Annotated in this window: 51 protein-coding genes and 4 tRNA genes (2 of these 55 only partly in view); 25 read left to right on the top strand and 30 right to left on the bottom strand. The window is 74.1% G+C overall.

Translation table 11 applies throughout. From position 1 onward, the window contains the following. Positions 1–191 carry the 5' portion of a hypothetical protein gene (locus tag N555_RS0122040; RefSeq protein ID WP_029433653.1) on the bottom strand. 16 nt of this gene lie to the left of the window's left edge, so the window shows 191 of its 207 coding nt (coding positions 1–191); its start codon is at positions 189–191; the stop codon falls past the left edge of the window. Positions 192–392: 201 nt separating this feature from the next. Here N555_RS0122040 and N555_RS0122035 point away from each other — a divergent pair, with 201 nt between their 5' ends. The 4 genes from N555_RS0122035 (at position 393) to N555_RS0122020 (ending at position 4,476) form a co-directional block, all read left to right on the top strand. Beyond that, positions 393–671, top strand: coding sequence for a hypothetical protein (locus N555_RS0122035; protein ID WP_029433652.1), 279 nt, complete (start codon positions 393–395; stop codon positions 669–671). A gap of 115 nt (positions 672–786) precedes the next feature. After that, positions 787–1,653, top strand: coding sequence for a hypothetical protein (locus N555_RS0122030; protein ID WP_156036486.1), 867 nt, complete (start codon positions 787–789; stop codon positions 1,651–1,653). Continuing rightward, a complete protein-coding gene (locus N555_RS0122025) occupies positions 1,650–3,320 on the top strand; it encodes an NAD(P)/FAD-dependent oxidoreductase (protein ID WP_029433650.1) in 1,671 nt (556 codons plus the stop codon). Before N555_RS0122030 ends, N555_RS0122025 begins: the two co-directional genes overlap by 4 nt. A 145-nt stretch (positions 3,321–3,465) precedes the next feature. Then, positions 3,466–4,476 carry a glycosyltransferase gene (locus N555_RS0122020; RefSeq protein ID WP_029433649.1) on the top strand — a complete coding sequence of 337 codons (1,011 nt, stop codon included), beginning with the start codon at positions 3,466–3,468 and terminating at the stop codon, positions 4,474–4,476. 38 nt (positions 4,477–4,514) lie between these two features. On the opposite strand, the gene N555_RS0122015 is transcribed toward N555_RS0122020, so the two are convergent. From N555_RS0122015 to N555_RS0122005, 3 genes are all read right to left on the bottom strand, one after another. After that, positions 4,515–4,588, bottom strand: a tRNA-Phe gene (locus tag N555_RS0122015). A 24-nt stretch (positions 4,589–4,612) separates the two neighbouring features. After that, positions 4,613–4,686, bottom strand: a tRNA-Asp gene (locus N555_RS0122010). Positions 4,687–4,701: 15 nt separating this feature from the next. After that, positions 4,702–4,774 (bottom strand) — tRNA-Glu (locus N555_RS0122005). 112 nt (positions 4,775–4,886) lie between these two features. Here N555_RS0122005 and N555_RS0122000 point away from each other — a divergent pair. After that, complete coding sequence (locus N555_RS0122000) at positions 4,887–5,540, top strand: AMIN-like domain-containing (lipo)protein (RefSeq protein WP_029433648.1); 654 nt, start codon at positions 4,887–4,889, stop codon at positions 5,538–5,540. A 9-nt stretch (positions 5,541–5,549) separates the two neighbouring features. Here N555_RS0122000 and N555_RS0121995 read toward each other — a convergent pair whose 3' ends face one another. The 3 genes from N555_RS0121995 to N555_RS0121985 are packed head-to-tail and all read right to left on the bottom strand — an operon-like array spanning position 5,550 to position 8,003. Next, positions 5,550–5,879, bottom strand: a complete 330-nt coding sequence (locus N555_RS0121995; protein WP_029433647.1) for a hypothetical protein — start codon at positions 5,877–5,879, stop codon at positions 5,550–5,552. Positions 5,880–5,902: 23 nt separating this feature from the next. After that, positions 5,903–7,486 carry a metallophosphoesterase family protein gene (locus N555_RS0121990; protein WP_051684341.1) on the bottom strand — a complete coding sequence of 528 codons (1,584 nt, stop codon included), beginning with the start codon at positions 7,484–7,486 and terminating at the stop codon, positions 5,903–5,905. A 43-nt stretch (positions 7,487–7,529) separates the two neighbouring features. Beyond that, positions 7,530–8,003, bottom strand: coding sequence for a GtrA family protein (locus N555_RS0121985; RefSeq protein ID WP_156036484.1), 474 nt, complete (start codon positions 8,001–8,003; stop codon positions 7,530–7,532). A gap of 228 nt (positions 8,004–8,231) precedes the next feature. Here N555_RS0121985 and N555_RS0121980 point away from each other — a divergent pair, with 228 nt between their 5' ends. The 3 genes from N555_RS0121980 (at position 8,232) to N555_RS0121970 (ending at position 10,342) form a co-directional block, all read left to right on the top strand. Continuing rightward, complete coding sequence (locus N555_RS0121980; protein ID WP_029433644.1) at positions 8,232–9,107, top strand: Rieske (2Fe-2S) protein; 876 nt, start codon at positions 8,232–8,234, stop codon at positions 9,105–9,107. Positions 9,108–9,135: 28 nt separating this feature from the next. Next, complete coding sequence (locus N555_RS0121975; RefSeq protein WP_051684340.1) at positions 9,136–10,017, top strand: hypothetical protein; 882 nt, start codon at positions 9,136–9,138, stop codon at positions 10,015–10,017. A 252-nt stretch (positions 10,018–10,269) separates the two neighbouring features. After that, a tRNA-Lys gene (locus N555_RS0121970) sits at positions 10,270–10,342 on the top strand. A 145-nt stretch (positions 10,343–10,487) separates the two neighbouring features. Here the strand turns inward: N555_RS0121970 and N555_RS0121965 are convergent. Beyond that, positions 10,488–11,264 (bottom strand): LGFP repeat-containing protein, encoded by a 777-nt coding sequence (locus tag N555_RS0121965; RefSeq protein ID WP_051684339.1) that lies wholly within the window; start codon positions 11,262–11,264, stop codon positions 10,488–10,490. A gap of 136 nt (positions 11,265–11,400) precedes the next feature. On the opposite strand from N555_RS0121965, the gene N555_RS0121960 reads away from it, so the two are divergent. Continuing rightward, positions 11,401–11,760 carry an MmcQ/YjbR family DNA-binding protein gene (locus tag N555_RS0121960; protein WP_029433641.1) on the top strand — a complete coding sequence of 120 codons (360 nt, stop codon included), beginning with the start codon at positions 11,401–11,403 and terminating at the stop codon, positions 11,758–11,760. Positions 11,761–11,767: 7 nt separating this feature from the next. Here the strand turns inward: N555_RS0121960 and N555_RS0121955 are convergent, their stop codons facing one another. Both N555_RS0121955 and N555_RS0121950 read right to left on the bottom strand, forming a co-directional pair. Then, positions 11,768–12,049 carry a hypothetical protein gene (locus N555_RS0121955; RefSeq protein ID WP_156036483.1) on the bottom strand — a complete coding sequence of 94 codons (282 nt, stop codon included), beginning with the start codon at positions 12,047–12,049 and terminating at the stop codon, positions 11,768–11,770. Positions 12,050–12,266: 217 nt separating this feature from the next. Beyond that, positions 12,267–14,660 carry an ATP-binding cassette domain-containing protein gene (locus N555_RS0121950; RefSeq protein ID WP_029433639.1) on the bottom strand — a complete coding sequence of 798 codons (2,394 nt, stop codon included), beginning with the start codon at positions 14,658–14,660 and terminating at the stop codon, positions 12,267–12,269. A gap of 254 nt (positions 14,661–14,914) precedes the next feature. On the opposite strand from N555_RS0121950, the gene N555_RS0121945 reads away from it, so the two are divergent. The 9 genes from N555_RS0121945 (at position 14,915) to N555_RS0121905 (ending at position 25,327) form a co-directional block, all read left to right on the top strand. Next, a complete protein-coding gene (locus N555_RS0121945) occupies positions 14,915–15,400 on the top strand; it encodes a DUF2975 domain-containing protein (protein ID WP_231503085.1) in 486 nt (161 codons plus the stop codon). After that, on the top strand, positions 15,400–15,639 hold the full coding sequence (locus N555_RS0121940; protein ID WP_029433637.1) for a helix-turn-helix domain-containing protein: 240 nt from the start codon (positions 15,400–15,402) through the stop codon (positions 15,637–15,639). Before N555_RS0121945 ends, N555_RS0121940 begins: the two co-directional genes overlap by 1 nt. Continuing rightward, positions 15,636–16,784, top strand: a complete 1,149-nt coding sequence (locus N555_RS0121935; RefSeq protein WP_029433636.1) for an FAD-dependent oxidoreductase — start codon at positions 15,636–15,638, stop codon at positions 16,782–16,784. Before N555_RS0121940 ends, N555_RS0121935 begins: the two co-directional genes overlap by 4 nt. Positions 16,785–17,192: 408 nt before the next feature. Continuing rightward, a complete protein-coding gene (locus N555_RS29180) occupies positions 17,193–18,092 on the top strand; it encodes a hypothetical protein (protein ID WP_029433635.1) in 900 nt (299 codons plus the stop codon). A 254-nt stretch (positions 18,093–18,346) separates the two neighbouring features. Beyond that, the gene (locus N555_RS0121925) at positions 18,347–18,946 is read left to right on the top strand and encodes a hypothetical protein (protein WP_051684338.1); all 600 of its coding nucleotides are present in this window, start codon (positions 18,347–18,349) and stop codon (positions 18,944–18,946) included. 52 nt (positions 18,947–18,998) lie between these two features. Continuing rightward, entirely contained in the window at positions 18,999–20,447 is a 1,449-nt protein-coding gene (gene argG / locus N555_RS0121920) for an argininosuccinate synthase (RefSeq protein WP_029433633.1), read from the top strand. A gap of 20 nt (positions 20,448–20,467) precedes the next feature. Then, the gene (locus tag N555_RS0121915; RefSeq protein ID WP_029433632.1) at positions 20,468–21,130 is read left to right on the top strand and encodes an enoyl-CoA hydratase/isomerase family protein; all 663 of its coding nucleotides are present in this window, start codon (positions 20,468–20,470) and stop codon (positions 21,128–21,130) included. 76 nt (positions 21,131–21,206) lie between these two features. Next, a complete protein-coding gene (locus N555_RS27100) occupies positions 21,207–23,855 on the top strand; it encodes an EAL domain-containing protein (RefSeq protein ID WP_051684337.1) in 2,649 nt (882 codons plus the stop codon). 98 nt (positions 23,856–23,953) lie between these two features. Continuing rightward, a complete protein-coding gene (locus tag N555_RS0121905) occupies positions 23,954–25,327 on the top strand; it encodes a neutral zinc metallopeptidase (protein WP_029433630.1) in 1,374 nt (457 codons plus the stop codon). A 62-nt stretch (positions 25,328–25,389) separates the two neighbouring features. Here N555_RS0121905 and phaZ read toward each other — a convergent pair whose 3' ends face one another. Together phaZ and N555_RS0121895 are read right to left on the bottom strand one after the other, a co-directional pair. Then, on the bottom strand, positions 25,390–26,229 hold the full coding sequence (gene phaZ, locus N555_RS0121900) for a poly(3-hydroxyalkanoate) depolymerase (protein ID WP_029433629.1): 840 nt from the start codon (positions 26,227–26,229) through the stop codon (positions 25,390–25,392). After that, positions 26,219–27,994: a PHA/PHB synthase family protein gene (locus N555_RS0121895; protein ID WP_029433628.1), complete on the bottom strand. Its 1,776-nt coding sequence runs from the start codon at positions 27,992–27,994 to the stop codon at positions 26,219–26,221. Before N555_RS0121895 ends, phaZ begins: the two co-directional genes overlap by 11 nt. 163 nt (positions 27,995–28,157) lie before the next feature. Between N555_RS0121895 and N555_RS0121890 the strand changes: the two genes are divergently transcribed. Next, a complete protein-coding gene (locus tag N555_RS0121890) occupies positions 28,158–29,000 on the top strand; it encodes a class II aldolase/adducin family protein (RefSeq protein ID WP_029433627.1) in 843 nt (280 codons plus the stop codon). Here the strand turns inward: N555_RS0121890 and N555_RS0121885 are convergent. The 5 genes from N555_RS0121885 to N555_RS0121865 are packed head-to-tail and all read right to left on the bottom strand — an operon-like array spanning position 28,969 to position 33,674. Beyond that, positions 28,969–29,628, bottom strand: coding sequence for a phosphatase PAP2 family protein (locus N555_RS0121885; protein WP_029433626.1), 660 nt, complete (start codon positions 29,626–29,628; stop codon positions 28,969–28,971). The genes N555_RS0121890 and N555_RS0121885 overlap by 32 nt on opposite strands. Further along, positions 29,628–30,251 carry a phosphatase PAP2 family protein gene (locus N555_RS27095; protein WP_051684336.1) on the bottom strand — a complete coding sequence of 208 codons (624 nt, stop codon included), beginning with the start codon at positions 30,249–30,251 and terminating at the stop codon, positions 29,628–29,630. The genes N555_RS0121885 and N555_RS27095 overlap by 1 nt, the downstream gene beginning before the upstream one ends. Next, complete coding sequence (locus N555_RS0121875) at positions 30,248–31,363, bottom strand: lysylphosphatidylglycerol synthase transmembrane domain-containing protein (RefSeq protein ID WP_231503083.1); 1,116 nt, start codon at positions 31,361–31,363, stop codon at positions 30,248–30,250. Before N555_RS0121875 ends, N555_RS27095 begins: the two co-directional genes overlap by 4 nt. Then, positions 31,360–31,971, bottom strand: coding sequence for a hypothetical protein (locus N555_RS0121870; RefSeq protein ID WP_029433623.1), 612 nt, complete (start codon positions 31,969–31,971; stop codon positions 31,360–31,362). The genes N555_RS0121875 and N555_RS0121870 overlap by 4 nt, the downstream gene beginning before the upstream one ends. After that, positions 31,968–33,674 carry a phosphatase PAP2 family protein gene (locus N555_RS0121865; protein WP_029433622.1) on the bottom strand — a complete coding sequence of 569 codons (1,707 nt, stop codon included), beginning with the start codon at positions 33,672–33,674 and terminating at the stop codon, positions 31,968–31,970. Before N555_RS0121865 ends, N555_RS0121870 begins: the two co-directional genes overlap by 4 nt. Positions 33,675–33,834: 160 nt before the next feature. On the opposite strand from N555_RS0121865, the gene N555_RS0121860 reads away from it, so the two are divergent. Next, on the top strand, positions 33,835–34,734 hold the full coding sequence (locus tag N555_RS0121860) for an ABC transporter substrate-binding protein (protein ID WP_029433621.1): 900 nt from the start codon (positions 33,835–33,837) through the stop codon (positions 34,732–34,734). A 3-nt stretch (positions 34,735–34,737) separates the two neighbouring features. On the opposite strand, the gene N555_RS0121855 is transcribed toward N555_RS0121860, so the two are convergent. Next, positions 34,738–35,916 carry an acyl-CoA dehydrogenase family protein gene (locus N555_RS0121855; RefSeq protein WP_029433620.1) on the bottom strand — a complete coding sequence of 393 codons (1,179 nt, stop codon included), beginning with the start codon at positions 35,914–35,916 and terminating at the stop codon, positions 34,738–34,740. A 150-nt stretch (positions 35,917–36,066) separates the two neighbouring features. Between N555_RS0121855 and N555_RS0121850 the strand changes: the two genes are divergently transcribed. Continuing rightward, complete coding sequence (locus N555_RS0121850) at positions 36,067–36,774, top strand: hemerythrin domain-containing protein (RefSeq protein WP_029433619.1); 708 nt, start codon at positions 36,067–36,069, stop codon at positions 36,772–36,774. A 54-nt stretch (positions 36,775–36,828) separates the two neighbouring features. On the opposite strand, the gene N555_RS0121845 is transcribed toward N555_RS0121850, so the two are convergent. Both N555_RS0121845 and N555_RS0121840 read right to left on the bottom strand, forming a co-directional pair. Then, entirely contained in the window at positions 36,829–37,869 is a 1,041-nt protein-coding gene (locus N555_RS0121845) for a YihY/virulence factor BrkB family protein (protein ID WP_029433618.1), read from the bottom strand. Between the two features lie 13 nt (positions 37,870–37,882). Continuing rightward, positions 37,883–39,475, bottom strand: coding sequence for an MFS transporter (locus tag N555_RS0121840; protein ID WP_081866406.1), 1,593 nt, complete (start codon positions 39,473–39,475; stop codon positions 37,883–37,885). 210 nt (positions 39,476–39,685) lie between these two features. On the opposite strand from N555_RS0121840, the gene N555_RS28470 reads away from it, so the two are divergent. Beyond that, entirely contained in the window at positions 39,686–39,844 is a 159-nt protein-coding gene (locus N555_RS28470; RefSeq protein WP_197029121.1) for a hypothetical protein, read from the top strand. Between the two features lie 76 nt (positions 39,845–39,920). Here N555_RS28470 and N555_RS0121830 read toward each other — a convergent pair whose 3' ends face one another. From N555_RS0121830 to N555_RS0121820, 3 genes are all read right to left on the bottom strand, one after another. Then, complete coding sequence (locus N555_RS0121830; RefSeq protein ID WP_029433616.1) at positions 39,921–41,717, bottom strand: acyl-CoA dehydrogenase; 1,797 nt, start codon at positions 41,715–41,717, stop codon at positions 39,921–39,923. Positions 41,718–41,847: 130 nt separating this feature from the next. Further along, positions 41,848–43,620, bottom strand: coding sequence for an MDR family MFS transporter (locus N555_RS0121825; protein ID WP_081866405.1), 1,773 nt, complete (start codon positions 43,618–43,620; stop codon positions 41,848–41,850). Further along, positions 43,617–44,129 carry a MarR family winged helix-turn-helix transcriptional regulator gene (locus tag N555_RS0121820; RefSeq protein ID WP_034511872.1) on the bottom strand — a complete coding sequence of 171 codons (513 nt, stop codon included), beginning with the start codon at positions 44,127–44,129 and terminating at the stop codon, positions 43,617–43,619. The genes N555_RS0121825 and N555_RS0121820 overlap by 4 nt, the downstream gene beginning before the upstream one ends. A gap of 246 nt (positions 44,130–44,375) precedes the next feature. Between N555_RS0121820 and hrpA the strand changes: the two genes are divergently transcribed. Next, on the top strand, positions 44,376–48,359 hold the full coding sequence (gene hrpA, locus N555_RS0121815) for an ATP-dependent RNA helicase HrpA (RefSeq protein WP_029433613.1): 3,984 nt from the start codon (positions 44,376–44,378) through the stop codon (positions 48,357–48,359). Positions 48,360–48,404: 45 nt separating this feature from the next. Here hrpA and N555_RS0121810 read toward each other — a convergent pair whose 3' ends face one another. Further along, positions 48,405–49,409, bottom strand: coding sequence for a LacI family DNA-binding transcriptional regulator (locus N555_RS0121810; protein ID WP_197029113.1), 1,005 nt, complete (start codon positions 49,407–49,409; stop codon positions 48,405–48,407). A gap of 63 nt (positions 49,410–49,472) precedes the next feature. Between N555_RS0121810 and N555_RS0121805 the strand changes: the two genes are divergently transcribed. Both N555_RS0121805 and N555_RS28045 read left to right on the top strand, forming a co-directional pair. Continuing rightward, positions 49,473–50,738 carry an MFS transporter gene (locus tag N555_RS0121805; RefSeq protein WP_197029112.1) on the top strand — a complete coding sequence of 422 codons (1,266 nt, stop codon included), beginning with the start codon at positions 49,473–49,475 and terminating at the stop codon, positions 50,736–50,738. Beyond that, on the top strand, positions 50,735–50,893 hold the full coding sequence (locus N555_RS28045; protein WP_156036482.1) for a hypothetical protein: 159 nt from the start codon (positions 50,735–50,737) through the stop codon (positions 50,891–50,893). The genes N555_RS0121805 and N555_RS28045 overlap by 4 nt, the downstream gene beginning before the upstream one ends. A gap of 64 nt (positions 50,894–50,957) precedes the next feature. Here N555_RS28045 and N555_RS0121795 read toward each other — a convergent pair whose 3' ends face one another. The 6 genes in view from N555_RS0121795 to N555_RS0121770 are tightly spaced (at most 31 nt apart) and all read right to left on the bottom strand, a layout consistent with a single transcriptional unit that may run on beyond the window. Continuing rightward, positions 50,958–52,175, bottom strand: coding sequence for an MFS transporter (locus N555_RS0121795; RefSeq protein ID WP_034512019.1), 1,218 nt, complete (start codon positions 52,173–52,175; stop codon positions 50,958–50,960). Beyond that, on the bottom strand, positions 52,175–53,494 hold the full coding sequence (locus tag N555_RS0121790) for a sulfate adenylyltransferase subunit 1 (RefSeq protein WP_231503081.1): 1,320 nt from the start codon (positions 53,492–53,494) through the stop codon (positions 52,175–52,177). Before N555_RS0121790 ends, N555_RS0121795 begins: the two co-directional genes overlap by 1 nt. Further along, positions 53,494–54,420, bottom strand: a complete 927-nt coding sequence (gene cysD, locus N555_RS0121785) for a sulfate adenylyltransferase subunit CysD (RefSeq protein WP_029433608.1) — start codon at positions 54,418–54,420, stop codon at positions 53,494–53,496. Before cysD ends, N555_RS0121790 begins: the two co-directional genes overlap by 1 nt. Before the next feature lie 5 nt (positions 54,421–54,425). Then, positions 54,426–55,151: a 3'(2'),5'-bisphosphate nucleotidase CysQ gene (locus tag N555_RS0121780; protein ID WP_029433607.1), complete on the bottom strand. Its 726-nt coding sequence runs from the start codon at positions 55,149–55,151 to the stop codon at positions 54,426–54,428. After that, positions 55,148–55,885, bottom strand: a complete 738-nt coding sequence (locus N555_RS0121775; RefSeq protein ID WP_029433606.1) for a PaaI family thioesterase — start codon at positions 55,883–55,885, stop codon at positions 55,148–55,150. Before N555_RS0121775 ends, N555_RS0121780 begins: the two co-directional genes overlap by 4 nt. 31 nt (positions 55,886–55,916) lie before the next feature. Then, positions 55,917–56,892 carry the 3' portion of a sensor histidine kinase gene (locus N555_RS0121770; RefSeq protein WP_051684334.1) on the bottom strand. Its footprint extends 524 nt past the window's final position, so the window shows 976 of its 1,500 coding nt (coding positions 525–1,500); its start codon lies off the right edge, out of view; its stop codon occupies positions 55,917–55,919.

Below are 56,892 nucleotides of genomic sequence, written 5' to 3'. Positions count from 1 at the left end.
ATCTCGCTGGTGCTGGTCTCGGTCAGCGGCGACCAGGCGTCGGGGTGCCGGCGGCCGCTCTGCGCGACCCACTGGGGCGCCGGCGTCGTGCCGCTGCGGGTCGCGGGACGGGCGCTCAGGGCGACGATCAGCGCGAGGAGCACGAGCAGCCCCACCAGGACCCCGCCGATGACCAAGAGCGTCGTGAACATGTGGTGAAGGTATGCGGGGGACTGGGTCGTGTCACCGGATCGGCGGTGGCAGATCCGTACGTACCTCCGGGCTGGATTGCGCAGGTCCTGCCAGCGGGTGTCGATCCACGGACGGTCCGGCATGGCGAACCTGGTGGCAGGAGGCGAGGCGCGCCGGGTCGGGGTAGGAGCACGGTTCCCTGGTTCGACGAGCTCGGGCGGGTGCCGTCGGACCCGGCACCGCTCGTCGCCCACCTCCGCGAGCGGTCTCCGGTGTTCCCCCTCGCCGTCGCCGGGGGAACGGGCCCGTGGCGTCCGTTCGCCGTCCTCACGCTGGGCGAGGCGCTGGACGGTCCCGACCCGGACGTCCGCTTCGACGCCGTCCGCCACCCGCCGCCGCAGCTGGTCGCCGACGGGCCCATGGCCCTGTTCCGTGCCCCGGCCTACGCGGCGGCGCGCGAGGGCAGGGCGGCGGCGCGCGGGGAGCCCGCGGGTCGGTAGCGGCTCGGGCCGGGGGCCGAAAGGCGGTGACACGGGCCGGGGCCGGTGGTTCGATCGCCAGGTCCGACCGACCGCAGCACGGGGGCTCCACCTCTCCGAGAGGTCCCCCGTGCGCATGCTCTCCGCCCCTCCCACCGAGGCGCCGCCGGGCACCCGGCCGGTCCTGCCCGCGATGCGCCTGCTGCTCGGTGTGTTCACCGTGCTGACCGCGCTCGCGGTGGTCGCGCTCTTCGTCCTCGCGGAGCAGACCGACCGGACGTTCGCCTGGACCATCCAGCCACCGTTGACGGCGGCCTTCCTCGGGGCGGGGTACGCGGCCGGCTTCGTCCTGGTGGTGCTCTCCCTGCGCGAGCGGCACTGGGCGCACGTCCGCGTGCCGGTGCTGACGGTGTTCGTGTTCGTGCTGCTGACCCTCGCGGCCTCGCTGCTGCACCTGGAGAAGTTCCACCTGGACCCGGACGACGCCGGGACCGTCGCGGTGGCGGCCGGGTGGTTCTGGCTGACCGTCTACGTCGTCCTCCCGGTCGGCATGCTGGCCGCACTGTGGCAGCAGGAGCGTGCGCCGGGATCGGACCCGCCGCGTCGCGCGCCGATCCCGCGCCTCCTGAGCGGAGCGCTGGCGGTCGAGGCCGTGGTGCTCACCGCCGTCGGGACGGCGCTCTACGTCGCCCCGGCCTCGGCGACGGCGCTGTGGCCCTGGCCGCTCACCCCGCTCACCGCACGCGTGGTCGCGGCGTGGCTGATCGCCTTCGGTCTGGCGACGGCGCTTGCGGCGACCGCCGGTGACCTGCGCCGGCTGCGGACCGCGACCATCGCCTACACCGTGTTCGGCGTCGCCGTCGCCGCCGCGGTGGCACGGTTCGCCGGCACGGTCGCGTGGGGGGAGCCGTCGGCCTGGGGATTCGCGGCCATGACCGTCGCGGTCCTCCTCACCGGTGCGGCCGGCTGGTGGCTGGCGCCGCGGGACGAGGTCGGCCGGTGACCGCCGCCGCGGCGCTCGTGGTGGTCACCCGCGACGACGACGTCCGGGGGCGGATGTGCGCCGAGCTCGACCGCCGGTACGGGCGCGACTTCACGGTCGTCGCCTGCGTCGAGGCGGCCTCGGTCGCGCCGGAACTGGCCACCCGCGGCGACCCGCCCGTGGCGGTCGTCTTCGGCGGCCTGGGGGACGCCGATCCCGATGGCCTGGCCGACCTGCGCGACCTGCGCGCCGGGCGCCCGGCCACCGTCGCCGTCGCGCTGGTGCGCTGGGGTGCCTGGGACACCGCCCGGCCCATCTTCGAGGCGCTCACCCTCGGCCAGATCGACCGGTGGCTGACCGCCCCGGAGGAGAGCGGCGACGCGGAGTTCCACCGGTCGGTGACCGAGTTCCTGGAGGAGTGGTCCAGCCGGCGGGGCGGCGGCTTCGAGGCGGTGCGGGTGATCGGCGAGCACTGGTCCGAGCGCGCCCAGGGCTTGCGCGACACCTTCACGCGCAACCGCATCCCGCTCGGGTTCTACGACGCCGGGTCGGCCGAGGGGCAGGCGCTCCTCGAGGGGCTCGGACTGAGCGAGCCGAAGCTGCCCGTCGTCGTCCTGCGGTTCACGCCCGACCGCACGGTGCTGGAGGACCCCTCGGACCTCGAGATCGCCGACGCCTTCGGGCTGCTCACGCCGCTGGACCCGGCTGCGGTCTACGACGTGGTGGTCGTGGGCGCGGGGCCCGCCGGGCTGGGCGCGAGCGTCTACGCGGCGTCGGAGGGGCTGTCGACCCTGGTCGTGGAGCCACAGGCCATCGGCGGTCAGGCCGGCACCAGCTCCCTGATCCGGAACTACGCCGGGTTCCCGATGGGCGTCAGCGGCAGCCGGCTGGCCTTCAGCGCCTACCAGCAGGCCTGGTCGTTCGGCAGCACGTTCCACTTCATGCGGGGAGCCCAGGGGCTGCGGTCCGAGGACGGCCTGCACCGGGTGGAGCTCTCCGACGGCACCGCCGTGTCCGCCCGGACCGTCGTCCTGGCGACCGGAGCCACCTGGCGGCGGCTGGGCGTCCCGGAGCTGGAGGCGCTCGTCGGCCGCGGCGTGTTCTACGGCGCGGCGGTGAGCGAGGCGCCGGCGATGCGCGGTCGCTCGGTCTTCGTCGTGGGCGGCGGGAACTCGGCCGGTCAGGCCGCGGTGCACCTGTCGCGGTACGCCGAGCGGGTCACCGTGCTGGTCCGTCGCGAGAGCCTCGCCGAGACGATGTCGGACTACCTGGTCAAGGAGATCGAGGCGCTGCCCAACGTCGCCGTCCGCGGGCGGGCGCAGGTGGTGGGCGGGACCGGCTCCGGCTTCCTCGAGACCTTCGTGCTGCGCGACCTCGACACCGGCGAGGAGACGGAGGAGGCCGGGGTCCTGTTCCTGCTCATCGGCAGCGAGCCGCACACCGCCTGGCTGGAGGGCACCGTGGCCCGCGACCGCTGGGGGTTCGTGCTCACCGGCCCGGCCCTGGACGCCGGGGAGTGGCCCCTCGACCGCCCGCCGGCGTTGCTGGAGACGAGCGTGCCGGGGGTCTTCGCCGCGGGTGACGTCCGGGCCGGGTCGGTCAAGCGCTGCGCCTCCGCGGTCGGGGAGGGGGCGCTGGTGGTGACCCAGGTGCACGCCCACCTCGCGGGTCAGCGGGCCGCGCTCTGAGCCGCTCCTTCGGGTGATCCGGAACCACCCGGTTCGCCGGCGGCGGTTGCCGAGGGGGATGCTGGGTAGCCGGACAGGGACCTACGTCCCACCGAGAGCAGCGCCCTGTCGTCGCGTGCTCGACGCCAGGAGGAGTGCCGTCCGAGTGGACCCCGACGATCCCGCGCGGGCAGCGTCGCCCGCGATCCGGGTGGCCTCGGTCCCGCACCGTGACCCCTACGTCGATGCCGTGCTCCCCGCCGGCGTCGTCCGCGTGGGCCGCGAGCAGGGCCCCAGCCCCTGGCTGGACCCGGCCTACCTCACCGCCCACGCCGACGAGGTGGACGTCGTCCACGTGCACCGCGGCTACGGGCACCTGCCCGAGGACGAGATCGTCTGCTTCACCGAGGCGATCCGCCGCACCGGCGTGCCGCTGGTGACGACGGTGCACCAGCTGCGCGACCCCGCCCAGCTCGTGCAGAGCCGGCACGAGGCGCACCTGCGCGCGCTACTCGCCACCGCCGAGGTGGTGTTCACGCTGACCCCCGGTGCGGCCGACGAGATCGCCGACCGGTTCGGGCGGACGCCGATCGTCGTCGCGCACCCCTCGGTGGCGGCACCCGATCCGGAGATCGGAGGCGAGCGGGGACTGGTCGGTCTCGCCCTGCGCGAGTCGCCCTGCGTGCCCGATCCCGCCGTGGTCGTGCGCGCCGCGCTGCACGGGGCGCTGAACGGTGGCGGGCGGTTGCGGGTGTTCGTCGAGCCCGGCTACCGGCTGCCGCACCTGGGGGACCTCGCCGAGAGCGAGGCGCTGGAGCTCGACGTCCTCGACGAGGCGCGCTGGCCGGCCCAGCTGCAGGAGCTGCACGCGGCGGTGCTGCCCGAATCCTGCGGCACGCACTCCACCGAGCTGGAGATCTGCCGGGACGTCGGCACCCGCGTGATCGCGCCCAGCTGTGGCTGGTTCGCCGACCAGTGGTCCGACGTGGTGACCTACGGCAACGACGAGGTGCACGGGTTCGACCCGGTGTCGCTCAACGGAGCGGTGGCCGCGGCGCTGACACGTCCGGCGCCGCGTCCGGCCGACCGGGTGTGGCGGGAGCAGCAGCGGACGGCGGTGCAGGACGTCCACGCGCAGGTGTACGCCCAGCTGGCGGGCGACCGCGTCGCGCCGTGACGGCGCCGGGACCGACGGCCGGGACCGCGGGAAGAGTGTGGGCAGGGGCGGGGTCGAACCGCCGACCTCTCGCTTTTCAGGCGAGCGCTCGTACCGACTGAGCTACCTGCCCCGATCCGGTGTCTCCACCGGAAAGCGACCCTGACGGGACTCGAACCCGCGACCTCCGCCGTGACAGGGCGGCGCGCTAACCAACTGCGCTACAGGGCCTTGCTTGGTGCTGCGTGCCCCCAACGGGGTTCGAACCCGTGCTACCGCCTTGAAAGGGCGGCGTCCTGGACCACTAGACGATGAGGGCTCGGTGTTCGCCGGGGGCGCTGAGAACTGTACATGGCCCTCCCGGGGCTCCGGACGGGGGGCGTCGGCGGGTCGTCCGGTCGCGACACGGCGCCGGCTGCCAGGCTGGGCCGGTGACCAGCCGCCGTCGTGCCCGTTCCGTCCCGGTCCTCGTGGCCGCCACCCTGCTGCTGGCCGGGTGCGGGACCGACGACGACGGCGGGTCTGTGGCGGCCACCGGCTCTGCGGTGACCGGCTCTGCGTCCTCGCCGTCGTCGTCGGCGGCCGCGAGCAGCGGCGCGGACGAGACCGAGGCACCAGAGGAGGACGACGCGGACGCGCCGCCGTTCCCCTCCGACGTCCGGCCCGACGAGCAGGCGGCGTCCGCCGACTCCCTGGTCACGGTCACCGATGTCCGCACCGGTGAGCACGACGGCTACGACCGGGTGGTGTTCGAGGTCGACGGCGAGGGCACGCCGGGCTGGGACGTCCGCTACGTCGACGAGCCGACCCAGGAGGGCAGCGGGAACCCGGTGGAGGTGGCCGGTGCCGCCGTCCTGCAGGTGACGGTGAGCGGGGTTGGCTACCCCTTCGACACCGGCGTCGAGGAGTTCCGCCCCGCCGGGCCGGTCCCCGGCCCGGGCACGGGGGTCACGGAGGTCGTCCTCGGCCCGACGTTCGAGGGCACCACCCAGGCCTTCGTCGGGACGGCGGGCGAGTCGCCGTTCCGGGTGTACCTGCTCGAGGAGCCGACGCGGATCGTGGTCGAGGTCGCCCACCCGGGCTGACCGCCGGCGTCAGTTCAGGGTGGCGCTGAGCTCCACCTCGTCGTCGGACACCTTCGTGCACTCCAGTTCCAGCCCGCCGGCCGAGACGCTCTCGCCCTCGGCGCAGGAGACGCTGGCGCCGCCGACGCTGATCGAGGCACGGCCGTTCTCGACGCTGCCGAGGCTGATCGTCGGGCCGATCGGCAGGTCCACCTCGGCGCCGTCGCCGCTGAGGGTCACGGTGCAGGAGTTCGTGTCGCAGGAGAAGTTGTCGCTGCTGAACGAGCAGCCGGCCAGGGACAGCAGGCCCAGGCCGCCGGCGAGCACGGCGCCGGCGAGGGCGTTCCGGGACGTCGTCATCCCGCGAGCCTAGGGCGGCCGGGTCATCCGCCCGGGGACGTCGGCGCGGTGGACGTGCCCCCTCCGGTGCCCCCGCCGGTGCCCTCGTCCGTGCCGGAGTCGGTCTCGTCGGTGTCCTCCGGTCCGACCAGCGTGCGGACGATCGTCACCTCGGTCTCACCCAGGCCGCCGAGGGTGATGTCGTCGTACCCGGTGAGCCGGCCGGTCGAGCGGTCGAAGTAGAGGACCGTGCAGGTCAGCGGCTCGGGGTAGTCGCCCTGCAGGCCGCGCAGCCCGGCACCGCCGGTCGAGCCCTGCACCATCAGCCGGGTGCCCTCGTCGAGGGTGGAGACGTCGCGTTCGTGGGTGTGCCCGGCGAGCACCAGCGGGACGACGCCGTCGAGCGGCGGCGCCTGCTTCGGGTCGTGCACCATCGCGATGTCGGGGCGTTCCGGCTGCTGCTCGGCGACCTCGGCGAGCTCCTCCCCGGTCTGCTCCAGGGACTCGGTGTCGCCGGTCGCCTCCTGGTCCGGCGTGAACCGGGGGTCGGGGGCGCCGACCACGGTCAGACCGGCGACGGTGGTGGCGGTGTCGTCGAGCACGGTCGCGTTCGGCTGCGAGGCCACCAGCGCGGCTGTCGTCGCCGAGTCGTGGTTGCCGCGGATGTAGACGTAGGGGACGCCGAGCCCTCCGATCGAGGCGATCGCCCGGTTCTCCGGTTCGCTGCCCCAGTCGGTGATGTCGCCGGTGTCCAGCACCGCGTCGACGCCGAACTGGTCGACGACCTGGTCCACCAGGTCGAAGCCCGCCGGGTTGAGGTGCAGGTCGGACACGTGCAGGACGGCCACGGTCTCGCTGCTCCCGCCCGGCGCGGGCAGCGCGGAGAGGGTCGCGTACAGGGTGCTCACGTTGCCGACCAGGTCCTCGAGCGAGGCCCGGTAGGCGTCGAAGCGGGCGACGATGTCCTGCGCGTCGCCGATCAGGCTCGGGGCGTTCGCCAGCAAGCCCGTGTACGTCGGCTGGGCCAGCGCGTCGGGCCGCCAGGTGGCGGCGCCGAGCCCGGCGGTTCCGGCGAGGATGACGACGACCGTGCCCGCGGCGACGACGGGCTCCCGCCACCGCAGCCGGTAGACGGCGAACGTGAGCAGGACCGCACCCCCGACGGCACCCAGGGCGGCTCGCACGACCAGGTGGGTGACGGCGTCGCCGAGGTCGTCGGTGATCCGGTCGACCAGGCTGTCGAACCGGCGGGGGTCGTCGACGAGCGCCTGGATGCGCGCCTCGTCGGCCCGCTGCAACTGCACGTCGAGACCGAACGGCCCGTCGTAGGCGTCGACGTCGAGCGCGCCCAGCGGCGGGATGTCGAGCGCGACCCCACCGCCGGTCGGGCTGACGCTGAACCGAGCGTCGAACGGCCCCAGCGGGGCGCTCGTCCGGCCGAGGAGCAGCACGCCGATGACGGCACCGGTCAGCGCGACCAGCACGCACAGTCCCCACCGGCCGGTCCGGCGGACGACGCGGCCGAGCCGGGCCCGGCCGTCGTGGGCCGGGGACTCCGACTCCTCAGCGGCGTCGGCGGCCGCGCTGGTCGGATCTCCGGCGTCGGGGGCGTCGGCCGGGTCGCTCATCCCTCCAGGCTAAGGAGCGCTCCTGTGCGCGGGGCGATGCCGCTCAGGGGGTGTGGTCGGCGGGGCGCGAGCGGAACAGCCAGCGCAGGGCGACGAAGCGGAGGGTGCCGATGGTGGCCGTGACCAGGACGACGAGGCCGAACTGCACCGTGGGGTCGTCGGTGTCGCTGGCCGCGCTGAGCCAGGCCAGCGCCAGGCTGGTGGAGACGAGGCCCGCGATGGACAGCGAACCGCCCTCGACCTGGGCGGTCAGGAAGCCCACGCGCCCGTCGGCGCGGAAGGTCAGCCGCCGGTGCATCTCGTTGGCGAGGATCGACGTGAGGATCGAGCCGATCCAGTTGGCGGGCTGCTCGCCGATGTCGTGCAGCAGGACGAAGATGAGCGCGTAGAGAGCACTGGTCGAGCCGCCGACCAGCACGAAGCGGATGAACTGGCCGACGGCGTCGTCGCCCCGCACCCGGGCGAGGGCAGCCTCGACCCGCGCGCCCCGAGGGCGGCAGAGGGTCGGGTTGCTCATCGTCAGCTCCTGGGTGTGCACACGGACAGTTCTCCAGCCTCCTCCTGGGAGCTTCCTGGGCGCCAGCGGTATTCCGGCTGCGAGCAGCGCCTTCACCCGCACGAGGTGGGCTGGGGTGCTGATCCGTCTGCATGACACCACGGAGCACCGACGGAAAGCGGCTTCTCCGCCCCGGCGCCGGTCGGAGGTCGGCGGCTTGCCCCGGCGCAGGTGGGGTAGGGGGCGGGCATGGGTCTCATGGGTTTCCTCGATCGCTGGGCCGACGCCGACACCCTCGACGGCGCGATCGAGCCTGCGCGCAAGGCCGTGCAGTCGCTGCCCAGCGGGCTGAAGGACGTCCTCCACGGCACCTGGCTGGGGCACTCCCTCCACCCGGTGCTGGTGCAGGTGCCCGTGGGCAGCTGGGTGTCGGCCGGCATCCTCGACGCGATCCCGGCTCTGCGGCCGGCCGCGACGGTGCTCATCGGCACCGGCGTGGCGGCGGCGCTGCCCGCCGCGGCCACCGGGGCGGCCGACTGGTCGGAGCAGGCCACGGGTGTCCGCCGGCTGGGCGCGGTGCACGCGGTCCTGAACACGGCGGCGCTCGGGCTCTACGTCGGGTCGCTGGCCGCCCGCGCCAAGGGCCGCGGCACGCTGGGCCGGGTCCTGTCCTACGCGGGCCTCGGTGTGGCGGGCAGCTCGGCGGCCATCGGCGGGCACATGTCCTACGCCCAGTCCGCGGGGCCCTCGCACGCGGCGACGGCGGCCCGCGCGCTCACCTCGGACTGGATCGACCTCGGTCCGCTGGACGACTTCCCGGAGGGCCGGCCGACGCTGCGCACCGGCCCGGGCAACGGAGCCGACGTGCCGCTGGCCGCCGTCCGCCGGGGAGCCCGCGTCGACGTCTTCATCGGGGCCTGCTCGCACCTGTCCGGTCCGCTGCACGAGGGCACCGTCGAGGAGGTCCGCGGGCACGCCTGCCTCGTCTGCCCGTGGCACGACTCCGCGTTCGACCTGGACAACGGCCAGCCGCGGCGCGGACCGGCGGCGAACGCGCAGGAGAAGCTCGAGGTGCGGATGGAGGCTGGCCGGGTGATGGCCCGGTTGCCCAGCCACCAGCGGTGAGGGTCTCCGGCTCCTAGGCTCCGGCGGTGTGAGGCGGACCGCGGCGCTGGTGCTCCTGCTGGCGTGCGCCGCGTGCGGTGCCGATCCCGCGCCGTCGTCCTCCGATGGGGCGCCGGCCTCCAGCACGTCGTCGGCGTCGTCGTCCGCCGCGCTCCGGACCGGGCCGCCGGTGCCGCCGGTCGACGGGATCTCCGCGGAGGTCGTGGAGAACCGGACCGACCGGGCCGCCGGCCGGCAGGTGCAGGTCGAGGTGGGCGACACCGGCGAGGAGCCGTTCTCGGTGACCTCGGTGGCGATCGACTCGCCGGGCTTCGTGCCGCTGCCCGCCGTCCCGGTGACGGCGTCGTTCGTGCCCGGGCGGCTGATCGACCTGCCCACGCCGTACGGCGAGCCGGTCTGCGACACCGCGGCCGAGCCGGCGGCGGCGCGGCTGACCGTCGTCCGCCCGGACGGGTCGGTGCAGGAGCTCCGGGTGCCGATGGACGCCGCGGCGCTGGCTCTCGTGCACGGGCGGCTGTGCGCGGCGGTCGGGGTGGCGGAGGTGGTCACGGTGCAGGTGGTCGACCTGGTCGAAGAGCCGGACTCCGTGACCGGCCGGCTGCTGCTGACCCGCGCCGGGAGCGACGACCGTCCGGTGACGGTGACACGGGTGGAGGGCAACGTCCTGTACTTCGCCGACGCGCCGCTGCCGCTGGAGCTGGCGGCCGGTGCTGACGAGGCGTCGGTGGAGCTCACCTTCACGACGGCCCGGTGCGACCCGCACGCGCTGGCCGACGTCAAGCAGCCCTACCTGATGCCGCTGTCCGTCTCCGTGGACGGCGGCGCCGAGGTGCCCGTGGACCTGCCGCTGGACGACGCCCAGCGGGAACTGCTCCGCCTGCTCACCGTCCGCGTCTGCACGCCGTCGTGAGGCGCAGCGCCCGGAACGAGACCGGCCCGGCCGCCTCGGGGGGAACGAGGCGGCCGGGCCGGGGCTCGGCGCTCCACCGGCCGGCGCGTGCGCGGCTCATCGGCGGAACGGACATGACGCTAGGTAACCGGCGGGGGGCTGGCGATCCCCTGACCGGGTGACGGGCGCCGTCCGAGTGCGCTCTGCGTCACGTTCTGGCCCGCGCGGGCAGCGGCGGTAGCCTGTCGGCCGGGCCGCGTCACCGCACCCACCGGGCCTCTAGCTCAACTGGCAGAGCAGCGGACTTTTAATCCGCGGGTTGTGGGTTCGATCCCCACGGGGCCCACCGCGCTGACCTCGGCACACGCTGCCCCGGCGCTGACGCACCTCATCGGCCGGTGCCACCGTGGTTGCCAGCAGCGCCTCAGAGTCCCTCTCCCAGTGTCGGACCGCGTCTTCGGCCAACGGGACCAGGGCACGGGCGGAGCCGTTCAACGGCATGACGCGTAGAGCTCGCCGGAACCTTGGATGGCGATGGACCCACCCTGGAACGATTGAAATCCGCGATTCGCGTTGCTGATCGGGAAGCCGAGGCACGAGTTCTCCCAACCCATGCTTGCCCAGAGGGCACGGAAGTTGGAGTAGACGGTGTAGGCCCCCGTGGTCGGGGACCAGTAGATCGAGGCGTGCTCGAAGTGGTTGAAACGGCCCGGCTTCGTGGGGGTGCTCAGCTCGTCGGTGAGGGGGTAGCCGGCGCCGCGCTCCCAGCCCTGTGCAGCCCACTGCTCGAGGATGGCGCCATGGACTTCATGGGCACCCGTCGACGGGGTCCAGTAGATGCCGCCGCGCTCGAAGTAGTTGAAGCGTCCGCGCCCGTCGGGTGTGGAGAGCTCATCGGTCACCGGGAAGCCCAAGACGCCGTTCTCCCAGCCCAGGTGCCCCCATTCGGCCCCGATGGCCCCGTGCACCTCGTGCGCCCCGGTGGCCGGGGTCCAGTAGATCGAGCCGTGCTGGAAGACGCTGAAGCGGCCCTCGGTGCGGATCGGGGTCGTCAGTTCGTTGGTCAGCGGGAAGCCGAGGAACCCATCAGGTCCGCCGAGGGCCCGGTACTCGGCGAGGATGGCGCCTTTGACCTCGTAGGTCCCGGCGGGCGAGCGGTAGATGTCGGCGACCGCCTGTGGCGTGCCGAGCAGTAGCGCGACAGCGAAGGCGGCGGCGGACAGGACGGTGGCGAGGCTGCGCCTGCGTGCTGGTGCTGACGTCAACACGTGGATCTCCCCCTGCTGTTGACCAGGTCACGGAACGTAGGGGCGCAGGGACGGGAGAGACAGAGTCGCAGGGCTCCGTAGGTCCAGCGGACGTCGTCGCCTACATCTCGCCACTCGGTGCGGCAGGGTTCTGAGAATGGCGGTTGTCGACGACGTCCGGCCGCTGGGCAGCGAGTTGGAGCGCTCGTACCCGGTGTACGTGCGGGGCCGGCTGAAGTTCCGCGTCGGGCAGATCGTCTACGTGGCCTTCTCGCTGGACGAACGCGTCATGGGCTTCGCGTTCCCGAAGGAGGAGCGGACGGCGCTCGTGCAGGGCCAGCCGGAGAAGTTCCAGCTGCCCGGCGAGTCGGACCTGCGCTTCAACTGGGTGCACGCCGACCTCGCTGCCCTGGACCAGACCGAGGCCCGCGAGCTCGTCGTCGACGCCTGGCGGATGGTCGTCCCGAAGAAGCTCGTCCGCGCCTACGACGCCGCCCACCCCGGCGGACCCGGCTGACGGTGCCCTAGGGACGTCGCGCCGGCCGGCAGGGGAGCAGCCCCCGACGTGCGAGATCCGACCGCAGCCGCTCGGCGGAACAGCGGTGCTGCCGGGCGCGGTCGCGCAGGACACCGGCGAGCACGGGGTTGCCGCAGGCCTCCGCCCTGGTCTCCAGCATGGTCGCCGTCTGGAGGTGGATCTCGACGACCTGCAGCTGCTCCAGGAGCTCCCGGCGCTCGTCCACGGACATCTGCGCCGTCCCCCAGCCCGGCCCGGGGGACCCCTGGCGTCGTCCGTCGGTGGTCACTGTGGGCACTCCTCGATGTCGGGTACGACCGCTCATCGGAGAAGACGCCCCCCGCCCTCGGGGATGACGGGTCCCCGGTGTGCCGGAGCCCGGGCTCGCCGGCGCCACGCGCCGCGTGTGGCGGGACGGCCTGCCCGACCGGGACCGGCCGGGACGCCGCGGGGCCGCGTCATGCAGCGCGGTCCGCGGCGTCCCCGGCGGCGGACCGGGCTGACGGTCAGGCGCCGACGTACTCCGCGAGGTGCTGCCCGGTCAGCGTGGAGCGGTCGGCGACCAGGGCGGCCGGCGTCCCCTCGAACACGACCCGCCCGCCGTCGTGGCCGGCGCCGGGCCCGAGGTCGACGATCCAGTCGGCGTGGGCCATGACCGCCTGGTGGTGCTCGATGACGACGACCGTCTTGCCCGAGTCCACGAGCCGGTCGAGCAGCCCGAGCAGGTTCTCCACGTCGGCCAGGTGCAGGCCGGTGGTCGGCTCGTCCAGCACGTAGACGCCGCCCTTCTCCGCCATGCGCGTGGCCAGCTTCAACCGCTGCCGCTCGCCGCCGGAGAGGGTCGTCAGCGGCTGGCCGAGGGTGAGGTAGCCCAGCCCGACGTCGGCCAGCCGGTCGAGGATCGTGTGCGCCGCCGGCGTCTTGGCCTCGCCGGCGGCGAAGAACTCCTCGGCCTCGGTCACCGACATCGCGAGCACCTCGGCGATGTTGCGGCCGCCGAAGGTGTACTCCAGCACCGCGGCCTGGAAGCGCCGGCCCTCGCACTCCTCGCAGGGCGACTCGACCGTCGCCATGACCCCCAGCTCGGTGTAGATGACGCCGGCGCCGTTGCAGGTGGGGCAGGCCCCCTCGGAGTTGGCGCTGAAGAGGGCCGGCTTCACGCCGTTGGCCTTGGCGAACGCCTTGCGGATCGGGTCGAGCAGGCCGGTGTAGGTGGCCGGGTTGGAGCGTCGGGACCCCTTGATCGCGCCCTGGTCGACGACCACGACGCCGTCCCGCCCGGCGAGGTTGCCGTGGATCAGCGAGCTCTTGCCCGACCCCGCCACCCCGGTGACGACGGTCAGCACGCCGGTGGGGACGTCGACGTCGACGCCCTGCAGGTTGTTCTGCCGGGCGTCGCGGATCTCCAGTGCTCCGGTCGGCGTCCGCACGTCGGGCTTGAGCGACACCCGGTCGCCCAGGTGCCGGCCGGTGCGGGTGTCGCTGCGCCACAGCTCCTCGACGGTGCCCTCGAACACCACCTCGCCGCCGCCGCTGCCGGCGCCCGGACCGAGGTCGACGACGTGGTCGGCGATGACGATCGTCTCCGGCTTGTGCTCGACCACGAGCACCGTGTTGCCCTTGTCGCGCAGCCGCAGCAGCAGCTCGTTCATCCGCTGGATGTCGTGCGGGTGCAGCCCGATGGTCGGCTCGTCGAAGACGTAGGTGACGTCGGTGAGCGACGACCCGAGGTGGCGGATCATCTTCGTCCGCTGCGCCTCGCCGCCGGACAGCGTGCCCGCGGACCGGTCCAGGGAGAGGTAGCCCAGGCCGATCCCGCTGAAGGAGTCGAGCAGCTGCTGCAGCCCCGCGAGCAGCGGCCGCACCGACGGCTCGTCCAGGCCCCGGACCCACTCCGCGACGTCGCTGATCTGCATCGCGCAGACGTCGGCGATGTTCTTGCCGTCGATCCGCGAGGACCGGGCCTCCGGGGTCAGCCGGGTGCCCTCGCACTCGGGGCACCGCTGGAAGGTGATCACCCGCTCCACGAAGGCGCGGATGTGCGGCTGCATCGCCTCGACGTCCTTGGAGAGCATCGACTTCTGGATCTTCGGGATGACGCCCTCGTAGGTGAGATTGATGCCCTCGACCTTGATCTTCGTCGGCTCCTTGTAGAGCAGGTCGGCCAGTTCCTTCTTCGTGTACTTCGCGATGGGCTTGTCCATGTCGAAGCCGAAGCCGCTGAAGATCCGGCCGTACCAGCCCTCCATGCTGTAGCCGGGGACCATGAGCGCGCCTTCGGCCAGCGACTTCGACTCGTCGTAGAGCGCCGTGAGGTCGAAGTCGGAGACCGAGCCCATGCCCTCGCAGCGCGGGCACATGCCGCCCAGGTAGACGGCCTCGCGGACGACGTTCTTCTCCACCCGGCCGCCGGCCTTCTCGGTGCTCATCACCCCGCTGGCCTTCCGCGTCGGCACGTTGAACGAGAACGCCGTCGGCGGGCCGATGTGCGGGGTGCCGAGCCGGCTGAACAGGATCCGCAGCATCGCGTTGGCGTCGGTCGCGGTGCCGACGGTGGACCGCGGGTTGGCGCCCATCCGCTCCTGGTCGACGATGATCGCCGTCGTCAGGCCCTCGAGGACGTCGACGTCGGGGCGGCCCAGAGTCGGCATGAAGCCCTGCAGGAAGGCGCTGTAGGTCTCGTTGATCATCCGCTGGGACTCGGCGGCGATGGTGCCGAACACCAGCGAGCTCTTGCCCGACCCCGAGACGCCGGTGAACACCGTGAGCCGGCGCTTTGGGATGTCGACGCTGATGTCCTTGAGGTTGTTCTGCCGCGCGCCGAGCACGCGGATCAGGTCGTGGCTGTCGGCGGGGTGCTCGCCCGTCACCTCGGTGTCGCTGATCGCGGTCGTGCTCACGAGACCTCCTGGATGCAGACCGTGTCCCCGGCGGGATCGCGGGAAGGGCGCGATTCCGTACACCGTACGACTCGTCGGTGACGAGGCGGGCCGGTCACCGGGGGATCCTGCCGTCTCCGGCCGACGGAACACGACCCACTTCCGGGCGGCCGGCGGGCGGGACCGGTGGGACGGCGTCGCTCGATCTCCCGACATGCGGCGTGTATCGATTGACAATCGATAGCAAGCACACGAAGGTCGATGTCATGTCGCGGATGAATCGAGTGGTCCTGCCGCTCCGGATCCTGCTCGTCGTGGTGTTCGGAGCGCTGCTCGCCGCGCAGATCTGGGCGCTGCCGCAGATGGTGCCCGACCTGGCCGACCCGACCCTGGAGCGGAGGGTCATGCGGGCGGCGATGCTGACGATCGCGGTCCTCGGGCTCGTCTGCGTCCAGGTCGTCGTCGTCTGCACCTGGAAGCTGCTGACCCTGGTCACCGACGACCGGATCTTCAGCGCCGCCGCCCTGCCGTGGGTGAACGCGATCGTCGGCGCCGTCGCCACGGGCTGGCTGATGCTGGCCGGCACCTTCGTCTGCTCGTACTACTTCATCATCGACGAGGTCAGCGACGACCCCGCGCTGCCGGCGATGCTGCTCGTCCTGCTGCTCATCGGCGCCGTCGTCGGCCTGCTCCTGGTGGTCCTGCGGGCACTGCTGCGGCAGGCCATGGCACTGCGGACCGACATGGAAGCGGTCATCTGATGGCCATCGTCGTCCGCATCGACGTCGAGCTCGCCCGCCGCAAGATGAGCGTCGGGGAGTTCGCCGAGCGCGTCGGGCTCACCCCGGCGAACGTGGCGGTGCTGAAGAACGGCCGCGCGAAGGCCGTCCGCTTCAGCACGCTCGAGGCCATGTGCCGGGTGCTCGAGTGCCAGCCCGGCGATCTGCTCGAGTGGGTCCCCGATCTGGACGACGCCGCCGTCGCCGCGCCGCGGGGATGACCCGGCCGCGGGAGGTCGACGTCCTGGTCGTCGGCGCCGGCCTCGCCGGGCTGCACGCCGCCACGCTGCTCGCCCGCCGCGGGCACGACGTGCTCCTCGCCGAGCGGCGCCCGACCCTCACCGGCGCCGTCCGCACCACGGGGATCTTCGTCCGCAAGACCCTCGACGACTTCCCGCTCCCCGCCGACTGCCTGGGGCCGCCGATCCGGCGGGTGGTGCTGTACCCGCCGGACCGGCGGCGGCCGGTGACGCTGGACAGCGACCGCGACGAGTTCCGGGTCGGCGACATGGGCGGGCTCTACCTGGCCGCGGCGGGGGAGGCGACCGACGCGGGGGTCCGGATCGCGCTGGCCACCCGCTACACGGGGCGGCGGGACGGACTCTGCCTGCTCACGGGTCCGGGCGGGCCGACGGAGGTCCGTGCCCGCTTCGTCGTCGGCGCCGACGGCGCGCGCTCCGCGGTGGCCCGCGACCTCGGCCTGGACCGCAACCGGCATCTGCTCGTCGGCGCCGAGGAGGTGTTCCCGGTGCCCGCCGGCGACCGCCCTCCGACGTTCTCCTGCGTGATCGACCCCTCGCTGGCCCCCGGCTACCTGGCCTGGGTGGTCGACGACGGCCGGCACGCCCACGTCGGCGTCGCCGGCTACCCCGACCGGTTCCCGGCGGGTCTGCGTGCCGCGCTGGACCGCTTCGCCGCGACGGCCCCCGGACTCGCCGGCGTGAAGCGGCCGGCGGACGTCGAGCGGCGCGGAGGCCCGATCCCCGTCGGCGGGCTGCTCCGGCGGATCGGCGGCGCCGACGGCCTGCTCGTGGGCGATGCGGCCGGCGCGGTCTCCCCGCTGACGGCCGGGGGGCTCGACCCGTGCCTGCGGCTCTCCGAGCACGCCGCCGACGTCCTCGACCGGGCGCTCCGGACCGGACCGGCCGCCCTCACCGCCTACGACGGCGCGGCTCTGCGGGCCCGGTTCCGGGGGCGGCTGCTGCTGCGGCACGGTCTCGCCCAGGTCCGGACGCCGGCGGCGGCCGCGGCGGGGTTCGCGCTGCTGCGTACGCCGCCCGGCCGGGCCGTCGCCCGCCGGGTGCTGTTCGGTGACCGCTCCTTCCCCGAGCCGGCTCCGGGAGCGGTGGGCGCGCGCATCGGCTGAGCCGCGACATGCCGCGGTCCCGGGCTCCGCCGGCGTGATCGAGGCCACGATGACCGCTCCACACGCTCGGGACCACGCGGTTTGTCGACAAGAGGCCGCCCGGTGGGGCAGGTCACCGGCCTCGGCGGGAGGCTCCACAACGGTTGGGTGACGGCGCCGCCGGCGGCGCGTCCCGCGGGCCTCGCGACGGGGGCGCGGACCCTACTTTTCTTCCTGTCAGCGGCACTTCCCCGGCCGCGACGGACAGTTCGAGGAGCACCTGCGTGAACGCGCCCCATGCACCGGCCTGCCGACCACCGTCCCTCGTCGCGCGCGGCGAGAGGACGGGGCTGCTGGATCTCTTCTCGGCAGCACGACCGCTTCCCGGTACCGGTTCCGCCGTCCGGATCGACCCGCAGGGAGCCTCGCGTGCCCACTGAGGACGTCGTTCTGCTCTGGCCCACGGTGACGCTCCTGGGCTTCTTCGTCCTGGCGGCGGTCGTCGTCGCGCTGGGCACCAGCTCCACCAACCGGTACGAGTTCGAGCGCAACGCCGTCCAGGCCGCCCGCCAGCCCGCTGCCGTGGCCGCCGCGCCGGCCGACCTCCTCGCCGAGTCCGTGACCGACGTGGTCGCGCTGGGGGGCTCCTCCCCGACCGACCTCGGGGCGGGGCAGGAGTTCTCCGCCGAGCTGGCCACGGCCGTCAGCATCGCCACCCACCCGGCCGGCAAGCGGATCGGCGAGCCCGGCAGTGCCCCGGCCTGGTGGCTGGTGGACGAGGAGTCCGAGCAGTCGGGCAGCGCCGCCGTCGCCGGCCCCTTCGACGACCGGTTCGAGGCCGACTGGGCTCTCATGGCCCACGGCCTGGCCGACTCCACCCGGGTCGTCTACGGCTCGCAGCGCACCGACGGCACCGTGGTGCGCCGCCAGCTCCCGGCCGAGCGTGCCTGGCTGGCGGACCTGGGCGACCAGCTGGACCGGCTGTCCGAGGAGTGGGACGAGCTGGTGAGCGACGACGACGAGCTCACCACGCTCGTGGTCGAGGTCGCCGCCGCGCTCGTCGAGGCCGGCCTGCCGCTGCACGACTGCAACGGGGGAGGGGCGGCAGGCGGCGTGTGCCTGAGCCCCGGCCCGGCGCTCGCCGGCGTCCTCGTCACCTGGCACCAGCACGACCGGATGAGCGTGCAGCAGGTGCGCGGCGAGGCCGTCGAGGCGGTCGTGCAGCGGACGATGAACGCCGCCGTCGCCGACCTGCTGCGCACCCTGGGCTTCGAGGTCGAGCCGTTCGGGACCAGCGACTGCTGGATGGTCACGCCCGGTCCCCGGTGAGGGACGGCGGCCGAGGTCCCCACCCGGGGCCGCAGCGCTCCGGGACGGGGTGGCGACTCCCCGTGGCCGCCGCGCACCGCGGTCGCGACGCGCCGGGGAGGTCCCCGGTCAGACGGGCGGTCGGCACCGGGCCGGCCCCTACTTTTCGCACACCGGGCCAGTTCTCCGCGAGGGGAGCGGCCCGGGAACCGGCGCACTTCCCCGGCGCCGGTCGGAGTCAAGAAGTGGTGGTGCACAGCGTGAGTCGTCTTCCCGTGAGTGGGATCGCAGTCGGTGGCGCTACGGCCGTCGGGTGGTGGCTGACCGAGGTCGAGGACGACGGCCGCGGGCCGGTCGTCGCCGGTCCCTTCCCGACCCGCGCGGAGGCGGGCTGGGCCACCGCGGACCACGCCGCCGGCACGGTCGAGACCGTCTACGGGGTGCGCCGCCCCGACGGCCGGGTCAAGCGCCGCCCGTCGCCGCAGGAGTGGGCGTGGCTCGCCCATCTCGGCGAGCAGCTGGGCCGCCTGCCGGCCGAGTGGGAGGACACCATCGAGGACGAGGACCCGCTGACCACCCTGGTCGTGGAGGTCACCGCCGCGCTGGCCGAGGCCGGGCTGCCGCTGCACGACGCGACCGGGGACGACGGCGCCCTCGGCGGGGCGGTCCTGCGCTGCGAGCCCGACCTCGACGGCATCGTCGTCACCTGGCGGCAGCACGAGCGGATGAGCGTGGACCAGGTGCACGGCGCGGCGGCCGACGACGCCGTCCAGCAGGTGATGAGCCGCGCGGTCGCCGACGTGCTCGCCGTCCGCGGCTTCGCCGTCGAGGCGTTCGGGGGTGGCTGCGGGCACGTCGTCCGCCGCGCCGCCTGAGTTCTCGGGGCCGCCTGTGCATGGTCATGCATGAGCGTGCATAATCTGCCCCATGTCCAAGGTGCTGAGTTCCCTGCCGGTCGGCGAGCGTGTGGGCATCGCCTTCTCCGGAGGGCTCGACACGTCCGTGGCGGTCGCGTGGATGCGCGACAAGGGCGCGGTGCCCTGCACCTACACGGCCGACATCGGCCAGTACGACGAGCCCGACATCGCCTCCGTGCCCGGGCGGGCCACCGCCTACGGCGCGGAGATCGCCCGGCTGGTCGACGCGAAGGCGGCGCTGGTCGAGGAGGGCCTGGCGGCGCTGACCTGCGGGGCCTTCCACATCCGGTCCGGGGGCCGGGCCTACTTCAACACCACGCCGCTGGGGCGGGCGGTCACCGGCACCCTGCTGGTCCGCGCGATGCTCGAGGACGACGTCCAGATCTGGGGCGACGGCTCGACCTTCAAGGGCAACGACATCGAGCGCTTCTACCGGTACGGGCTGCTCGCCAACCCGTCGCTGCGCGTCTACAAGCCGTGGCTGGACGCCGCGTTCGTCACCGAGCTCGGCGGCCGCACCGAGATGTCCGAGTGGCTGGTCGCCCACGGCCTGCCGTACCGCGACAGCACCGAGAAGGCGTACTCCACCGACGCGAACATCTGGGGCGCCACCCACGAGGCCAAGCGGCTGGAGCACCTCGACACCGGCCTGGAGATCGTCGAGCCGATCATGGGCGTCCGGCACTGGGACCCCGCGGTGGAGATCGCCCCCGAGGACGTCACCATCGGCTTCGCCCAGGGGCGGCCGGTGACGATCAACGGCACGGAGTTCGACTCGCCCGTCGACCTGGTGCTCGAGGCCAACGCCGTCGGCGGCCGGCACGGCCTCGGCATGTCCGACCAGATCGAGAACCGCATCATCGAGGCCAAGAGCCGCGGCATCTACGAGGCGCCGGGGATGGCGCTGCTGCACATCGCCTACGAGCGGCTGGTCAACGCGATCCACAACGAGGACACCCTCGCCACCTACCAGTCGGAGGGCCGCCGGCTGGGCCGGCTGCTGTACGAGGGCCGGTGGCTGGACCCGCAGGCGCTGATGCTCAGGGAGTCGCTGCAGCGGTGGGTCGGCATGGCCGTCACCGGCGAGGTGACGCTGCGGCTGCGGCGGGGTGAGGACTACTCGATCCTCGACACCTCGGGCCCGGCCTTCAGCTACCACCCCGACAAGCTCTCCATGGAGCGCACGGTGGACTCCGCCTTCGGGCCCACCGACCGGATCGGCCAGCTGACGATGCGCAACCTCGACATCGCCGACTCCCGCGCCAAGCTCGAGCAGTACGCCGGACTCGGCATGGTGGGGTCCGCGCAGCCGGCGCTGGTCGGCGCGGCGCAGGCGGCCTCCACCGGGCTGATCGGTGCGCTGACCGCCGGCGGCGCGGAGGCGATCGCCTCCCGTGGCCAGGTGCCGGCGGACGAGGAGCTGCTCGACCGTGCGGCCATGGAGGCCGGCACCGACTGAGGCGGCGCTAGCGTCGCGGGATGCCCGTCCTCACCCGCGACGCCGCCGTGTTCGTCCTCGACCTCGGGGACGGCGAGAACCGCTTCACGCTCGACTGGCTGTCCGAGGTCGAGGCCGCCCTCGACGAGGTCACCGCGGCCGAGGGCCCCCGGGCGCTGGTCACCACCGCCGGCGGCCGGTTCTTCTCCAACGGGCTGGACCTGGACTGGCTGCTCGCCACGCCCGCGGAGGGGCCGGGGTACACGGCGCGCATCGAGGAGGTCTTCGCCCGGCTCCTCGCCGCGCCGCTGTTCACCGTGGCCGCACTCCCCGGGCACGCGTTCGGCGGCGGCGCCATGCTCGCCCTGGCGCACGACAGCCGGGTCATGCGGGCCGACCGCGGCTACTGGTCCCTGCCCGAGGCGGCCCTCGGACTGCCGTTCATGCCGGGGATGGCGGCGCTGATCCAGGCCCGGCTGCCGCAGCAGGTCGCGCACGAGGCGATGGTCACCTCGCGCCGCTACGGCGGCACCGAGGCGCTGGCCGCGGGGATCGTCGACTCCGCGGTGGAGGCCGACGCCGTCCGCGCGACCGCGATCGGCCTCGCGGCGGAGCACGCCGAGCTCGCCGGTCCGAACCTCGCCACGGTCAAGACGACGATGTACGCGCCGGTCCTGGCCGCGCTCCGGGCCCCGAACCCGTAGGGGCCGGACGGGCGCTCCCCCTCCCGAGGGGTGAGGCGGCCTCAGGGGCCCCGCCGCCCCGGCCGATGACGCACCCATGGCACTCACGGCCCGGCGGACCCGGCGCGGCGTCCCCCTGTGGGTGTACGTCCTGGCGCTGGTCCTGGTCCCGCAGTCCGGGGTGGGCATGCTCACCACCGCCGTGGTGCGCCACCAGCAGGGCGAGGTCGACAGCGCGCAGCGCGCCGAGCTCGCGGTGCAGGCCCTCGCCCAGCTCGACGCCGCCCGCAACGGGGTGGAGCACGAGATCGTGCCCGCCCTGTCGCTGGCGGTCGTGAACGACCCCGGCCTGGCCGTGATGCTGGGCCTGCCCCTGGCGGCGCTCGCCGACATCGCCGAGCAGACGGCCGCCGGTGTCGGGGAGGCGCGGCGGACCACCGACGCGGCGTTCGAGGCCCTCCCCGGCTCCGTCGCGGACTCGCCGCTGGTCGCCCGCGCACGGCAGGCCCTGACCGACCTCCGGGCCCGGGTGGACGGCGGGGACCCCGATCTCGACAGCAGCTACTTCGCCTACGTCGACGTGTCGAACGTGCTGGCGCAGGCGCAGAACCAGGCCGCCGCGGCCGCCAGCTCCGAGGAGGTGCCGGCGGCGACGCTGCGGGCCACCCGCGACGTGGAGATCGTCGCCGCGCTCGGGCAGGCCTCGGCGCGGGTCTTCCCGCTCTTCCTCACGTCCCAGCTCGACGCAGGGGGGCTGTCCGCCGGCGCCCAGATCAGCGGTGAGTCGGCGTGGCTGGCCTACCAGGACGCCCAGCGGCGGATGACCGACGTCTCGCAGCCGGCGCTCCTCGCGGCCTGGGAACGGGCCCGGACCACTCCCGCGATCACCCACCTCAACGACCTGCTCAGTGCCCAGGCCGACGGCACGCTGGGGCGCCTGGGGTTCGCAGAGCTGGGCGCGGCGCTCGCCGAGGGAGCCGAGCGCGACGCCACGCTGAACCGGCTCGTCGCCGACGCCGTGGCCAGCGCGCGGGACCTCGCCGCCGCCGACGCCGCACGGGCCCAGGAGGCGCGGGAGAACGCGCTCCAGCTGGGCCTGGGCATCCTCCTGGTCGGCGGCGCCGCCGCCACCGCGCTCGGGCTGCGGATGGGACGGGCCCTCGGTGGCCTGGCCGAGCAGGCCGGGCGGGTCAGCGAGGGCCGGCTCGTGCACGTCGCCGTCGCCGGTCCCCGCGAGGTGCGCACGGTCTCGGCCGCGCTCGGCTCGGTCGTGGCGAGCCTGCGCCAGGTCCAGGCACAGGCCGCGGCCGTGGCCCGCGGCGACCTGGACGACGACCTCCTCGACCAGCCCCTGCCGGGTGCGCTCGGCGAGGCGGTGCACGCCTCCGTCCGGCAGCTGGTCACCTCCGTGCGGCACCGGGAGGAGCTGCAGGTCGCGCTCGCCCACCAGGCGACCCACGACCCGCTGACCGAGCTGCCCAACCGCGCCCAGGCGGTCGCCGCCGTCTCCGGGGCGCTGCACCGGGCACAGCGGAACGGCAGCACCACCGGCCTGCTGTTCGTCGACCTCGACGGCTTCAAGACCGTCAACGACCGGCACGGCCACGCCTGCGGCGACGAGGTGCTCCGGGTGACGGCGCGGCGCATGCAGTCCGTCGTCCGGGCCGGTGACACCGTCGCGCGTCTGGGCGGGGACGAGTTCGTCGTCCTGGTCGAGCAGATCGAGGACGAGCACGAGCTCGTGCACCTCGCCGAGCGGCTCGTCGAGGCCGTCGCCGCGCCGGTGGACGTCAACGGCATCGGCGTCCGCATCGGCGCCAGCATCGGCGTCGCCGTCAGCCGTGACGGGAGCACCGACGCCGACGCGTTCTTCGCCGAGGCCGACACCGCCGCCTACCGGGCCAAGGCGCACGGCCGCGGTCGCGCCGAGGTGTTCGACGACGACCTGCGCCGCCAGCTGACCGCGCGCGCCGACACGGAGGCCGCCATCGCCGCCGGGCTCGCGGCCGGCGAGATGCAGCTGCACTACCAGCCGGTGCACGACGTCTCCCGCGGGGTGGTCAGCGGCTTCGAGGCGCTGGTCCGCTGGTACCGCCCCAACATCGGCCCGGTGCCGCCGGACCAGTTCATCCCCGTCGCCGAGGCATCGACGCTGATCTGCGACATCGACCGCTGGGTGCTGCGGGAGGCCACGCGGCAGCTGGCCGAGTGGCGCACGGCCGCGGGCCTGACGCCCGCCGAGCCCGGGCCGACCATCGCGGTCAACATCTCCGGCCGGCACCTGGCCGAGCCCCGCGTCGTGGCCGACGTCGTCGAGGCGCTGAGCGCCTCGGGTCTGCCCGCCCGGCTCCTCGTGCTCGAGGTGACCGAGACGGTGCTGATCAGCGACCGCGTGGCCTACGACCACCTCGCTGCGCTCCGCGACATCGGCGTCGGCATCGCCATCGACGACTTCGGCACCGGCTACACCTCGATCGGGCAGCTGCGGCACATGCCGGTGGACACGCTGAAGATCGACCGCAGCTTCATCGGCTCCACCGACCCCGGGCACCGGGAGCTGGTCTCGCTGATGATCCGGGCCGCGCACACCTTCGGTCTGACCGTCGTGGCCGAGGGCGTCGAGGAGCACGAGCAGCTGGAGCGGCTGCGGGCCGAGGAGTGCGACCACGTGCAGGGCTACCTGCTGCACCGGCCGCTCCCGGCCGAGGAGGCCGGTGCCCTCCTCGGTGTGGTCCTGACCGTCTGACCGCCGTGTCCGGTTGACGACGCCGCGCGCGACCGTGCACCTTCGGCCCAGAGCCCCCGGACCCGCCCGCGCGTCCGCCAGATCGACAGGTGGTCCCCGTGCGCGTCCGTCCGACCAGCCTGGCCGCGCTCGCGGCCGTCGCCGCGCTGACGGCCTGCACCACCTCGGTCGCCGGCGTGGCCACCCCCGCCGGCGGCCTCCGCATGGACGCCACGGACGCCGACCTGGTCGTCGAGCTCGCCGAGGAGGGCAACGAGACCGACCGCATCGCGCGCAACGCCGCGGCCGACGTCCTCGACTACTGGGAGCAGACCTTCCCGGAGGTGTACGGCGGCGAGTTCGGCGAGCTGGAGGGCGGCTTCTGGTCGATCGACCCGGACGAGACCGACGGCGACGACCTGCCTTCCAGCCCCTGCTTCGACGACGACGTCGACGAGCTGGCCGAGAACGCGTTCTACTGCGGCTCCGACGACCGGATCGTCTACGACCGCGCCTGGCTGGCCGACCTGGCCGAGGACTACGGGCCGTTCATGATCGCCGAGGTCATGGCGCACGAGATGGGGCACGCCGTCCAGGAGCACGCCGAGGTCTACGACTCCTCCATCGTCGCCGAGACCCAGGCCGAGTGCTTCGCCGGCGGCTGGACCCGCTGGGTGGTCGAGGGCAACTCCCGGCACTTCGCCGTCCGCCCGGCCGAGCTCGACGGGTACCTGCTGAGCTACCTCTACTTCGGGGACCCGGCCGGCAGCGACCCGGACGACCCCAGCGCCCACGGCTCCCTGTTCGACCAGCTCTCGGCGTTCCAGGAGGGGTACGCCGACGGCCCGCAGGCGTGCGCCGCGTTCGACGACGAGCGCGTCTACACGCTGGAGCCCTTCGACCGCGAGGAGGAGGGGACGCAGGGCGACCTGCCGTACGGGCGGGCCGTCCGCTCCGCCGCGAGCCTGCTGTCGGCGTTCTGGGACCAGGCGCTCGGCAAGGGCTTCGCCGACACCCCGGCGCTCGGGCGCGTGGTGCAGCTCCCCGAGGTGGTCGAGGGCGAGCCGTCGGGGTCGGCCTGCACGGGCGGCGGTCCGGAGGTCGACGTCGAGTACTGCGCCGACGGCTCGGTCCGCTTCGACGCACCGGGACTCCTGCAGCCGGCCCACGACGAGGTCGGCGACTACGCCGTCGTGGCGCTGCTCGGGCTGCCCTACGCCACGGCCGTCCGGGCACAGCTCGGGCTCCCGGCCGACGGCGTGGGAGCCGTGGACGCCGTGGTCTGCACCACCGGCTGGATGGCCCGCGAGCTGTTCCGCGGGGACGTCGCGGGCGGCGGCGCCTCGATCTCGCCCGGTGACGTGGACGAGGCCGCCGTCGCGCTCCTCCGTTACGGCGAGGGCGACAACGTGCTGCCGGCCTCGGACTCCTCCGGCTTCGAGCTCGTGGACGCCTTCCGGCAGGGCTTCCTCGGCGGGACCTGCGGCCTGTAGTTCGGCCCCGTCCCCAGGCTCGCGCCGCGCGGCGCGTGGTGTGAGGAGGACGGGGTCCTCTCTCAGTCGCGGTCGAGGAAGTCCTCGATGACCGGGACGAGTTCGTCCGCCTCGGTCAGCACGGCCAGGTGGCCGCCCCGGTAGACGTGCACCTGGGCGTCGGGCAGCAGCCGGCCCATGATCCGGGCGTTGGCCACCGGCACGATCGGGTCGTCGTCCCCCGCGAGGACCAGCGTGGGCTGCCGGATGAGCCGCAGGAACGGCAGGCTGCTCCAGCCGGTGCTCGACGCGAGCTGGTAGTAGTAGCCGCGCCGCGGCCCGATGCGGGTGGCCGCGTGCAGCACCCGGGCGGCGCGCTCGGGGTCCGAGCGCATGGTGCCGCCGTAGATCTGCCCGGCGATCTCCCGCGCGTACTCGGGGTCGCGGTGCCGCCGGGGGGTGAGCATCCGGCTGAGCACCCGCGGGGAGCCCGGCACCATCAGCGTGCCGGTACCGGTCGCGGCGAGCACCAACCGGCGGCAGCGCCGCCGGTGCTGGACGGCGAAGTGCTGCGCCAGCCCGCCTCCCCAGGACAGGCCGAGGACGTCGACCGGCTGGTCGAAGCCCAGTCGGGAGAGCACCCCGGCGACGACCGGGGTCAGCGTGCCGAGGACGTAGGGCACCACGGGGCGCGGGGACCCGCCGATCCCGGGGACGTCGAAGCGGATCACCGTCCGCCGGTCGTCGAGGGCGTCGACGAGGGGTTGCAGCACCTCGAGGCTCGCGCCGATGCCGTTCATCAGCAGCAGCGGTGGCACGTCGGGGTCGGTCCCGGTGCGGACCGACACCCGGAGCGTGCGTCCGGCCGCGGTCATCGGCTGGACGGTCTCCCGCGGGTGGGCGCGCAGGGGGTCACGACTCATGCACGTAGCTTCCCGGAGCGTCCTCCAGCGCCGGGTGGCGGGCCAACCCCAGGTCCGCGGGGGCGGGCACCTCGTCGCCGGCACGCTCGCCCAGCCAGGCGGCGAAGTCCGGCCACCAGGAGCCCTTGACCTTCTCGGAGGCGGCGAGCCACTGCTCGGGATCGGCCGGCGTCTCCGGCGCCACCGAGAAGGTGGCCTTCGGGTTCCCGGGCGGGTTGACCAGCGAGGCGATGTGCCCGCTGGTCGACAGCACGAACCGGCTCCGACCGCCCATCAGCTGCGTCGTCCGGTAGCAGGACTGCCACGGGCACAGGTGGTCGGCGATACCCGCTGTGACGTAGGTGTCGACGTCGACGGCCTTCAGGTCCACGGGCGTGCCGAGCATCGTCGCCGCGCCCTTCTCGGTCAGCGAGTTCTGCACGGCGATGTCGATGAAGTCGCGGTGCAGGCCCGCCGTCATCCGGGTGGTGTCGGCGTTCCAGTAGAGGATGTCGAAGGCCGGCGGCGGCTTGCCCTGCAGGTAGTTGTTGACCCAGTAGTTCCAGATCAGGTCGTTGGGCCGCAGCCACGCGAACACCTCGGCGAGCATGGCGCCGTCGAGGTAGCCCTTCTCCCGCGACTTCTCGACCGCGTCCTGCACGGCCTGCGGGTCCATGAGCGCTCCGACGGTGCCGGCGCGGTCCCAGTCGAGGACGGTGACGGCGAAGCTCGCCGCCGCCACCTCGTCCAGACCCGTCGTGGCGGCGAGGTGGGCGAGCACCATCGACGTGATGATGCCGCCGGAGCAGAAGGCCTGGAGCGCCACCCGGTCGCTGCCGGTGATCTCGCGCGCCGCCGCCATCGCGTCGAGCACGGCCTGCCCGTAGTCGTCGATGCCCCAGTCCGCGTGCTCCGCGGTCGGGTTGCGCCACGAGATCATGAAGACCTGCTGGCCGGCGCCCACGTAGTGCTCGACGATGCTCCGCCCCGGCGCCAGGTCGGTGACGTAGAACTTGTTGATCGTCGGCGGCACCATGACCAGCGGGACGGCGCGCACCCGCTCGGTGGTCGGCCGGTACTGGATGAGCTCGAACACCGGGGTGCGCAGGACGACGGCGCCGGGGGTGACGGCGAGGTCCTCCCCGACGGTGAAGGCGTCCGCCTCGACCATCGAGGGGACCCGCGGCGGCGAGGTGAGGTCGGAGAGCAGGCGCCGGGTGCCCCCGAGCACGTTGCGGCCGCCGGTGTCGACGACCGCCTTCCACATCAGCGGGTTCAGCGGTGGCACGTTGCTCGGCGCCAGGGCGTCGACGAGGTTGGTCAGCGAGAAGCGGACCCGCTCGTCGTCCTGCCAGTCGAGCTCGGCGTCGTCGACCAGGCCGACGGCGGCGCGGGCCGCGGCGATGTGGGCCTGCATCGCCCGGTGCAGCAGCGGGTTGCCCGTCCAGGCCGGGTCGGCGAACCGCTTGTCCTTGGGCGAGGCGGAGATGTCGCTGCGGCCGACGGCGATCCGGGCGAGGTCCTGGGCGAGCGTGCCGGCCCGGCGGGCGAGGGCGTCGGGGCGGCGGGCCAGGCGGGCACCGAACCGGACCGTGGTCCGCACCGGCGGGACCAGCCGGCGGAGCGGGCCCCGTGCGCCGTCGACCAGGATCATGTCCAGGCCGGTCATGGCCTCGGCGGCCGCCTCGGAGGTCTCCGACGGCCCGGTCTCGACGCGGGTGCGCGTGGCGGTGGGCGCGGTGCTCGGCTCACCGGACGGGGTGCTCGTGCTGCGGGCGGTGGTCATTGCCGGCCTCCTCGAGGTGCTTCGGTGGCAGCTGTGACCTGAGCCACTCAACCACAGGTGGCGCCCCCCGGCCGGGTGACCGGAGCCCGCCTGTCCGGAGCCTCCCGGAGGGCGCACAATCGTCCCGAGCGCGGCGTCCGCCGCCCGGAGCGGAGGAGCCGCCATGACCGTCACCGACCGGCCCGAAGCGACCGAGCTCCCCGCGGCGGCGGCAGACCACGACGCGGGCGGGCGGAAGCTCCGGAGCGCCCGGCCGCCGGTGTTCGCCTCGGTCGAGGAGGAGCGGGCGCACCGCAAGGCGAAGCTCGCCGCGGCCTTCCGGATGTTCAGCAAGGCCGGGCTCGACGAGGGCGTCGCCGGCCACGTCACCGTGCGCGACCCCGGGGCCCCGGACACCTTCTGGGTCAACCCGTTCGGGATGCACTTCAGCATGATCCGCAGCAGCGACCTGGTCCGCGTCGACCACACCGGCGAGGTCGTCGAGGGCGACCGTGCGGTCAACGGAGCGGCCGTGGCGATCCACTGCGCGGTGCACGCCGCTCGCCCCGACGTCCTGGCCGCCGCGCACGCGCACGGTCCGTACGGCAAGACCCTCTCCAGCCTCGAGATGACGATCGAGCCGCTGACCCAGGACGCCTGCGCCTTCTACGACGACATCGGCGTCTTCGACAGCTACTCCGGCGTCGTCCTCGACCCCGAGGAGGGCCGGCGCATCGGCGCCGCCCTCGGGTCGCACAAGGCCGTGATCCTGCGCAACCACGGGATGCTGACCGTCGGCACCTCGGTCGACAGTGCCGCCTGGTGGTTCCTCACCCTGGAGCGCACCGCCCAGGCGCAGCTGATGGCGTACTCCGCGGCCGCCGGACTGGGCATCCCGCCGCGGCGGATCGGGCACGAGGAGGCCACGGTCACCCGCGGTCAGGTCGGCTACGAGTTCGCCGGCTGGTTCCAGTTCCAGCCCATCTGGGAGCGGATCAGCCGGGACCAGCCCGACCTGTTCGACTGACCGTCTGCCGCTCGCGCACGGCCGTCAGCAGGGCGGGCCAGCCGAGGACGAGCCCGGCGCCGAGCAGGGCGCCGGCGAGGACGTCGGAGAGCCAGTGCGCGCGCAGGTAGACGCGCGACATCGCCATGACGGCGGCGAAGAGGGCCGCGCGCACCTCCCACCGCCAGCGCATCGGCCCGGGCGGGGCGAGGACCAGCACCAGCCCGACGGCGGTGACCGCGGCGGCGACGGCGTGCCCGGAGGGGAACGAGGCGCCCGACGTGGCGATGAGGGAGTCCGGCGGCCGCGCGCGGTCGTAGGCCGCCTTCACCGGGCCGATCAGCGCCTCGCTGGTCCCGATCGCCAGCGCGAAGGCGGCCAGCCGGAGCCAGTGCCGGCGCCAGGCGAGCAGGGCCAGCCCCAGCACCCGCAGCGGCCAGGTCACCCACGCCCCGCCCAGCCAGGAGAGCGCCACCGCCACCGCGGTGGCCGGCCCGTTCTCGACCGCGACCGCCCCGTGCCACACCGCGTCGTCGACCGCCTGCACGGCCGGGCGGGTCGCCGGGAGGGCCACGAGCACGCCGATGCCGACCGCGCCGGCGAGCAGCACCCCGCTCACGCACAGGCCCCGGCGCGCGTCGACGAGCATCAGGCCGGTCGCCCCACGACCAGCCGGACCGCGCCGGCGACCATGAGCCCGAGCCCCGCGCCCCCGACGACGTCCAGCGGCAGGTGCGCGGCCACGTACACCCGTGCCAGGCACACCGCGACCACCAGGACCAGGCACGCGATCCGCGTCCGGCGGCCCAGCCACGGCCAGGCGGTCGCCAGCAGGGCGGTGACCACCGCGGCGTGACCGGAGACGAAGCCGCGGCCCAGGGCGGCGGTGCCGCGGATGACGACGTCGTCGAGCAGCCCGTCCGGCCGGCCCCGGACCACGACGCCCTTGACCACCTTCGCCGCGTAGTAGGTGCCGGCGCCGGCCAGCAGCAGGGCCGCGGCCAGCCGCCATCGGCGGAACGCCGCGGCGACCAGCGCGCTCGCCGGGACCACGAGCAGGTTCCCCAGCTGCATCACGGGCCAGACCAGGACGAAGGGGACGACGTCGACGCCGTTGACCGCGTGGAACACCGAGGCCTCCGCCGGGTCCACCCGGAACCGGTGCACCGGCAGCGCCGCGAGCACCAGCACCGCCGCGCCGACCACGAGCAGGGCGGCGTCGCCGGGTGTCCGGACCACCCCGTGCGGGCGGGTGGCCGCACGGGTGCTCACGAGGTCTCCGGGACCAGTTCCGTGCGCGGCGCGCTGTTCGGCGCGCGCCGCCACGACTTGTCGTGCCGCCAGAACAGGTACGCCACGACGCCCAGGAGGATCGGCAGGACGTAGGTCAGCCCGCGGAAGATGAGCACGGCCGCGGCGACCTCGGCGCGGTCCCCGCCGGCCGCCGACAGCCCGGTGATCAGCGCCAGCTCGATGACGCCCAGGCCGCCGGGCGTGAACGGCACGGCGGTGAGCAGGCGGGCGAAGGCGAAGACCGCCAGGGCCTGGACCGTGCTGACCTCCTGCGCGTCCACGCCCACCGCGCGCAGCGCCACCAGCAGGACGGCGAACAGCGACAGGTGGCTGACCACGGTGGCGAGGGTGATCCAGTACCAGCGGGCCCGGAGCAGCAGCACGGTGCGGTCGCGGAACTTCATGGTGGCCAGGTCCCAGCCCTGCACCGGGGGACGGCCGAACGGACGGCGGACGGCGGAGGCCACCCGGCCCGCGCCGATGCCGATCCGCGCCGCGCTCTCCCGGCTCCGCAGCAGCAGGCCGAGCAGGACCACCGCGGCGACGAGGGCGGCGACCCCCACCAGCCCCGCGACGAGCCGGCCCGGGGTGGGCGTCGCCGAGGTGAGGGCGAGCAGGGCGACGGCGAGCACCGGCAGCGCGAGCTTGGCGAAGTTGTTCCACAGCCCCGACACGAGCAGCGAGACCGACGTCCGGGAGCGGGAGAAGCCCCACGACGAGTTCATCGCGTAGGTCAGTCCCAGTGAGAGGGCCGCGCCGCCGACGACGGTGTTGGAGACGGCGGTGGTCGTCATGGTCGAGACCGTGGCCTCGCGCAGCCGCATCCCCGGCATCGTCGTGAGCATGACCAGCTGGTAGGTGACGAGGTTCCACACCGTGGCCACCGCCAGGAGACCGAGCTCCAGCCACGACATGTCGGTGATGGAGGACCAGACCTCGGACAGGCTGGTGAACTGCGGCAGGAACCAGAAGAAGACGGCGGCGAGCAGGGCCACGGAGATCAGCGGCCCGAGCACCCGCTGCCAGAGCGGCTTCGGTCGCGGCGGCCGGCCGGGTGGGGCCGGCGTGGTCAGGGGGTCGACGGTCGTCACGGGGTGCCTCCCTCGTCGTCGTCCGGCGGGTCGAGCTCGAGCCGGCCGCCGGTGTCCGCCCGGACCTGGCCGGCGAGGTCCTCGCGGGCCAGCACGCCGATGCCCTGCGTGGCCAGTGCCAGGGGCTCCCCGCGGTACTCGCCGGAGAGGGTGAGGACGACGGTCATGCAGCCGCCCTCGAACAGGTAGAAGCGCCGGCCGTGGTAGTCGGGGGTCACCTGGGTCACCCGCTCCATCCGGCTCAGGCCCTCCCGGTCGGTGGGGACCGCGGTGGCGCCGCCGGTGTCGCAGGTCTCGTCCAGCCGTACCTCGATGGCGTGGTGGCCGTCCCGGTCGGAGTCGAGCCAGAAGCGGGCCGAGCCGCTGCGGGCGTCCAGGCCGGCGAAGTCCCAGCCCAGCGGCACGCCCTGCACGCACGGCACCCACGACGCGGTGGGCACCGACTGCGCCATGAGCACGACGCCGTACGCCGCGTTCCCGTCGTCCCCACCGGAACAGGCCGGGACCTCCAGGCTGACGCTCGGACCCTCGTCCGAGCAGGCGCTGAGCAGGAGCGCCACCACCGGCAGGACGACGGCGGAGGCGCCCGTGGCCCGGGCGCGGCTCACAGCGGCGAGCCGACCAGGTCGATGCCGACGGCCACGGCCACCGCCAGCCCGGCGAGGGCGACCAGGGACAGCCCGACCCGGCGCCAGGTCCACCGCTGGATGGGCACGGGGGGCAGCCGGTAGGGGAGCAGTGCCAGGAACTCGGCGTGCAGGTCCCGGCCCTGGGACCGCATGAGCCGGCGCAGCTGGGAGGGCATGGTCAGCCCGCGGGTCGCGGCGAAGGCCTCGGCGATCTCCTCGTCGGAGAACTGGAGCCGGGCGCGGGCGTACACCCGCGCGGCGTCGGTGCGCAGGGCGAGGACCAGCATCATGTTGGCCAGATCGACCGCCTGCCGCCACGGGCTGGGGCGGACCTCGGCGAAGGCCGAGTCGATGAGGAACAGCGTGCCGTCGCGGACCAGGATGTTGGCCGGCTTGATGTCGCGGTGGGCCATGCCGATCTCCCACATCCGGCGCACCACGCACAGCCCCTGGTCGATCACCGCCTCGTCGATCTCGGCGTCGCCGATCTCCTGCGCGTCCGCGATGAACTCGGCGACCAGCAGGTACTCGCGCTCGGGGGTGATCTCCACGATCCCCAGGGGGTGCGGGACGGGGAGCCCCGCGTCGGAGAACAGCCGGAGCACGTAGTCCTCGTACTGCACCAGCCGGCGCACGCTGTGGTACGGCTTCTCGTCCTCCAGCCGGCCGTACAGCAGCGTGCGGCCGAGCTTGTACCAGCGGTCGGAGCGGACGTGCGTGGCGGCGTAGAGCTTGCCGAAGACGAAGCTCTCCTGCTCCGCGGCGTCGGGTTCGGCCTTGACCGTGATCCGCACCGGGGTGGAACCCCCGGAGCCCTCCAGGGCGAACGACCGCACATCCGTTGCCACGATGCCCAGCTGGTCCTGCAGGGCGCGGACGATGGCCGCCCCGCGGTCGCCGGTGACGTCCAGGTGCGCGGGCCGGCCCCGGCGGTAGCGCACGGGGTACACCTCGCTGGGCGTCAGCAGCCGGAAGGCGGCCAGCGGCGCCGCCACCCCGATGACCACCCCGGCCACGACGTCGGTCGGGTGGTCCTGGGCCAGGTACAGCCGCGAGGCGGCGGTTCCCAGCAGCAGGCCGACGACCACCCACTTGCCGATCTCCCGGTACCGGCCGGCCGGGACCAGCGAGTACAGGCTGCTGACCAGGAAGCAGGCCAGCACGGTGACGGGCAACGACGGCATCGAGAAGCCCGACCAGGACCCGAGGATCTCGATCTCGTAGGGCCGCGGCCGCTGCAGGCTCGCCGCCGCCGTCGCCGTCAGGTTGACGACCAGCAGGCCGGTCAGCACCCAGACGAACAGGTGCCGCCAGCGCCGCGTCACCACCAGCACGAGGAGGTTCGCCAGCCAGAGCACGTGGATGGCCCGGGCGGTCGCGAGCACGCCGGCGGCCTTCGCGACGGAGGTCAGCGTGTCGCTGCGCAGCTCGGCGATCGCCTGGAGGACGCGGGTGTCGACCCGGTCCACGAGGCCGAGGCTGTCGGTGACCACGACGACGAGTGCGACGACCCCGACGGCGGCGGTCAGGGCCAGCCACCACTTGCCGGAGGCGGCCAGGTGGCGGGGGAGCGGCGGCGCCTCCCCGGAGGGCCGGCGGCGCCGCCGGACGCGGCGGATCGACGGGGGGTCGGGTCGGGAGACCTGTCCCACCGGGGTCGAGGCGTGCGTGACTGCCGCCATGTCGGCCGATGCTCCCGCTGATGACCGCACCCGGACACGTCCCTAGGTCCCGGAACAGGTCCCTTGGTCCCGGAACAGGTCCCTCGGGGCCCGCCGGGGGCTAGCGTGGCGGGGCCCCGAGGGGGCTCCCCCGGGCACCGGCTCCCGGGAGGAGTCCGCGATGCGCCGCCGCGTCCTCGTCGCCGTGGTCCTGCTCGCCGCGGTGCTGTGCGCCTGCGACGGCTCCGCCGGCGACGCCGATCCGGTGCCGGCGGGGACGGTCCGGGTGGCCTCCTACGACTTCACCGAGAACCAGATCCTCGCCGAGCTCTACGCCGAGGGGCTGCGCCGTGCGGGACTGGACGTCGTGGTGCAGCACGGCGTCGGCACCCGCGAGGTGCTGCTGCCGGCGTTGGAGCAGGGCGTCGTCGACGTCGTCGTCGACTACCTGGGCACCGTGACCGCGTTCGTCAGCCCCGACGCGGGATCCCCCGAGCGCGACCCGGAGCGTGTGCACGCGCTGCTCGACCGCACCCTCGCCCCACGCGGCCTCACCGCGCTGGCCGCCTCGGCGGCCGAGGACCAGAACGGCTTCGTTGTCCTGGCCACGACCGCCGCCGAGCGGGGCATCACCCGGCTGTCCGACCTCGAGCAGCCCGCGCCGGGTCTCACCTTCGGCGGCCCACCCGAGTGCTCCGCCCGTCCTCTCTGCCTCGTGGGCCTGCGCCGGGTCTACGGGCTGGAGTTCGGCACCGTCATCAGCATGCCGTCGCGGACGGCGACGGTGGAGTCGCTGTTCGCCGGCGACATCGACGTCGGCCTGCTGGAGACGACCGACCCGCACCTCACCGACTCCGCGCTGCTGCTCCTCGAGGACGACCGCGGCCTGCAGCCGCACGAGAACGTGGTGCCCATCGTGCGGTCCGACGTCCTGGCCGAGGCCGGGGACGCCCTCCGGACGGCCGCCGACGAGGTCAGCGCGGCCCTGACGACCGCCGACCTCGTCGAGCTGAACCAGCAGGTGGCCCTCGACGGGGCCACTCCGGCCGAGGCCGCCGACCGGTGGTGGGAGGCCCGCTGACCCCTAGGTCAGCGCGCTCTCGCCGGTGACCGCGCGGCCGACGATGAGGCTGTTCACCTCGCGGGTGCCCTCGTAGGAGTAGATGGCCTCGGCGTCGGCGACGTACCGGCCCACGTGGTTCTCCAGCAGGATGCCGTTGCCGCCCATGAGCTCGCGGGCCCAGCCGACGGTCTCCCGCATCCGCATCGTGCTGTAGGCCTTGGCCATCGAGGCGTGCTCGTCCTTCAGCCGGCCGCAGTCCTGCAGCTGGGACGCACGGGCGCAGAGCGTCGCCGAGGCGGTGATGTTGCCCAGCATCCGGAACACCAGGTCCTGCACCAGCTGGAAGCCGGTGATCGGCTGGCCGAACTGCTGCCGGCCCTCGGCGTAGCGCAGCGCGTGCTCGTAGGCGCCGCGGGAGCAGCCCACGGCCGACCAGGCGACGCTCACCCGCGTGGCCCGCAGCACCTGCGCGGTGTCGCGGAAGGAGTTGGCCTCCTGCAGCCGGTTGGCCTCGGGGACGCGGACGTCGTCCAGGGTGATGTGCGCGTTCTGGACGACGCGGAGGGCGATCTTGTCCTTGAGGTCGACGGCGGAGTAGCCCGGCGTCCCCTTCTCGACGACGAACCCGAGGACCCGGTCGGTCTCCTCGTCGCGGGCCCAGATGATCACCAGGTCGGCGAAGCTGCCGTTGCCGATCCACTTCTTCTCGCCGTTCAGCACCCACTCGTCGCCCTCGCGACGGGCCGTGGTCTGCAGCCCGCGGGCGACGTCGGAGCCGTGCTCGGGCTCGGTGAGGCCGAAGGCGCCCAGCAGCTCCATCCGCGCCATCGCCGGCAGCCAGCGCTCCTTCTGCTCCTCGGAGGCGCACAGGTGCATGGTCCCCATGGCCAGGCCGCCGTGGACGCCCATGAAGGTGGCGATCGACGGGTCGCCGCGGGAGAACTCCATGGCGACCATGCCGTCGAACAGCGAGGAGCGGCCGGGGGAGCCGTGGCCGGAGTACTGGGCGCCGGCGACGCCGAGCTCGGCGAGCCCCGGGACCAGCTCGTGCGGGAACTCGCCGCGGGTCCAGTAGTCGTTGATGACCGGGGTGACCTGCTCGTCCATGAAGGCGCGCACCCGGTGCAGCGTCTCCCGGTCCTGGTCGTCGAGGAGCGCCTCGAGCTCGTAGAAGTCCGACGTCACCGGTGGCGGGGTCATGGTGCCTCCTCGGGGCGCGGACGGCGTCGTCCGCGGGGCACGGGCCTACCCGTTCGCCGGAAGGCGCCAACCGGGCCGACGGCGTGGCATGCGGCACGGCCGTCGGGGGAAGGACCGGACGGTTCCGTCCCGTCGTGAGAGGTCTTCCCCGTGCCCCGTTCCCTCGCCGACCAGTCCGAGTCCGAGCTCGGCGGTCCGGGCAGCGTCCTGACCCGGCAGCGCCGCGACCACGTCCGCCTCGACCGGTTGCTGCACGAGCTCCACGGCAGCACCGGCCGCTCCCAGGAGGAGGTGCTGCAGCGCATCGACCGGCTCGTGTTCAGCCACGCCTTCGCCGAGGAGGCGGTCCTGTGGCCGGTGCTGCGCCGCGTCCTGCCCGACGGCGAGGAGCTCACGCTGCGGGTGGAGGAGGAGCACCAGGAGGTCAACGAGCTGGTCACGGCGCTGGAGGAGGGCGGGCTCGACAACCCGCGGCGGCCGGTCCGGCTGGCGCGGCTGGTCGAGGTCCTGCGCGAGGACGTCCGCGACGAGGAGGACGTCCTGCTGCCGCGACTGCAGGAGCGGCTCGACCCGCACGAGCTGCGCCGGCTCGGGCGGCAGTGGGAGCTGGTCCGGCGGATCGCCCCGACCCGTCCGCACCCCACCGTCGCCCGCCGTCCGCCGGGGAACGTGGTGTCGGCGCTCCCGCTGTCGGTCCTCGACCGCACCCGTGACCTCGTCGACTCCGGCGTCCGTTCGTGCCCGGCGCGGCTGGCGCCCGTGGGGGAGGCGGTCAGCCGGGGGCTCGCCGGAGTGGCGGCGCTGGCGGAGCGCACCCCGCCGGCCCGGCACGGCGACCGGCCGCCGACGCACCGCTGACACACGACAGAGGCCCTCTCCCCGATCGGGGAGAGGGCCTCTGTCGTGAACGGGCTAGTTCGTCTGGCGCGGCTTGGGCTCGGCGCGCGCGTCCAGCTGGATCTCCTTGTGGGCCTCCGGCACGCCCTCCTTCAGCTCCGTGGTCCGCTCGATCTCGGCGTCCAGCTCGATGCCGAACAGCAGCGACAGGTTGATCAGCCAGAACCAGATCAGGAAGACCACGACCCCGGCGAGGGCGCCGTAGGTCTTGTTGTAGCTGCCGAAGTTGCCGACGTAGAACGCGAAGGCGGCCGAGGCCACGACGGCGACGAGGATGGCGACGCCGGCGCCCGGGCTGACCCACTTGAAGCCGCGGAGCTTGGCGTTGGGGGTCGTGTAGTAGAGGACGGCGATCATCAGCGCGAGGACGACGAGCATCAGCGGCCACTTGACGACGTTCCACACGGTCATCGCGGTGTCCCCGAGGCCGATCGCGCTGCCCACGGCCTCGACGACCGGGCCGCTCAGCACGAGCATGGCGACGATCAGCGCGGCGAACAGGACGCCGACCAGGGTGACCAGCAGCTGGAGCGGCTTGAGCTTCCAGATCTTGCGGCCCTCGGGCGTCTCGTAGACCACGTTCGCGGCGCGGGTGAACGCGCCGACGTAGCCCGACGCCGACCAGATGGCGGCGGCGAGACCGACGATCAGTCCGAAGCCGGCGGTGCTGGTGTTGCCGGCGATCTGCTCGATGACCGGGTTCAGCGTGTCGGCGGCGTCGGCCGGGACGACCTTCGTCAGCGCGTCCGACAGCTGCGTGGGATCGGTCAGCAGCCCGATGATCGACAGCAGCGCGATCAGGGCCGGGAACAGCGCCAGGACGCCGTAGTAGGTGAGCGCGGCGGCCCGGTCGGTGAGCTCGTCCTCGCTGAACTCCTTGAGCGTCCGCTTGAGCGTGCCCATCGTGGAGGGCGTCGTGTCCGCTCCCTGCGGGGCCTTGTCGAACCCGGTGGAGTTGACGTTGTCGTCGTTCGGGGCGGGGTCGCCGGCGACGTTGCCGGAGAAGCGGGTGTCCTTCGCAGCGGTGGTGCTGCGGGAGCCGGTGGAACGGGCCATCGGGGTCCTCCGGTCAGGGGCGGTTTACAGCGTTCTCCTCCTCCGGTGCCCCGGACGGTCCCGTTCCATTCGTCCTCCCGGTGTGTCCGTTCGACGGGAGGCCGCTGACCGGCGACCACTCACCGGCGCCCGCGGTCGCCCGTTCGACGTCGGCCAGCGGGTCCTCGCCGGCCGGCCGGCGGGGACCCCCGACCGCGGCCACGAGGGCCACCAGCGCGACGACCGCGGCGGCCGCCGCACCGATCAGGCACACGAGGGTGAACGCCGACGCCCGGGGCAGCCCGGTGGCCGGGTCCGTGCCTGCGGTCAGCAGCGCCACGGCCAGGGCGCTCCCCGCGGCCTGCCCCACCGACCGCGTGATCGAGTTGACCGCGTTGGCGACGCCGGTCTCGCTGGGCCGCACCGCGTGGACGACCAGCGTCGGCAGCGCCGCGTAGGCGACGGTCACCCACACCTGCGCCAGGAGTCCACCCGCGACGACCCCGGCGGGGGCGCTGCGCAGCAGCGCCAGCAGCAGGAACCCGGCCAGCCCGGCCAGCCCGCCCGCGAGCAGCGTGGGGAGGGCGCCCACCCGGGTCACCACCCGGCCGGCGACCGGGGCCAGCACGATGCCGACCACGCCGCCGGGCAGCAGGTACACGACGGCGGCCTCGAGCACCGAGGCGCCGAAGCCGTAGCCGGCCACCTCCGCCGGCGTCTGCACGTACTGCAGGACGGCGATGAACGAGATGAACAGGCCGAGCCCGGTCATGAGGCCCGCGATGTTGGGGGCGAGGGTGCGTGGGTCGGTGAGCATCGACGGGCGGACCAGAGGCTCGCGGAGACGGCGCTGCAGCAGCACCCAGCCGGCGAGCACGACGACGGCGCCGACCGCGCAGCCGATCGTGGGCGGCGAGGTCCACCCCCACGCATTGCCCTGGGACACCGGGAGCAGGAGGAGCACGAGGCCCGCGCCGAGCAGCCCGGCGCCCCACCAGTCGACGCCACCGGACGCGGTGGCCGGCCGGCGGGGGAGTACGGCCGTCGCGAGGGCCAGGCTGGCCAGGCAGACGGCCAGCCCGATCCAGAAGGCGTCGCGGTAGCTCCCGTCACCCTGGGTGACCAGGCCGGTGGCCACCAGCCCGACGACGCCGCCCACGCCGAGCGTGCTGCTGACCAGGGACATCGCGACGCTGAGCCGCTCGGCGGGGAGCTCGCGGCGCAGCACGCTGATCGACAGCGGGAACAGCCCGTAGGAGGTGCCCTGCAGCACCCGGCCGAGCAGCAGCAGGGGCAGCGAGGTCGCGACGAGGGTCAGGACGGTACCCAGCGTGACGACGACCAGGATGCCGAGGAAGACGGGGCGCTCCCCGCGGGTGTCGCCCAGCCGGCCCAGCACCGGCGTCGACACCGCGGCGGCCAGCAGGTTCGCGGTGAGGACCCACCCCGCGGCCGCGGCGGAGACCTGGAGCTCCTCGGCGATCGAGCCCAGCAGCGGCACCACGAGGCTCTGCAGCAGCGAGAGGGTGGTGACTGCGAGTGCCAGGGTGAGCACCAGCGGGCCGGGGCGCGCCGGGCGGCCGGGACCCGCCGGAGCGGTGCTCCGCGAACGGGCTGCCGGCGTCACGGCACGATGACATCACGGCAGCGGGAGCCGGATCCGCGCCGGACCGAGCGTGTGAACCGCATCACCCCCAGTCAGGTAACGATCACAGATCGACGATTGAGACGGAGATCGACGGGGGACACAGGTCCCGAGAACGAACCGCCCGCGCACCTGACGGGCCGGTGGACGCGAACGACAGGGGGGAAGTCCTCGATGATGTTCTGGCCGGCAGTGACCCTGCTCGGGTTCCTGTTCCTGACCGGACTGGTGATCGTGATGGGGGCCTCCAGCACGGCCCGGTACGAGCGGGAGAAGAGCGCCGCGAGCGCCCCGCGGGCCGTCCAGCCCGCGCCCGCCACCGACCCGGTGCCGATCGCCGTCACCGCCTGACCCTCGCCGGCCCCCGGCCGGCATCACACCCAGCGCGCCCCGCCGCTCCTCCCGGAGCTGCGGGGCGCGGGTGCGTCTAGAGCCAGGCCTCGTCGGTGTCGAGGACCGTGCGGTCGAGGGACTCCAGCAACGCGAGGTGCGTGTGCACCTTCGGGAGCTCGTGCCGGTGGAAGTACCGGGCGGCGGCCCGCTTGCCCTCGTAGAAGTCCCCGGCCCCGTCCCGCGTGGCCAGCGCCTGCTCCAACCACAGCCACGCGACGACGACGTGGCCGGCCGCCTCCAGGTAGGCGGTGGCGTTGGCCAGGGTGACGGCCGGGTCGCCGGCGCCCCAGAGCGTCGCGGTCACCGCGCCGAGCCGGGCCACGGCGGCGTCCAGGTCCGCCGCGAAGGCCGCCCAGTCGGTGCCGTCGGCGCGCGCGGTCGAGGCGGAGATGGTCTCGGCCAGCAGTCGCAGCCCGGCGCCGTCCTGCATGAGGACCTTGCGTCCGAGCAGGTCCAGGCCCTGGATCCCGTTGGTGCCCTCGTGGATGGGGTTCAGCCGGTTGTCCCGGTAGAACTGCTCCACCGGGTAGTCACGGGTGTAGCCGTAGCCACCGTGCACCTGGATGGCCAGGTCGTCGGTGACCGGCCCCCACTGCGAGGGCCACGCCTTGGCGATCGGGGTGAGCATCTCCAGCAGCAGGTGCGCCCGGGCGCGGTCCTCCGCCGACTCCGCGGTCTGCTCCTCGTCGACCAGCCGCGCGCAGTACAGCCCCAGTGCCATGCCGCCCTCGGCGTAGGACTTCGCGGCCAGCAGCATCCGGCGCACGTCGGTGTGCTCGACGATCCGCACCGGAGGCGTGCTCGGGTCCTTCGCCGTCGGGGGGCGCCCCTGGGTGCGGGTCCGCGCGTACTCCAGGGCGTGCAGGAAGCCGGTGTAGCCGAGGACGGTCGCGCCCATCCCGACGCCGATCCGGGCCTCGTTCATCATGTGGAACATGTAGGTGAGGCCGCGGTGCTCCTCGCCGACCAGGTGGCCGACCGCGCCGGCCCGCCCGCCCGGCGTGTGCACGCCCTCCCCGAAGTTGAGCAGCGTGTTCGTCGTCCCCCGGTAGCCCATCTTGTGGTTGAGCCCGGCGAGGACGACGTCGTTGCGCTCGCCGAGGGCGCCGTCGTCGCCGACCAGGAACTTGGGGACGACGAACAGCGAGATGCCCTTCACGCCGGGCGGACCGCCGGGGACCTTGGCCAGCACCAGGTGGACGATGTTCTCGGTCAGCTCGTGGTCGCCGCCGGAGATCCACATCTTGTTGCCGGTCAGCCGGTAGGTGCCGTCGTCCTGGCGCTCGGCGCGGGTGGTGATGTCGGCCAGCGACGAGCCCGCCTGCGGCTCCGACAGCGCCATCGTGCCGAACCAGCGGCCCTCGACCATCGGCCGCACGTAGGTCTCGACCTGCTGCTCGCTGCCGTGCGCGATGAGCAGCCGGGCGTTGGCCATCGTGAGGAACGGATAGGCCGAGGTGCCGACGTTCGCGGCCTTGAACCAGGCGAACACCGCCTGCCCGACGGTGTGCGGCAGCTGCATGCCGCCGAAGCGCTCGTCGAACTCACTGGCCAGGAGCCCCGCGTCGGCGAAGACCTCCAGCGCCCGCTTGACCTCGGGGATCATCTCGACCCGGCCGTCGACGAACCGCGGCTCGTTCTCGTCGGCCGTCCGGTTGTGCGGGGCGAAGTGCTCGGTCGCGATCTGCTCGGCCAGCTCGAGCACCGCGTCGAACGTCTCCCGGGAGTGCTCGGCGTAACGCTCCCGCTTGACCAGGCTCTCCACCTCGAGCCACTCGTGGAGCAGGAACTCGAGGTCCCGGCGGTTCAGGATCAGCGAGGACGCGGGCACGGGAGACCTCCAGGGGCGCGCGACGGCGGGCGTTGCCCCTCACGGTATGCCGGTCCCCCGAGCGACGAGATCTGCACACCCGTCGCCATCAGCGGCTGATGGCGTCGAGTGTGCAGATCTCGTCGGGGCGCTAGCGGCGAGGGCCGACCTCGCGCACGCCGTCGCCCTGGGTGCCGTCGCCGGCGGCCGGGCCCTGGACCGGGCTGACCGACGTCGGGGCGGCCGCACCGGCGGCGCGCACGGCGTCGTCGCCCTCGGCCGGGTCGCCGGTCTCCGTGCCCTCCTCGGCGGCCTGCCGGGCCTGGATGCCGGACTTGTTGCTCAGCTCCAGCTGGGGCAGGAACAGGAGCACGAGGAACCCGACGGCGACCACGCCGGCGGCGATGAGGAACACCAGGTCGATGGACTCGGAGAACCCGACCCGGAACGCGTGGATCGCCTCGGGCGGGGCCCCGCCGACCGACGAGGTGTTGCTCAGCACCTGGTCGGTGTCGAAGGGCGGGGTGCCGAGGCCCGCGCTGCGGAAGGCGTTGCCGATCTCGACCGGCAGCCGGGTGAACAGCAGCGACAGGAAGACCGCGACGCCCAGGGTGCCGCCCATCTGCCGGAAGAACGTGACCGACGACGTGGCGACGCCCATCTCGCTCGGGGCGACGGCGTTCTGCACCGCGAGGATGACCGGCTGGAAGTTGAAGCCCAGGCCCAGGCCCAACAGGACCATGAGCGGCCAGATGGACCAGATCGAGGTGTCGGCGCCGACGATGAACGACATCGACACCAGCGCGACGACCATGAAGACGATGCCGACCAGCGGGAAGACCTTGTACTTGCCGGTCTTGCCGATCAGGATGCCGGAGCTCACGGCCCCGGTCATGATGCCGGCGACCATCGGGATCATCTGCAGGCCGGCGACCGTCGGGCTGGAGCCGTGCACGATCTGCAGGTACTGGGGCAGCAGCAGGATGCCGCCGAACATGCCGGCGCCCATCACGACGCTGCCGATGCCGCCGATGGCGAAGGTCCTGTTGCGGAACAGCCGCAGCGGCAGCATCGCGTCGTCGCCGAAGGCGCGCTCCGCGATCAGGAACAGCACGAAGCCGACCGCGCCGACGACGTAGCAGAGCAGCGCCGAGCCGGAGCTCCAGCCCCAGGTGCGGCCCTGCTCGGCGACGATCAGCAGGGGCACGAGGAAGACGACGAGGGCCAGGGCGCCCGGCCAGTCGATGCGGTGCTCGCGCCGGCTGTGCGGCAGGTGCAGCACGCGGCTGACGACGAGGAACGCCACGATGCCCAGCGGCACGTTGATCAGGAAGATCCAGCGCCAGCCGTCGATGCCCGCCAGCGTCGCCTGACCGGCGAGGAAGCCGCCGATGACCGGGCCGAGGACGCTCGAGGTGCCGAAGACGGCCATGAAGAAGCCCTGGTACTTGGAGCGCTCCCGCGGCGGGACGATGTCGCCGATGATCGCCAGGGCCAGCGACAGCAGGCCGCCGGCACCGATGCCCTGGATCGCCCGGAACGCCGCGAGCTGGTACATGGTGTCGGCGAACGAGCAGAGCAGCGAGCCGACCACGAAGACGGCGATGGCGAAGAGGTAGAACGGCCGCCGGCCGTAGATGTCGGACAGCTTCCCGTACAGCGGCGTGGAGATCGTCGAGGTGATCAGGAACGCCGTCGTCGCCCAGGCCTGCAGGTCGTAGCCGTCGAGGTCGTCGGCGATCGTGCGGATGGCGGTGGAGACGACGGTCTGGTCGAGGGCGGCCAGGAACATGCCGACCATCAGGCCGCCGAGGATCGTGAGGATCTGCCGGTGGGTGAAGCCGCCGGAGGCGTCGGGAGCGGCGGCCGCGGCGCGGGCGTCGCTGCGCCGGGCGGCGGCGGTGCCCCGGGTGGTCTGGGTCATCGGGCTTCTCTCGAGGTGGGGAAGGGATCGACAGGGGCGTCGGAGGGCAGGGCGCCGGCGAGGCCGTCGACGAGGCGCCCGAAGAGGTCGGTGAGGGTGGCCAGCTCGGCGTCGTCCCAGTCGGCCGTGACGTGGGCGAGGATCGCCTCGCGTTCGGCCCGCAGGGCCGCCAGTGCGGCGTGGCCGGCCTCGGTCACGACGAGCCGGCTCGCCCGCCCGTCGCGCTCGTCCGGCACGCGCCGGACCAGCCCGCCCTCGACCAGGGTCGCGACGTGCCGGCTGACCGTGGAGGGGTCGGCGTGGACCAGGTCGGCGAGCGCGCCCTGACGGAGCGGACCCAGCCGGACGAGCGGGAAGAGCAGCACGTGCGCGGCGCGGTCGCGGGCGTCGGCGGCCGTGCTCGCCTTGTGGGCGTGGACCACGCGCATGAGTCGCGGCAGGTGCTCCCCCAGGGCGTGCAGATCGGCCTGACGATCGGCCCGGGTCGCCGGAGCGGTGGGTGTGGTCATGGGATCTCCGATGGAGCCTGGAGGTGCGGCGCTCACGCCGGGAACAGATGCACGGTACAACCTGTTGCGAAGTGCACGCACACAGTTGTGCCCTACACGGACTGTGATGTCAGGCACCACGATCGGCCGGTGCCCGCGGGGTGGGATCCTGGGACGAGGTACCCGCCGGCAGGGACGTCATTCCTGCCCGGGCCGGTCCGCCCCGCGCCCGCCCGGCGCTCCACCCGCGCTCGAGAGGAGATCCCCATGTCCGGCGACGCCCCGGTCCCGGGCGACCTCCGCTCCCGGCTGGCCGCGCTGACCCTCGAGGACGAGCACCGTCTCGGCCGCCGGCTCGACGGCACGCGGCGCACCCGCGACCCCGAGGCCCGGGCCCGCCAGCGCGAGCGGATCACCGCCGACGTCGCGGTCGCCGAGGAGCGGATCGCCCGCCGTCGCGCCGCCGTCCCCCCGATCACCTACCCGGCCGAGCTCCCGGTGTCCGCCCGCCGCGAGGACATCGCCGCGGCGCTCCGCGACTCCCAGGTCGTCGTCGTCGCCGGCGAGACCGGCTCGGGCAAGACCACGCAGCTGCCGAAGATCGCGCTCGAGCTCGGCCGCGGCGTGCGCGGGCGGATCGGGCACACCCAGCCCCGGCGGATCGCGGCCCGCACGGTGGCCGAGCGGATCGCCGAGGAGCTGGACCGGCCGCTGGGCGACGTCGTCGGCTGGAAGGTCCGGTTCACCGACCAGGTCTCGGACTCCACCCTGGTCAAGGTCATGACCGACGGCGTGCTGCTCGCCGAGATCGCGCACGACCGGCTGCTGCGCCAGTACGACACGCTGATCATCGACGAGGCGCACGAGCGCAGCCTCAACATCGACTTCCTGCTCGGCTACCTGGCCCGGATCCTGCCCCGCCGCCCCGACCTCAAGGTCGTCATCACCTCCGCGACGATCGACGTCGAGCGGATCGCGAAGCACTTCACAGGCCTCGGTGAGAAGGGGCAGAGCCGTGGCGACGGCGCGGAGGTGCCGGTCGTCGAGGTGAGCGGCCGGACGTACCCGGTGGAGATCCGCTACCGGCCGGTCGTGGACCCCGACGATCCGGAGGCCGACGAGGACCGCGACCAGGTCACCGCGATCGGGGACGCCGTCCAGGAACTGGTGGGGGAGGGCCCGGGCGACGTCCTGGTCTTCCTCGCCGGTGAGCGCGAGATCCGCGACACCGCCGACGCGCTGGAGGACCGCTTCCCCGGCATCGAGGTGCTGCCGCTCTACGCGCGGCTGTCCGCGGCCGAGCAGCACCGGGTCTTCGAGCGGCACACCGGCCGGCGGGTCGTGCTCGCCACCAACGTCGCCGAGACGTCGCTGACCGTGCCCGGCATCCGCTACGTCGTCGACCCCGGGACGGCGCGCATCTCCCGGTACAGCGCGCGGACCAAGGTGCAGCGGCTGCCGATCGAGGCGATCAGCCAGGCCTCGGCGCGGCAGCGGTCGGGCCGGTGCGGGCGCACCTCCGACGGCATCGCGATCCGGCTCTACGCGCAAGCCGACTTCGACGCGCGGCCGGAGTACACCGACCCGGAGATCCTCCGGACCAGCCTGGCCGCCGTCCTCCTGCAGATGGCCTCGCTCGACCTCGGCGACGTCGCGGAGTTCCCGTTCATCGACCCGCCCGACCGCCGCGCCGTCGCCGACGGCCTCGCCCTCCTCGAGGAGCTCGGCGCCCTGGACGAGCACGGGAAGCTCACCCCCACCGGCCGGGCGCTGGCCGCACTCCCGCTGGACCCGCGGATCGCCCGCATGGTCGTGGAGGCCGACCGGCACGGCGTGCTCGACGAGGTGCTGGTGATCGCCGCCGGCCTGACCATCCAGGACCCGCGGGAGCGACCCGCCGAGCACCAGCAGGCCGCCGACCAACTGCACGCCCGGTTCGCCGACGAGAACTCCGACTTCCTCGCGCTGCTCAACCTGTGGCGGTACCTGGAGGAGCAGCAGGACGCCCTGAGCGGCAGCGCGTTCCGGCGCACCGTGAAGAAGGAGTTCCTGCACTACCTGCGCATCCGCGAGTGGCAGGACCTCTACGGCCAGCTGCGCGGCACCGCCCGCCGCCTCGGCATGACGCTCACCCACCCCGCGGTGGAGCCCGACGAGCGCGGCATCACCGCGTCGCTGCTGGCCGGCCTGCTCAGCCAGATCGGCATGCAGATCGAGGAGGGCAAGGCGAAGGACGGCGACCGGCGGCGCGGCGGCCGCGAGTACCTCGGCCCCCGCAACGCCCGCTTCGTGATCGCCCCCGGCACCCCCCTGGCGAAGAAGCCGCCCCGGTGGGTGGTCGCCGCCGAGCTGGTGGAGACCAGCCGGCTGTTCGCCCGCATGGTGGCGCGGATCGACCCGGAGACGGTCGAGAAGCTCGCCGACCACCTGGTGAAGCGGGAGTACTCCGAGCCCCGGTGGGACGCGAAGCGCGGTTCCGTCGTCGCGACCGAGCGGGTCACCCTGTACGGCCTCCCGCTCGTGGTCGGCCGGCGGGTGCAGTACGGCTCGATCGATCCCGAGGTCTCGCGCGAGCTGTTCATCCGGCACGCACTGGTGCAGGGCGAGTGGACGACCCACCACCGGTTCTGGGCCGAGAACCAGCGCGCGCTGGAGCGGGTCGCCGAGCTCGAGGAGCGGGCCCGCCGCCGCGACATCCGGGTCGACGACGAGACGCTGTTCGAGCTCTACGACGCCCGCGTCCCGGCCGACGTCGTCTCCACCCGGCACTTCGACCGCTGGTGGAAGGAGGCCCGGCGGCGCACGCCGGACCTGCTCACGCTGACCCCGGAGATGCTGACGAACGCCGCGGCGGCCGGGTCGGTGCGCGAGGAGGACTTCCCCGACGCCGTCCCGCTGACGCAGGGCCTGACCCTCCCCCTGTCGTACGCGTTCGCACCCGGGGCGCCGGAGGACGGCGTCACGGTCGACGTCCCGCTGGCGGTGCTCGACACCGTCGCCGAGCGGACGGCGGGCAGCTCGCTGGCGTTCACGGTCCCCGGGCAGCGCGAGGAACTGGTGACCGCGCTGTTGCGCACGCTGCCCAAGCAGCTGCGCCGCGCCCTGGTGCCGATCCCCGACCGGGTGCGCGAGGTCCTGCCGCGGATCGACCCGGGCGAGCCCCTGCTGCCGGCGCTGGAGCGGGAGCTGCGCCGGTCGGCGGCGGTCGTCGTCCCGCCGGACTCCTGGGTGCCCGCGCAGGTGCCCGACCACCTGCGGGCGACCTTCCGGGTGGTCGACGACCGGCAGCGCACCCTGGCCAGCGGCAAGGACCTGGCCGCGCTGCGCGCCGAGGTGGCTCCGCAGGCCCGCGCCAGCCTGGCCAGCGCCGCTGCGGACCTGGAGCGCACCGGGCTCACCGCCTGGACGATCGGCGACCTGCCGCGCACCGTCGACGTACGCCGGGGCGGGCACGTGGTGCAGGCCTTCCCCGCGGTGGTGGACGAGGGCGAGACCGCCGGCGTCCGGGTCGTGGCGACCGAGGCCGAGGCGACCCGGCTGCACTGGCGCGGCGTCCGGCGGTTGCTGGTGCTGGCCGCCGGCTCCCCGGCGCGGCAGGTGGTCAAGGGGCTGGGCCCGCGGTCGCGGCTGGCGCTGCAGTTCAACCCGGACGGCGAGATCCCCGACCTCGTGGCCGACTGCGTGGACGCCGCCGCCGACGAGCTGATCGCGGCCGCCGGGGGGCCGCCGCGCGAGGCAGCCGCCTTCGCCGCGCTGGTGGAGACCGCCCGCGCCCAGCTGCTGCCGCTGACCCGCGACGTCGTCACCCGCGTCGAGGCGCTGCTCACCGAGGCCCGCGAGGTGGCGGTGGCCCTGGGGGCCGCGCCGGGACGCCGGGTCCCCGACGCCGCGATCGCCGATCTGCGCCGGCAGATGGCGGGGCTGCTGCACAAGGGCTTCGTCGTCGCGACCGGCCGGCGCCGGCTGTCCGACGTCGTCCGCTACCTCAAGGGCATGGCGCTCCGGCTGGAGAAGCTGCCGGCCAACGCTGCCCGCGACGCGCTGGGGATGCACCAGGTCGAGGCCGTGACCGCCGAGTACGACCAGCTGCGCCGGCAGCGGCCCCCGAGCGGTGCGCCGGACGACCCGGTCACCGCGGTGCGCTGGATGCTCGAGGAGCTCCGGGTGGCGCTGTTCGCCCAGCAGCTGGGCACCGCGCGCGCGGTGTCGGAGCAGCGGATCTACAAGGCCATCGACCGCGTCTCCGCCTGACGCGGAGGAGATCCGTGGGCGTCACGCCCACGGATCTCCTCCGGGTCAGCGGGTGGTCGAGCGGACGACGACCTGCCACGCGGGTGGGGTGCCCGGGGCCGGTCCGCCCAGGGCGATCCGCGCGCACAGAGCGCCCTGCTCCCGCAGCGACTGCGACACGGTGGTGAGCCCGACGGCGGCCGCCGCGTCGCCGTCGTCCCACCCCGTCACGGCCAGGTCGGCCGGCACGTCCACCCCGGCCCCCGCCGCGGCGCGGAGAGCGCCCAGGGCGAGCTCGTCGCTCATCGCGGCGATCGCGTCCGGCGGGTCGTCGCCGGCCAGCAGCTCGGCAGCGAACGCCGCTCCCTCGCCGACGTCGTTGACCGGGCACACGGCCAGTCGCAGCCCGGCCGGAGGACCGCCGTCGCCGGTCCAGGCGTCGCGGAAGCCGTCCCAGCGGTTCCGGGTCACCGGGAACCGGATCTCCCCGACCTCCGGCCCGGTCCGCAGGGCCCGCTCGCGGTCCCGGTCGAGCGGGAAGCCGAGCACGACCGGTCGCCGCGCCCCCGCGAAGGCGATGCGCCCCACGGCCGCGGCGGCGGCCCGGTCGTCGATCCCGAGCACCGGCAGGCCACGGTGCTGCGGACCCGCGTGGACCACGGCCGGCAGTCCCCGGTCGGCGATCGCGTCCAGGACCGGGTCGTCGTCGCTCGTGGTCCAGACGACCAGGCCGTCGACCACGGCCTCGGCCACGCGCTGGACGTCGCTCGGACCGCCGGTGATCGGCAGCAGCGTCAGCCCGACCCCCTCCGCCGCGCAGACGTCCGCCACCCCGCTCAGGAACCGGGCGGCCTGGGGGTCGTCGAAGGCGTAGCTCAGCCGCTCGCCCAGGACGACGCCCAGGCTCCCCACCCGGCCCCGGCGGAGCGCGCGGCCGGTCGGGTCGGGCCCGGGATACGAGAGCGCGCGCGCCGCTGCCCGGACCCGCTCGGCGGTTCCGGCCGACACCCGGCCCGGCTGCGAGTAGACGTAGGAGACCGTCATCGGCGACACCCCCGCGGCGCGTGCCACCTGACGCATCGTCGGCCGCGGACCCGGGTCGCCGTCGGTGGGGTGCACTCGTACAGTGTCGGTGTGTATCGATACACAGAGCAAGTCCGCGGCGAGTTCCAGCGCGACGCGCCCACCGTGCTCGCCTACTCGGTGCTGGTCTGCTTCACGTTCTGGCTCTACGCCTTCGGCCCCGTGTTGTCGCTGCTCCGAGCGGAACGCGGCTTCTCCTACACCGTGCTGAGCGTGCACACCGCGGTCTGGTCGGCCGGCACCGTCGTCGTCGGCCTGCTGTTCCCGGGAGCCGCGCGCCGGTTCTCCCGCGCCGCGCTGCTGTGGTCCTCGGCCGCGGTGGCCGGCGTGGGCGCCGTCGTCCTCGTGACCGGGGACCGGACCGCCCTGACCCTGGCCGGCGCCGCCGTCCTCGGTGCCGGCGGCACGCTGCTGCTCGCCGTCGTCCAGGCGGTGTTCTCCGACCGGCACGGCCCGCGGCGGGAGCAGGCACTGGCCGAGGCGAACATCGGGGCCGCCGCCTGTGCCGTGCTCGCCCCGCTGGCCCTGGGCGCGCTCGCGGCCGGGCCGCTCGGCTGGCGGGTGGCCTATCTCCTGCCCGTCCTCGGGCTCGCGGTCCTGTACCTGCGCTCCCGGGGGCGGCCGCTCCCGGCGCCGGCCGACACGTACACGCCGGACGGGGCAGGGGCCGACCCGCGGTTGCCGGTGGCCGCCCGTCTGTTCACCGGACTGGTCGCGGCGAGCATGGCGGTGGAGTTCTGCCTCGTCTACTTCGGCGCCGAGCAGTTGCAGGCGGTCGGCCTGTCGGCCCCCGTGGCGGCGACGGCGATGAGCGTCCACTACCTGGGGCTGCTGGTCGGCCGGGTGGGCGGGGCGGTCGCCACCCGGCGCCCCGGGCGGACGCTGCCGCTCCTGTACGGGTCACTGGCCCTGACCGCCGGCGGCTTCCTGCTGTTCTGGCTCCTCTCCTCCCCGGCCGGGGCCCTGGTCGGCCTGCTGCTCGCCGGCGTGGGCATCGCCAACCTCTACCCGCTCGCGCTCTCGCTGGCGCTCGGCGCCGCGGCCGGCCGCGAGGACCGCGCCAACGCCCGCTCGCAGCTCGTCGGCGGGCTGCTGGTCGTGGTCGCGCCGTTCGTCCTCGGGTTCCTGGCCGACCGGGTCGGGCTGTCCGCCGCGTTCGTCGTCGAGCCGGTGCTCATCGGCCTCTGCGTGCTGATGCTGGTCGCCGGGGTCCGGAGCCGTGGCCGGGCTGTGACACCGGACGCTCGGGGTTTGGTGGTCGCGGGAGCCGGGGAGGGGCGGGAGGACCCGTCCGCAGTCGAAGGAGATGTGCGATGACCGAGCCAGGGACCCACGCCGCAGGTGAGGGCGTGTCCGACGAGGAGATGATCGAGAGCGTCGCCGGTCAGACCGACAGCGCCTCGGAGCACGCGGACCAGGCGGGCAAGGACTGGGCCGGCAAGGACCTCGAGCCGCCCGCACCGACCGAGTAGGAACCGACCGCGGTGATGTGCGGTCGGGGCGCCTTCTCGTCGGAGAACCCGCCCTGAGCGCACATCACCGACCGGCCGGCGCCGGCTCGTCCGCCTCCGCCTCCACAGGCGCGGCCAGGACGACGTCCCGGCCGGCGCCCCAGCCGGCCCACGCCATCGGGACGACGGCGGCGATGAGCAGCGCCAGCGGCCACGACCAGCCGGACGAGAGGTCGTGCAGCGCACCGAGCAGGAGCGGGCCGCTCGCCGCCACCAGGTACCCCACGCACTGCGCCACCCCGCCGAGCCGGGCGGCGACCAGCGGGGTCGGGCTGCGCAGCACGATGAGGGTCAGCGCGAGCGCGAAGCCGGACCCCTGGGCCACGCCCCAGGCGCACACCCACACGGCGGTGCCCGCGGCGGGGGAGACCAGCAGCCCGGTCAGGCCGATCGCGTACGCCGCGACGACGAAGGCGACCAGCGGCCGCTGACCGCGCATCCGGCCGGCCTGCGCCGGGACCAGCAGCGCGCCGGCCGCGCCCACGACGTTGGACAGGCCGAGCAGCAGACCTCCCTCGGACCGCGGGACCCCCGCGTCGGCCAGCAGGGTCGGCAGCCAGGCGGCGACCGAGTAGAACTGCACGCTGTTCATGGCCAGGAACAGGCAGACCCGGCGGGCCAGGGGCTGCCGCAGCAGCGCCCAGGAGCCGCCCGGGAGGCGGTCGGCGCTGCGCCGGTCGCGCCCGGTGCCGGCGACCGGCAACCACAGCGCCAGCGCACCCAGGGCGAGGAAGAACCACAGACCCAGGGCCGTGCGCCAGTCGACGTCCAGCGCGTTCGCGACCGGGAGGGTCAGGGCGGCCCCGGCGGCCGCGCCGATGTTCAGCGCGGCCGAGTAGGCGCCCATGACCGCCCCGGGCCGGACGAACTCCCGCTTCACGTAGGCCGGGAGCAGCACGTTGGCCAGCGCGATCGCCGCGCCGGCGAGCAGGCTGCCGGCGTACAGCAGCGCGACGGGGGAGAGCAGCCGCAGCGCGATCCCGCCGGCCAGCAGGACCAGCGAGGCGGCCACGGCCGTCTCCAGCCCGACCCGCTGCGCCAGCCGCGGCGCGACCGGCGCGAAGGCACCGAAGCACAGCACCGGCACCGTGGTCAGCAGGCCGGCCATGGCCGAGGAGAGGCCGGTGTCGGCACGCAGGTCGGCCAGCAGCGGGGCGACCGCCACGACCGCGGGCCGCTGGTTGAGCGCCACCGCGACGATGGCGGCGACGAGCAGCCAGGTCCCGGCGCGGGACCGCGCCATCACCCGGCGGGGGTCAGCATCCCGGCGCCGACGGTGGCGTTCGTGGCCTCGTCGACGAGGATGAAGCGGCCGGTCACCCGGTTGCGCAGGTAGTCGTCGACGAACAGCGGCTGGGTGGTGCGCAGCCTGACCCGGCCGATGTCGTTGAGGCCCAGCTCACCGGCCTCCGGCTCCCGGTGCAGGGTGTTGACGTCCAGCCGGTAGGTCACGTCCTTCACCACCGCCCGCACGCTCCGGGTCGTGTGCTTGACCGCCAGCCGCTGCCGCGGGCGCAGCGGCTCGTCGGCCATCCAGCACACCAGGGCGTCGAGGTCCTGGGTGACCTGCGGCGCGTTGTCCGGGCGGCAGATGAGGTCCCCACGGGAGACGTCGAGGTCGTCGGCCAGCCGCACGGTCACCGACATCGGCGCGAACGCCTCGTCGACCGGGCCGCGCGGGCCGTCGATGCCGGCGATCGTCGTCGTCAGCCCGCTGGGCAGGACCTGCACCTCGTCGCCGGTGCGCAGCACCCCGCTGCCGACCGTGCCGGCGTAACCGCGGTAGTCGTGGAAGGCGTCCGACTGCGGCCGGATGACGTACTGCACGGGGAAGCGCGCGTCGGTGAGGTTGCGGTCGCTGGCCACGTGCACGTGCTCGAGGTGGTGCAGCAGCGTGGGGCCCTCGTACCAGGGCGTGTTCGGCGAGTGGCTGACGACGTTGTCGCCGTGCAGCGCCGAGATGGGGACGACGGTCAGGTCCGGGACGTTCAGCTTCGCGGCGAACGCGCCGAACTCGTCGCTGATCCGCTCGAAGACCTCCTCCGACCAGTCGACCAGGTCCATCTTGTTCACCGCGACGACCAGGTGCGGCACCCGCAGCAGCGAGGCGAGGAAGGCGTGCCGGCGGCTCTGCTCCAGCAGGCCCTTCCGGGCGTCGACGAGCACGATCGCGAGATCTGCGGTCGAGGCGCCGGTGACCATGTTGCGGGTGTACTGCACGTGCCCGGGGGTGTCGGCGAGGATGAACGTCCGCCGGGGGGTGCTGAAGTACCGGTAGGCGACGTCGATGGTGATGCCCTGCTCGCGCTCGGCGCGCAGGCCGTCGGTCAGCAGCGCGAGGTCGACGAAGTCGCCCTTGCTGGCGCGGGCGACCGCCTCGTACTGGTCCTCGAAGACGGCCTTGCTGTCGTACAGCAGCCGGCCGATGAGGGTGCTCTTGCCGTCGTCCACCGAGCCGGCCGTGGCGATCCGCAGGATGTCCTTGCGCGCGGTCGCCAGCTCGACGACCTTCTCGGCCACGGGGGAGTGCACGTCGACGACGCCTTCTCCAGGAGCTCCCATCAGAAGTAGCCCTCCTTCTTCCGGTCCTCCATGGCGGCGTCGCTGACCTTGTCGTCGCCGCGGGTGGCGCCGCGCTCGGTCATCCGGGTCACCGCGATCTCGGCGATGACCTCCTCCACCGTGACGGCCTGCGAGCGGACGGCGGCGGTCAGGTTCGCGTCTCCGACGGTGCGGTAGCGCACCGTCTCGCGGAACACCGGCTCGCCGTCGCGGGGGCGGATGAACTGGTTGACCGCGTAGAGCATCCCCTGCCGCTCGACGACCTCCCGCTCCTGCGCGAGGTACAGCGGGGGGATGGCGATGCGCTCGCGGGCGATGTACTGCCAGATGTCGAGCTCGGTCCAGTTCGACAGCGGGAAGACGCGGATCGACTCGCCCAGGTGGATCCGGCCGTTGTAGAGGTCCCACAACTCGGGGCGCTGGTTCTTCGGGTCCCACTGGCCGAACTCGTCGCGGAAGGAGAACAGCCGCTCCTTGGCGCGGGCCTTGTCCTCGTCCCGCCGGGCGCCGCCGAACAGTGCGGTGAAGCCGTGCTCCTCGACGGCGTCCAGCAGCACCGGCGTCTGGATGCGGTTGCGGGAGCCGTTGGGCTCCTCCTTCACCGTGCCGGCGGCGATGGCGTCGGGCACGGAGGCGACCACGAGCTCGACGCCGAGCTCGGCGACCCGCTTGTCGCGGAACTCCAGCACCTCGGGGAAGTTCAGCCCGGTGTCGACGTGCATGACCGGGAAGGGGATCCGCGCCGGGGCGAACGCCTTGCGCGCCAGCTCGAGCATCACGATCGAGTCCTTGCCGCCGGAGAACAGCAGCACCGGCCGCTCGAGCTCGGCGGCGACCTCGCGGATGACGTGGATGGACTCGGCCTCCAGCGTCTCCAGCTGGGTCAGCCGGTAGTCAGGGCTCGTCACGGGTCCAGTGTCCGCCATGGGGTTCAGCGGACGGCGGCCAGGAGGGCCGGAGCCAGCTCGGGGCGGCACACCAGCAGGTCCGGCAGCCACGGATCGGGCTCGTTGTAGCGCAGCGGCGAACCGTCCAGCCGGCTGGCGTGCAGCCCGGCGGACAGCGCGATCGCCACCGGGGCCGCGGAGTCCCACTGGTACTGGCCGCCGGCGTGGACGTAGGCGTCCACCTCGCCGCGGACCACGGCGGTCACCTTGTAGCCGGCCGAACCGAGTGCGACGAGCTCGCCCCCGACCGCCTCGGCGGCCGCGGTGGCGACCTCCGGCGGGCGGCTGCGGCTGACCGCGATGCGGGGCCGGCGGGCGCCCGGGTCCGGGACCGCCGGCGGCGGGTCGGTGACCAGCAGCTCGCCCACCCCGGGCAGGGCGACGGCGGCCGTGGCGAGCGCGCCGGCCTCCCACAGCGCCACGTGCACCGCCCAGTCGCCCCGGCCGGGTTCGCCGTACTCGCGGGTGCCGTCGAGCGGGTCGACGATCCAGACCCGGTCGGCGGTGAGCCGGCGGGGGTCGTCGGCGGCCTCCTCGCTGAGGACCGCGTCGTCCGCGCGGTGCGCGGCGAGCACGGCGGCGATCGCCTGCTGGGCCCGGGCGTCACCGGCGTCGCCCAGCGCCCGGCCGGTCAGCTCGCCGGCCCGCAGGTCCAGGAGGACGTCGGCGGCGGCCCGGGCGGCCTCGACGGCGACGTCGACGTCCCTCACCGGGCGCCGTCCGCCGGCAGGGGCGCGGTCGCATCCGTCGGCCGGCCCGGCGGGGAGGGGCGTCCGGAGGCGTCGGAGACCCCGGAGAAGTAGCTCTGCATCTGCTCGGCGCGAGGGGTCACGAAGACGCCGCGGGCCTCGATCAGCGGGGTGTCCGGGTCGGTGGCCAGGGCGATCGTCCCGGTGACGATCGTCTTGCGCCCGGCGGACTCGGTGACCCGGCCGACGAGGACGACCGGGGTGTCCAGCGGCACCGGCCCGCGGTAGTCGATCTCGAGCCGGGCGGTCATCCCCCACAGCCCCGCGTGGATCGCCGCCGCACCGAGCACCTGGTCCATCACCAGGCCGGTCATGCCGCCGTGCAGGAACCCCGGCGGACCCTCGTAGGCCAGGCCGAAGGTGGTCTCGGCCAGCACACCGTCCTCCACCACACGGACGACGACCGGCGGCGCCAGGGCGCTGCCCACGCCGCTGACCATGTTGTAGACCTGCCGGAAGGCGCGGATGTCGTCCAGCGGCGACAGCCGGCCGGCCGGCCGGCGGGCGGCCGCCAGCTGCGTGGTCAGCTCGCGGGCCCCGGCCGCGGCCGCCCGGAGGTCCTCGACGGGGACGGCGGTCCGGACCGACGCGTCGACCAGCCCGCGCAGGGCGTCGCCCAGCTCGGTCACGGCCGCCATCAGGTCGGCGTCGTAGGGCGATCCGTCGGCGGGCGCGTCGTTGCTGTGTGGAGCCACGGAGCCGACGGTAGCCAGCGGTGCCGCTCCCTCAGCCGGGCACCCCGGGGCGCTCCGGCGGACCGCTGCGGGGCAGCCGCACGGTGAACACCGCGCCCCGGCCCGGAGCCGTGTCCAGCACCACCGTGCCGCCGTGCGCGGCGACCAGCGACGAGACGATCGCCAGCCCGAGCCCGGTGCCCCCCGCCGCGCGCTGGCGGCTGGGATCGGCCCGGTAGAAGCGCTCGAACACGCGGGCGGCGTCCTCCGGCGTCATCCCCGGCCCCTCGTCGGCGACCCGCACGACCACCGTGCCGCCGTCCTCCTCGGCGCCGGCCGGCGCCGGCTCCTCGGCCAGGGTCACCGTCACCCGGGCGTCGCCGGGCGTGTGCACCAGCGCGTTGGTGACGAGGTTGCCGACGACCTGCCGGAGTCGCGCCTCGTCGCCGAGCACCACCGGCAGCTCGGTCATCGCGGGGTCGACCGCCAGCTCCAGGGGCCGGTCCGGCTGGAGCGCGCGGGCGTCGTGGACGGCGTCCCCGGCCACCTCGGCGAGGTCGACCGGCGTGACCGTCAGCGGCCGCTGCTGGTCCAGCCGGGCCAGCTGCAGGAGGTCCTCGACGAGCAGGCCCATCCGGCCGCCCTCGGCCTCGATGCGCTGCATCAGGCGGGCGACGTCGTCGGGGTCGCGCACCGCGCCCTGCCGGTACAGCTCGGCGAAGCCGCGGATCGACGTCAGCGGGGTGCGCAGCTCGTGGCTGGCGTCGGCGATGAACCGGCGCATCCGGCCCTCGGAGGCCCGGGCCTGCTCCTCGGAGGCGCGCTGGGCGGAGAAGGCGGTCTCGATCCGGCCGAGCATCCCGTTGAGCGCGGCCGAGAGCCGGCCCACCTCGGTGCGCTCGTCACCGGCGGGCACCCGGCGGGACAGGTCACCGCCGGCGATGGCCCGGGCCGTCCGCTCGACCTCGGCCAGCGGTCGCAGGCTGTTGCGCACGAGCATGTAGCCGGCGATCCCCAGCCCGGCCAGG

Origin of the sequence: Blastococcus sp. URHD0036, assembly GCF_000701365.1 — a bacterium.
Lineage (GTDB): Bacteria > Actinomycetota > Actinomycetes > Mycobacteriales > Geodermatophilaceae > Trujillonella.
Note: the sequence above shows the minus strand (reverse complement) of the source record. Positions and strands in the feature narration are given on the sequence as shown.

Bases quoted from the DNA above. Each gene is read 5' to 3' on its own strand.
- N555_RS0121895 (WP_029433628.1), bottom strand. From the start codon at position 27,994: ATGACCACCGCCCGCAGCACGAGCACCCCGTCCGGTGAGCCGAGCACC.
- N555_RS0121825 (WP_081866405.1), bottom strand. From the start codon at position 43,620: ATGACCCAGACCACCCGGGGCACCGCCGCCGCCCGGCGCAGCGACGCC.
- N555_RS0121995 (WP_029433647.1), bottom strand. From the start codon at position 5,879: ATGACGACGTCCCGGAACGCCCTCGCCGGCGCCGTGCTCGCCGGCGGC.
- N555_RS0121985 (WP_156036484.1), bottom strand. From the start codon at position 8,003: ATGAGCAACCCGACCCTCTGCCGCCCTCGGGGCGCGCGGGTCGAGGCT.
- N555_RS0121945 (WP_231503085.1), top strand. From the start codon at position 14,915: ATGAATCGAGTGGTCCTGCCGCTCCGGATCCTGCTCGTCGTGGTGTTC.
- phaZ (WP_029433629.1), bottom strand. From the start codon at position 26,229: ATGAGTCGTGACCCCCTGCGCGCCCACCCGCGGGAGACCGTCCAGCCG.
- N555_RS0121980 (WP_029433644.1), top strand. From the start codon at position 8,232: ATGGGTCTCATGGGTTTCCTCGATCGCTGGGCCGACGCCGACACCCTC.
- N555_RS0121845 (WP_029433618.1), bottom strand. From the start codon at position 37,869: ATGGCCCGTTCCACCGGCTCCCGCAGCACCACCGCTGCGAAGGACACC.
- N555_RS0121885 (WP_029433626.1), bottom strand. From the start codon at position 29,628: ATGCTCGTCGACGCGCGCCGGGGCCTGTGCGTGAGCGGGGTGCTGCTC.
- N555_RS0121860 (WP_029433621.1), top strand. From the start codon at position 33,835: ATGCGCCGCCGCGTCCTCGTCGCCGTGGTCCTGCTCGCCGCGGTGCTG.
- hrpA (WP_029433613.1), top strand. From the start codon at position 44,376: ATGTCCGGCGACGCCCCGGTCCCGGGCGACCTCCGCTCCCGGCTGGCC.
- N555_RS0121915 (WP_029433632.1), top strand. From the start codon at position 20,468: ATGCCCGTCCTCACCCGCGACGCCGCCGTGTTCGTCCTCGACCTCGGG.
- N555_RS28045 (WP_156036482.1), top strand. From the start codon at position 50,735: ATGACCGAGCCAGGGACCCACGCCGCAGGTGAGGGCGTGTCCGACGAG.
- N555_RS0121795 (WP_034512019.1), bottom strand. From the start codon at position 52,175: ATGGCGCGGTCCCGCGCCGGGACCTGGCTGCTCGTCGCCGCCATCGTC.
- N555_RS0121820 (WP_034511872.1), bottom strand. From the start codon at position 44,129: ATGACCACACCCACCGCTCCGGCGACCCGGGCCGATCGTCAGGCCGAT.
- N555_RS27100 (WP_051684337.1), top strand. From the start codon at position 21,207: ATGGCACTCACGGCCCGGCGGACCCGGCGCGGCGTCCCCCTGTGGGTG.
- cysD (WP_029433608.1), bottom strand. From the start codon at position 54,420: ATGGCGGACACTGGACCCGTGACGAGCCCTGACTACCGGCTGACCCAG.
- N555_RS0121865 (WP_029433622.1), bottom strand. From the start codon at position 33,674: ATGGCGGCAGTCACGCACGCCTCGACCCCGGTGGGACAGGTCTCCCGA.
- N555_RS0121940 (WP_029433637.1), top strand. From the start codon at position 15,400: ATGGCCATCGTCGTCCGCATCGACGTCGAGCTCGCCCGCCGCAAGATG.
- N555_RS0121890 (WP_029433627.1), top strand. From the start codon at position 28,158: ATGACCGTCACCGACCGGCCCGAAGCGACCGAGCTCCCCGCGGCGGCG.
- N555_RS0122030 (WP_156036486.1), top strand. From the start codon at position 787: ATGCTCTCCGCCCCTCCCACCGAGGCGCCGCCGGGCACCCGGCCGGTC.
- N555_RS0121790 (WP_231503081.1), bottom strand. From the start codon at position 53,494: ATGGGAGCTCCTGGAGAAGGCGTCGTCGACGTGCACTCCCCCGTGGCC.
- argG (WP_029433633.1), top strand. From the start codon at position 18,999: ATGTCCAAGGTGCTGAGTTCCCTGCCGGTCGGCGAGCGTGTGGGCATC.
- N555_RS0121855 (WP_029433620.1), bottom strand. From the start codon at position 35,916: ATGACCCCGCCACCGGTGACGTCGGACTTCTACGAGCTCGAGGCGCTC.
- N555_RS0121960 (WP_029433641.1), top strand. From the start codon at position 11,401: ATGGCGGTTGTCGACGACGTCCGGCCGCTGGGCAGCGAGTTGGAGCGC.
- N555_RS0121935 (WP_029433636.1), top strand. From the start codon at position 15,636: ATGACCCGGCCGCGGGAGGTCGACGTCCTGGTCGTCGGCGCCGGCCTC.
- N555_RS0121990 (WP_051684341.1), bottom strand. From the start codon at position 7,486: ATGAGCGACCCGGCCGACGCCCCCGACGCCGGAGATCCGACCAGCGCG.